Below are 56,569 nucleotides of genomic sequence, written 5' to 3'. Positions count from 1 at the left end.
GGGGGCCCGGCACTTCCTCGACCTGCTGGTCGACGGCGACGTCGCCAACAACCAGCTCAACTGGCAGTGGATGGCCGGCACGGGCACGGACACCCGCCCCAACCGGGTGCTCAACCCGGTGACCCAGGGCAAGCGGTACGACCCGGACGGCGCGTACGTCCGCCGCTGGGTGCCGGAGCTCGAAGGCATCGAGGGCTCCGCGGTGCACGACCCGTGGAAGCTGCCGGGGCTGGAGCGGGCCCGCTACGACTACCCGGACCCGGTCGTCGACCTCGCCGACGGCCTCGCCCGCTTCCGGCACGCCCGGGGCCAGGACGAGGACTGACCCCTCCTCACGCGCGGGTCGGCCGCGCCGAACCCCGGTCCGCCGCGGCCGCCGACGGTCGCTAGGGGGTGCGCGGGGCGGCGCACAGGCCGCTCAGCAGGGACAGGGCCTCCCGCAGCCCGGTGGGGCGCAGCATGCCCGGACCGAGGGTCCGGCCCGCCCAGCCGGGTCCCGTGAGGAGGACCGCGGTCCGGGACCGGGCGCCCCTGACGCCCCATGAGGTCTCGGACACGTGACGCGCCAGGGGGTGGTTCGCCGTCGAGCGGGCCTGGGCCCACAGCACGACCGCGGCGGGGCCGGTCCTGCGGACCGCCTGGTCGAGCGCCTCCGGTGGCACGGCGCCCCCGAACATCAGGGTGGGGAGGCCGAGTTCGGCCAGTCCGGCGGTGAGCGCCTCCAGCGGGAGGGTGTGCTGCTCGTGGGGCACGCAGGCGAGCAGCACCGGCCGAGTGCCCCCCTTGGGGGGCCCGGTGCGGCCCGGCGCGGCGGCCCGGCGCAGTGCCGTGGAGACGTGCCAGGACAGCAGGTGCTCCACCTCGACGTAGCGGTCCTCCGAGGTCTCCCACTTGCGGCCCACGGCGTGCAGCGCCGGCGCCAGCACCTCCTCCCACGCGGTGACCAGTCCGTACCGGGCGATCGCGGAGTCCATGATCTCGTCCAGGGCGGCGGAGTCGAGCCGGACGGCCGCGCGGCCCAGGCCCCGCAGCTCCATGCGCACGTCGCCGGGCACCGGTTCGCGGGCGCCCGGCTCGGCGGCGGGAGCCTCTCCGGGGAGGGGATCCGAGGTCACGGGAGCATCGGCGGACTCGACGGACTCGACGGACTCGACGGGATCGGCGGGGTCTGCGGGCTCGGCGGGGGCGGCCGGGGCCGCTCCGGCGGTTCCGGCCCCGGCCCGGGCCGTCCTGGCGGCCTCCGCCGGCGGGACCCCGGCGGCCGTCAGCCGGCACATCTCCTGGAGGACGGCGATGTCGTGCGGGCTCCACCGGCGGTGCCGGCCGCTCTCGTGGGCGGCGGGGCCGATGCCGTAGCGCCGGTCCCAGGAACGCAGGGTGGTGGGGGCGACACCCAGGCGGCGCGCGACCGCGCCGCTGGTGAGACCCGGCGAGGTTCCGGTCATGACTCCACCATACGACGCACGAACGATGCGAATGGTGTGAGCGCCTCCTCGGGACGGACTCTGGGGACAGCCCGACAGGGTCCACCCACAGCAGACCGGTCCACTCCGGTCCAGGTCACACAGGAGGCGGGTCGCCATGACCGTACAGGTTGCTCTCGCCCGGCCGTCGCTCCCGAACGGGGCGCCGTCCCTGTCCGACCGCGAGGTCGCGGACGGGTTCGTGCGCGGCGACGAGCGCTGCCTGGCCGCGGCGTACGACCGCTGGCACGGCCTGGTGCACACCATGGCCGCCCGCACGCTCGGGGACGTCAGGGAGGCCGAGGACGTGGGCCAGCAGGTCTTCCTCGCCGCCTGGCGGGGCCGCGCCGGCTACCGGCCGGAGCGCGGCCCCTTCCCCGGCTGGCTCGTGGGCATCACCCGGCGGAAGATCGCCGACACCCTCTCGGCCCGCACCCGCCGCCGTGACCTGGTGGCCGCCGCCGGCGCGCGGCTGCCGCTCACCGAGGACTCCGGCGCCGAACACGACACGGTCCTCGACCGGATCGTCGTGACGGGCGAGCTGGCCAAGCTCCCCGCCGCGCAGCGCGAGGTCCTCGCCATGGCCTTCTACGGCGACCTCACCCAGGTGCAGATCGCCGAGCGCACCGGAATGCCGCTCGGCACGGTGAAGAGCCACGCGAGGCGCGGCCTCGACCGGATGCGCCGCTCGCTGAGCCGCCCGGCGAGCGGTCCAGGGCTCTCTGCACCCTGCTGACCTGCCGGAACGCCCCGGTGGACGGTCTCACGACCGTCCACCGGGGCGTTCCGCGGTGTCACCCGTCCCGGTGAATCCGTCAAACCGATGCGCGATCGATGCCGAATGTAGAGCATGGCCCTCTCCGCACCCCGGCGCGCGCCCGCCCGCACCGACCGCCTCCTCGCCGCCGCGGGCGGCCTGGTCGCCGGATACGTCTCCCTCGCCGTCGCCGACCTCGCCTCGTTCTGGGTACGGCCCGAGGCGAGCCCGGTGACCGCCGTCGGCGGCGCCGTCGTCGACCGGACCCCGGCGGCCGTCAAGGAATGGGCCATCCGCCAGTTCGGCGAGAGCGACAAGGCCGTCCTCCAGCTCGGCATCCTGCTCGTCCTCGGAGTGCTCGCCGCCGGCGTCGGACTCCTCGCCCTGCGCCACCGCCTGCTCGGCTCGGCGGCCGTGGGGGCGTTCGGCCTCCTCGGGGCCCTGGCGGCCGTCACCCGTCCGGACTCCGACTCCGCGCTCGACGCCGTGCCCTCGCTCGCCGGTGCCGCCGTCGGCGCGGCCCTGCTGTACGCCCTGACCGGGATCCTCACCCGAAGAGCCGGCACGGGGCCGGCGGCCGCCCGCGCCGACCGCCGGACCTTCCTGGTCGCCGCCGCCTCCGCCGGCCTCGCCGCCACCGGGGCAGCCGCCGTCGCCCGGGCGGTCGGCAGCCCCGTCGAGGAGAACGCCGCCGCCTCCCGCGCCGCCCTGCGCCTGCCCCGGCCCGCCTCGCCCGCGCCGCCCGTGCCCCCCGGCGCCCAGCTCCGGGTCCCCGGCATCAGCCCGTTCGTCACCCCCAACCGCGACTTCTACCGCGTCGACACCGCGCTCGTCGTCCCCCGGGTCGACGCGGCCCGCTGGCGGCTGCGCGTCCACGGCAGCGGCGTCCGCGAGGAGCTCACCGTCACCCTGCCGCAGCTCATGAGCCGCCGGATCGTGGAGCGGGACGTCACCCTCGCCTGCGTCTCCAACGAGGTCGGCGGCCCGTACGTCGGCAACGCCCGCTGGCTCGGGGTGTCCCTCGCCGACCTCCTGCGCGAGGCGGGCGTCCGGCCGCCCTCCGAGGGCGGGCCCGCCGACCAGCTGGTCGCCCGATCCGTCGACGGCATGACCATCGGCACCCCCGTCGAGCAGGTCATGGACGGCCGCGACGCCCTTCTCGCCTTCGGCATGAACGGCGAACCCCTGCCGTTCACCCACGGCTTCCCCGTCCGCATGGTCGTCCCTGGCCTCTACGGGTACGTCTCCGCCTGCAAGTGGATCGCCTCGATCGAACTCACCACCTTCGCCGCCTACGACGCCTACTGGGTCCCCCGCGGCTGGGCCGCCCAGGCCCCCGTCAAGACCGAGTCCCGCATCGACACCCCCCGCCCCCTGGCCCGCGTCGCGCCGGGCACCGTGGCGGTCGCCGGGGTCGCCTGGGCCCAGCACCGGGGCATCCGCCGGGTCGAGGTGCGGATCGACGACGGCCCCTGGCAGGAGGCCGAACTCGGCGCCGAGGACAGCGTCGACACCTGGCGGCAGTGGCTGCACCGGTGGCCGGCCGCCCCGGGCCGGCACACCCTCACCGTGCGCGCCACCGACGGCACGGGCGCCACCCAGCCCGAGGAGCGCACCGGCACCATGCCGAACGGGGCCCAGGGATGGCACTCGGTCGTCGTGGAGGTGGACGACGCGTAGCCGCCGTGCGCGAGGTGAAGGAGCCGTGACGGCCGAAGGGGGTAGCCGTGACGGTCGCGGTGCGGCATCGTGACGGTCGGAAGGGTGTCGCAGCTCCGGTCCGGACCGCGTAACGAACCGGTGCCGCCCGCCCGTTCGTCGTTCTCATGAGGGAGACTGCTCCCGTGCGTGGACATCTGCCGGACGAGAACCCCGGTTTCGTGGGGCGCCGCACGGAACTGGAGCGGATATCCGCCGCCTTGGCGGAGCACCGCCTCGTCACCGTGACCGGCGTCGGGGGAGTCGGGAAGACCCGGCTCGCGCTGCGTGCCGCGCACCGGGCCGCCGGGCTGTACCCCGACGGCGCCTGGTGGACCGACCTCGCCCAGCTCGACGGCGACCGGCTCCTCGTCGCGCTCGTCGCCGACTCCGTCGACCTCTCCGACCACACCCCCGGCATGGCGGCCACCGGCCTCTGCCACCGGCTCGCCGACGACCGGCTGCTGCTCGTCCTCGACTCCTGCGAGCACCTCGCGGAACCCTGCGCACGGCTCGTGGCCGAACTCCTCGCCGCCGCCCCCAGGCTGACTGTCCTCGCCACCAGCCGCCGACCGCTCGGCGTCGAGGACGAGCAGGTCGTCGCCCTCGACCCGCTGCCGCCCGCCGGGGTCGACGCCCTGGAACTGCTCCGCAGGGCCGCCGGCGAGGAGTTCACCGCCGCGGGACCGGCCGGCGAGATCTGCGTCCGCCTCGAAGGCATCCCCCTCGCCCTGGAACTGGCCGCCGCCCAGATCCGCATCCAGGGCGCCGAGGCCGTCCGGGACCAGCTCGGCACCCGCTTCGACGCCCCGCCGTCCGCCCGCTTCGACCTCCTCGCGCACACCGAGCGGGTCTGGCCGAGCCGCCACCAGACCCTGCGGGCGGCCATCGGCTGGAGCCACGAGCTCAGCGCCCCCCTCGAACGGCTCCTCTGGGCCCGCCTCTCGGTCTTCCGAGGCCCCTTCGACCTGGCCTCGGCGACCGCCGTGTGCATCGGCGGCCCGCTGAACCGCGCGACGCTGCCGGGTGCCCTCGACGGCCTCGTCCGCGCCTCCGTGGTCCGCCCGCCGGACGCCGCCGGACGCCTGCGGATGCTCGACACGATCCGCGCGTACGGCGCGACCTGGCTGGACCGGACCGGCGAGACCGCGGCGGTCGCCGACCGGCACGCCGCGCACTTCCGCGGCCTCGCGCGGCGCGGCGAGGCGGACTGGCACGGAGCCCGCCAGCTGCGCTGGTACCGGACGGTCGACGCCCACCACACCGACCTGCGCCTCGCCCTCGACCGGCTGCTGCGGACCGATCCCGACGCGGCCCTCGACCTCATCGGCTCGGTCGCCTTCGCCTGGTCCTGCCGCGGCCGTCTCCGCGAGGCCCGCGACGGCCTCGAACAGGCCCTGCTGCTGAGCGGGGAGCGCGGCCGCACCCGGGCCCGGGCGCTGTGGGCGCTCGGCGTCACCCTCGTCCTCCAGGGCGAGTTCGGTCCGGCGCAGGACGTGAGCGAGCAGTGCGCCCGGGAGGCCCGGTTCGCGGAGCACACCGTCCACCGGGACCGGCCCGGCGACCTCACCCTCGACGCGGCCGCGCTCGCCGGGCTCCTCGCGCTGACCACCGGCCGCCCGATGGCCGCGCACGTGGTCGTGGGCCATGTGCTCGACGCGGCGCGGGGCGGCCCCGCCGACTCCGCGGCCCGGCTCCGCTGCCACCTCGTCCGGGTCTTCGCCCTGACGGGCCTCGGCCGGCTCGGCGAGGCCAGGGAGCGGGCCCTGGCCCTGCGGGACCTGTGCGAGGAGCTCGACGAGCACTGGACCCGGACGGCGCTGGAGTACCAGCTGTCCCTCACCGGGCTCCTGGAGGGCGACCCGGCGCGGGCCGCCGGGCACGCCCGCGCGATGCTCGAAGGGACCCGGGGGCTCGGCGCCAGTCTGGGCGTGGCACTCGGCCTCGACGTCCTCGCCACGGCCCTCGCGGCGGCCGGCGACGGCGAACGCGCGGCGGACGTCTCGGGTACGGGGGAGGCGTACTGGCGCTCCACCGGCCAGCCCCGCCGCGGACTGCCCGGCCTGCGGGCGCTGCACGAGAAGTACACGGACACCGCCCGCGCGACGCTCGGCGAACCGGCCTACGAGGAGATCTTCGTCCGCGCCCTGACCGGGCTGCCCCAGGACGGTCTGGAGCGGGCCCTCGGCGACCCGCGCCACGCCTGAGGCGGCGCCCCGGGCCCCCGCCCCGGTCCTCCGCCCGAGGTGCCGGGCCGCCGGCCGCGGCGCACCATGGGGGCATGGACGGATCGCCGGGCGGTCTGCGCGCCGTCAGCGCCCCGGGGCGCGTGGCCGGGCCGGACGAGGGCGTCACCATCGAGGAACTGGCCCTCGCCGCCCGCAACCACGGGCTCCCGCTGGAAGCGCTGCGGTACGACGTCACCCCGCCCGGACTGCACTACGTCCTCGTGCACTACGACATCCCCGACGCGGCCGCCGAGACCCGGCGGCTCACCGTCGGCGGCCGCGTCCTGCGCCCCCTCTCCCTCGATCTGGACGCCCTGCGCTCCCGGCCCGCGGTCACCCGCCGGGTCACCCTGGAGTGCGCCGGGAACGGCCGCGTCCTGCTCTCGCCCCGCCCGGTCAGCCAGCCCTGGCTGGTCGAGGCGGTCGGCACCGCCGACTGGACCGGCGTCCCCCTCGCCGCGCTCCTCGCCGAGGCGGGGATCGCGGAGGACGCCGTGGAGGCGGTGTTCTCCGGCGCCGACCACGGCGTGGAGCGGGGCGTCGAGCAGGACTACCGGCGGAGCCTCCCGCTGACGACCGCCTCGGACCCCGCCCGGGACGTCCTCGTCGCCTACGCCATGAACGGGGCGCCCCTGCCCCCGCAGCACGGCAGTCCGCTCCGGCTCGTCGTCCCCGGCTGGTACGGCATGGCCCACGTGAAGTGGCTCCGCGACATCACGCTCACGGACACCCCCTACACCGGCTTCCAGCAGGCCGTCGCCTACCGCGTACGGCAGTCGCCCGAGGAGCCGGGAGAGCCCGTCACGCTCATGGCCCCCCGGGCCCTCATGGCGCCGCCCGGCTTCCCCGACTTCCAGTCCAGGGCCCGGGTGGTGCGGCCCGGCCCCGTCACCCTCACCGGCCGCGCCTGGTCGGGCCGCGGGCCGGTCGTCCGCGTCGAGGTGAGCGAGGACGGCGGGGCGGCGTGGACCGCGGCGGAGGTCCTCCGGGACACCGCGCACCCCTGGGCCTGGTCCGCCTGGCGCGCCGTGTGGACGGCGACGCCGGGGCTGCGCCACCTGACCGTGCGGGCCACCGACGCCGCGGGCGACGTCCAGCCGCTCGCGGCCCCGTGGAACCGCGGCGGCTTCGCCAACAACCTCGTCCAGCGGGTCGAGGTCCTCTGCGCCCCGGACGCGGCCGGGCCCTGACCGGGGCGGCCGGTCCCGGACGGCGGCGGGGGCCGGGCGACGGGGCCCCGCCCCGGTGCGTAGAGTCGACGTCGGCAGTCCCGAACCCGACGAGGAGACCCCCGTGACCGACCCGGCGTCCACCGCCCGCCAGCAGCAGATCGCCCGGGACCTCCAGGTGGCCGAGACCTTCGACCCGCGGGCCGAGATCGAGCGCCGCGTGGCCTTCCTGACCGAGCGGCTCACCTCCACCGGTCTGCGCTCCCTGGTCCTCGGCATCAGCGGCGGCGTCGACTCCACCACCGCCGGACGCCTCTGCCAGCTGGCCGTCGAGCGGGCCCGCGCCGCCGGCCACGAGGCCGTCTTCTACGCGATGCGCCTGCCGTACGGCGTGCAGGCCGACGAGAAGGACGCGCAGACCGCGCTCGGCTTCATCCGCGCCGACGAGGTCCTGACGGTGGACGTGAAGGCCGCGAGCGACGCCGCCCTGGACGCCGCCCTCGCCGGCGGTGTGGCCTTCCGCGACGCCCACCACCAGGACTTCGTGCAGGGCAACATCAAGGCCCGCCAGCGCATGATCGCCCAGTACGCCGTCGCGGGGGCCCGCGACGGGCTCGTCGTGGGCACCGACCACGCCGCCGAGGCCGTGTCCGGCTTCTTCACCAAGTTCGGCGACGGCGCCGCCGACGTCGTGCCGCTCACCGGACTGACCAAGCGCCGCGTCCGCGCGGTCGCGGCCGAGCTCGGCGCCCCGTCCGAGCTGGTCTGGAAGACCCCCACGGCCGACCTGGAGACCCTGGACCCGGGCAAGCCCGACGAGGACGCCCTCGGTGTCACGTACGACGACATCGACGACTTCCTGGAGGGGAAGCCGGTCGCCGAGGCCGCGTTCGCCACGATCGTGCGCCGCTACGAGCTCACCGAGCACAAGCGGCAGCTGCCGATCGCGCCCTGAGCGCCCCGCTCCCGGCCGGGCGGCGGGCGGCGGACACTCGGCGGATCCTGGAAGGGGCGCCCCGGACCGGGCCCCCGGAAAGGAGCACATCATGTTCGGCGACACCCCGGCCTTCAGCGGCTTCTCGGTCGACGACCTGGACGCCGCCCGCCGCTTCTACGGCGAGACCCTCGGTCTGCGGGTGGGCGAGGAGGGGGAGGGCGACATGCGGATGCTCTTCCTCACCCTGGCGGGCGGCGTCCGGGTCTTCGTCTACCCGAAGGACGACCACGCCCCCGCCACGTTCACGATCCTCAACTTCGCGGTCGACGACATCGACCGCGCCGTGGACGAGCTGACCGGGCGCGGAGTGGCCCTGGAGCGCTACGACGGATTCGAGGCCGACGCCAAGGGCGTCGTCCGGGCCGATGGCGGGCCGGCCATCGCCTGGTTCAAGGACCCCGCGGGCAACGTCCTGTCGGTGCTCCAGGAGCCCGGCTGAGCCACGGCGGGTGCCGGGCCGACGGTCCGGCACCCCGCCCCCGCGTGCTCCACGCCCCTGAGCCGGCCGCCCCCGAGCGGACCGCCCCGCCCCCGAACGGCCCGGCCCGGGTGCGCCCCGGCCCCGTACCGCCTCGAATGGGAGGGTGACCGCGCCGCCCGACGACTGCCTCGCCCGCAACGAGTGGATCTGCGGCGCCTACCTCTCCAGCCGCAGCGAGATCCTCACCGACGCCGCCGTCGAGCACCTCCGGCTGACCGCCGTCTCGGTCGCCCTCGCCCTCGCGCTCGCCCTCCCGCTCGCGGTGGCCGCCCGCCGGTGGCGCTGGGCGGCCGGCCCCGTCCTCGGGGTCACCACGCTCCTGTACACGATCCCGGCGCTCGCCATGTTCTCGCTGCTGCTGCCCTGGTACGGGCTGTCGGCGTCCCTGGTCGTGGCCGGCCTCGTCCTGTACTCCCTCACCCTCCTCGTCCGGAACATCCTGGCCGGACTCCGCGCCGTCCCCGAGGAGACCCGGCAGGCCGCCCGCGGCCTCGGCTACGGGCCGGTCCGGCTGCTGCTCACCGTCGAACTGCCGCTCGCGGTGCCGTCCGCCATGGCCGGGCTCCGCATCGCCACGGTCTCGGCCGTCTCCCTCGTGACGATCGGCGCGATCGTGGGCCACGGAGGCCTCGGCAACCTCGTCTACGCGGGGATGAACACCTACTTCAAGGCCCAGGTGCTCACCGCCTCCGTGCTCTGCGTCGTGATCGCCGTCGCCGCCGACCTGCTCCTCGTCGCCGCCCAGCGCCTGCTCACCCCCTGGACCCGAGGACGGTCGGTGTGAGCCGCCCCCCGGCCCCGCGGACGGCCGCCGGACCACGCCCCCGGAACCCGCGGGCGGCCGGAGCCCCCGGACCGGGAGCACCGCGGGCCTGCCGCATCCCGTCCCCGAACCGCGGGACGGCCCGATGACCACCCTGGCGGACTCCTGGTCCTGGCTCACGACGTCCGGGCACTGGTCCGGCGAGAACGGCGTCTGGCACCGGCTCGCCGAGCATCTCTTCCTCACCGTCGTCTGCCTCGTCATCAGCTGTGTGATCGCCCTGCCCGTCGCCCTCCTCCTCGGGCACCTCGGCAAGGGCGGGGCCCTCGCCGTGAACCTCTCCAACGTCGGCCGGGCCGTCCCCACCTTCGCGGTCCTCGTCCTGCTGCTGCTCAGCCCGATCGGGACATACGGCCAGTGGCCGACGATCATCGCCCTCGTCCTCTTCGCCGTGCCGCCGCTGCTGACCAACGCGTACGTCGGGATGCGGGGCGTCGACCCCGACGTCGTCCGCGCCGCCCGGGGCATGGGCATGACGGGCCGCCAGACCCTGACCCTGGTGGAGGTGCCCCTCGCGATGCCGCTGATCCTGACCGGGGTGCGGATCGCCGCCGTACAGCTCGTGGCCACGGCCACCGTGGCCGCTCTCGCGGGCGGCGGGGGGCTTGGCAGAATCATCACGGCCGGGTTCAACCTCGCCTCCACCCCGCAGGTCGTCGCCGGGGCCTTCCTCGTCGCCGTCCTCGCGCTGCTCGTGGAGGGGGTCTTCGAGGCCGCCCAGCGGCTGGCCCCGGGGCTGCGGGGGAGGAGCGCGTGAGCGGACGTCCCTGCCCGCGCCGGTTCGCCCCGGGCCTCCTCCTGACGGTCTGCGCCGTCCTCGGCGGCTGCACCGCGGGACCGTCCCTGGAGGCGCAGGGCGAGGTCACGGCGCGGCCGGGCGACAGCCGCCGGCTGACCGTCGGATCGGCCGGGTTCACCGAGAGCGACCTGCTGGCCCAGATGTACGCCCTGCTCCTCGAAGAGGCCGGATACGGCACGAAGATCCTCTCCGTCACCAACCGCGAACTGTACGAGCCGGCCCTGGAGCGCGGCCAGATCGACGTGGTGGCGGAGTACGCGGCGACCTTCGCCGACTGGCTGAACGCCAAGGCCCACGGGCCCGAGGCGCCTCCCGTCGGCTCACCCGACGCGGACGCCACCATGAAGGCCCTCCGTACGCTCGCCACGCCCCGCGGCCTGACCGTCCTGGACGCGGGCCGCGCCGTGGACCAGAACGCCTTCGCCGTCACCGCCGAGTTCGCCGCGCGGCACCGCCTCAGGACCCTGAGCGACCTCGGCGCGACCGGACTCCCGATCCGGCTCGCGGCCGGTGACGAGTGCGTACGGCGGCCGTACTGCGCGCCGGGGCTGCGGAAGGTCTACGGCATCGACGTCACGGCCGTCGACCCCAAGGGCGTGGGCACCACCCCGGCCAAGCAGGCCGTCCAGAACGGCCAGGACCAGCTGGTGCTCACCACGAGCACCGACGCCACCCTCGACGCGTTCGGTCTGGTCCTGCTGGAGGACGACCGGAACCTGCAGAACGCCGACCACATCGTCCCGGTGGTCAACCGCGCCCGGGCCGGCGGTCCGGGGGTCACCGGAGCGCTCTCCCGCCTGAACACGGTCCTGACCACAGCCGATCTGACCCTGCTCAACGAGCAGGTGGACAGCTGGCGGCGGCTGCCGGAGGACGTGGCGCGGAACTACCTGGTGTCGAAGGGACTCGTCGCGCGGTGAGCTCCGCGGGCCTCCCCGTCAGCCCGCCGACCGCGACCGCGTACGCGCACCGCGACGCGTACCCGAACACCCCCTCCCGCGCCGCCGACCGGCTGCCCGCCTTCGTCACCGGGTTCGGCTCCCGGAACCACTCCGGAGACCGGCACCCGCGGCGCCGGCGGCCCCCGGGCCGGCGCCGGCTCCCTGAAGCCCGCCGGCGTGTGGATCCGCGACCGCGTCAGGACGGCGGACGACTTCCCGGCCTCCTGTCGCCCCTGCTCCGGTCCGCCCCCGCCGTGTGATCCACTGTCCCGGCGGGGGCGTACCGAACAGGAGCAGCGACAGCGTGACCACCTTCCGGCAGCCGGGACTCGTCCTCACCGACCACCGCTTCCCCGTCCCCCTCGACCACAGCCGCCCCGACGGCGAGCGGATCGAGGTCTTCGGCCGCGAGGTCGTCGCCGCAGGCAACGCGGGCGCGGACCGCGAGCGGCTCCCCTGGCTGGTCTACCTGGAGGGCGGACCCGGCTTCGGCGCCCGCCGGTTCATCGGACCGCAGGCCTGGCTCGGCCGCGCCGTCCGGGAGTTCCGCGTGCTCCTCCTCGACCAGCGGGGCACCGGCCGCTCCACCCCGGCCAACCGCCAGACCCTGCCGCTCCGCGGCACCCCCGCCGAGCAGGCCGACTACCTCGCCCACTTCCGCGCCGACTCGATCGTCGCGGACTGCGAACTCATCCGCCGCCGGCTCACCGGCGGCGCCCCGTGGACCGTCCTGGGCCAGAGCTTCGGCGGGTTCTGCGCCACCCACTACCTCTCGGCCGCGCCCGAGGGCCTGGAGCGGGTCCTGATCACCGGCGGCCTGCCCGCCCTCTCCGCCACGGCCGACGAGGTCTACCGCGCGGCCTACCCCCGCATCCGGCGCAAGAACGAGGCCCACTACGCCCGCCACCCCCAGGACGCCGAGCGGGCCCGGGCCGTCCTCGCCCACCTCCTCGACCACGAGGTCGAGCTGCCCGGCGGCGGCCTGCTCACCCCCGAGGCCTTCCAGTCCCTCGGCATCCTCCTGGGCTCCGGCGAGGGCACCCACCAGCTCCATCTCCTCCTGGAGGGCGCCTTCGTCCCCACCCCGCGCGGCCCCGCGCTCGCCGACGCCTTCCTGGAGCAGGTCCAGGCCCAGCTGTCGTACGCCGGCCACCCGCTCTACGCCGTGCTCCACGAGTCCATTTACGCCCAGGGGCAGGGCCCCACCGACTGGGCGGCCGAGCGGATCCGCGCCGAGCACCCCGAGTTCGACGCCCGGGCCGCGCTCGCCGAGGGACGGCCGCCGCTCTTCACCGGGGAGACCGTCCACCCCTGGCACTTCACCACCGACCCGGCCCTGCGTCCGCTCCGCGAGACCGCGGAACTCCTCGCCGCCCGCACCGACTGGGCCCCGCTGTACGACCCCGAGCGCCTCGCCGCCAACCGGGTCCCGGTCGCCGCGGCCGTCTACCACGACGACATGTACGTGGACACCGGCCACTCGCTGGCCACCGCGCGCGCCGTCCGCGGTCTGCGCACCTGGGTGACCGACGAGTTCGAGCACGACGGGGTCCGCGCCGGGGGACCGCGGGTCCTCGACCGGCTGCTCGCCCTGGCCCGCGACGAACGCTGACACGCGGGGCGCGGAACCCCCGGGAGGGGGCGCGGGGGAGTGCGGCCGTACACGACGAGCGAAAAGTCCAAGGAGTGGGCCTCCCCGTTCATGGAGTGCTCCCGGCGGATGCCGGTAGAACTCGGTCCGGGCCCCGCGAGGGGACCCGCCGAGGAGAGGACCCGGACATGAGCACCCACGTCAGCGCGGAGATCGCCGGTCAGCCCGACTGCTGGCGCCGCGCCGCCGAGATCGCCGACCGCGACGCCGGCCTGCTGCCGGCCCGCGGCGAGCGGGTGGCGGTGGTCGGCTGCGGCACCTCCTACTTCATCGCCCGCGCCTACGCGGCCCTGCGGGAGTCCCTCGGCGAGGGCGAGACGGACGCCTTCCCCGCCTCCGACGCCACACCGCTCGGACGCGGCTACGACCGGATCGTCGCCCTGACCCGCTCCGGCACCACCACGGAGGTCGTCCGGCTCCTGGCCGGAGCGGCGGGCCGCATCCCCTCCCTCGTCCTCACCGGCGTGCCCGGCAGCCCCGCCGGACGGCTCGCCGGCCGGGTCGTCGACCTCGGCTTCGCCGACGAACGGTCCGTCGTCCAGACCCGGTTCGCCACCACGGCCCTCCAACTCCTGCGCGCCGGGCTCGGGGTGGACCTCGCCCCGGCCGTCGCCGACGCCGAACTCGTCCTCTACGAGCGGCTGCCCGCGGCGTGGGAGAGGCGCGGCCAGTTCACCTTCCTGGGCAGCGGCTGGACCGTGGGACTCGCCGACGAGGCGGCCCTCAAGCTGCGCGAGGTGGCCCGGGTCTGGACGGAGTCGTACGCGGCGATGGAGTACCGCCACGGCCCGATCAGCGTCAGCGACCGCTCCAGCCTCGTGTGGTGCCTGGGTCCGGCCCCCTCGGGGCTCAAGGACGAAGTGGAGTCCACGGGGGCCCTGTTCGCCGCCGACGCCATCGACCCGGTCGCCGCGCTCGTCCGGGCCCAGCGGCTCGCGGTCGCGCTCGCGGTCCGCCGCGGGCTCAACCCCGACCGGCCGCGGAACGTCTCGCGCTCGGTGATCCTTTCCGGAGCGTTCCGCCCGACCGCGTCGGAGGCGGCCCGTATCCTGCGCTCATGACCGGAACCGATGTCACGGACCTCGCGGAGATGCCCGGCGACTGGCAGCGCGCCCTCGCCGTGGTGGCCCATCCCGACGACCTGGAGTACGGCTGCGCGGCGGCCGTCGCCGCCTGGACGGACGCCGGCAAGGAGGTGGTCTACGTCCTCGCGACCCGCGGCGAGGCGGGCATCGACTCGATCGGCCCGGACGCCTGCGGGCCGCTGCGCGAGCAGGAGCAGCGGGACAGCGCCGCGGTCGTCGGCGTCGGGACGGTGGAGTTCCTCGACCACCGGGACGGGGTCGTGGAGTACGGGCTCGGGCTGCGCCGCGACATCGCGGCGGCGATCCGCCGGCACCGCCCGGAACTCGTCGTCACGCTGAACCACCGCGACACCTGGGGCGGCGGCCCCGGGGCCCCCTGGAACACCCCCGACCACGTGGCCGTGGGCCGGGCGACGCTCGACGCGGCGGGGGACGCGGGGAACCGCTGGATCTTCCCCGAGCTCATCGACCAGGGACTGGAGCCCTGGAACGGGGTGCGCTGGGTGGCGGTCGCGGCGTCCGGCACCCCGACCCACGCGGTCGACGCGGGCCCGGGCCTGGACCGCGCGGTCCGTTCGCTGCTCTGCCACCGCGCGTACATCGAGGGCCTGACGGACCAGGACCCGGAGGAGTACGTCCGGTCCTTCCTCACCGGCGCGACGAGCCGCGCGTCCGACCGCTTCGGCGGCCGTCCCGCGGTCGCCTTCGAACTCTTCGGGCGCTGAGGGACGCCGAGAGGCGCTGGGGGCGCCGGGGGTGGCCGTCTGAGCGGGCGCCGACCGCACCGGGGCGCGGGCCCCGGCCACCGGATCCGGCCACCGGACGGGCGTGCCGCCCGGTCAGCCCATCGGGGCCGGCTTCAGCACCGCGAACGGCGCGCCGAAGGGGTCGGCGAGCCAGGCGACGCGGCCGACGTCCGGGATGTCGGCCGCGGGCATCACGACCGAACCGCCGTGGGCCCGGGCCGACGCGACGGTCGCGTCCGCGTCCTCGACGTCGAAGTACACCACCCAGCGCGGGCCGCGCCGGGTGTCCTGGAGTTCGGCCGCGCCGCCGAAGGTGGCGTCCTGCTGGTCGCCCTCCGCCGTGGAGAGGACGCGGTACCGCATGCCGGGCGCGTCCATCTCCGCCGACCGCCAGCCGAACAGCGTCCGGTAGAAGGCGAGGACGCCCTCGGGGTCCTCGGTGTGCAGCTCCACCCAGACGAGGGTGTTCGTCGACGAGGTGCGGTCGAGGCCCTTGGTCGTCCCGGGCTGCCAGAGGGCGAACCGGGCGCCGCCGGGGTCGGTGAGGGCGCCCGCCCGGCCCGCCTCCATGATGTCCATCGGCGCGAGGCGCACGGCGCCGCCGGCCGACTCGGCGTCCCGCGCCGTCGCGTCCGCGTCCGGGGTCTGGAAGTACACGGTCCAGGCGCTGGACGCGCCCTGCTCCGTGAGCGGTCCGAGCGCGGCGACCGTCCTGCCGTCCTGCTGGAAGAAGCCGTAGTCGCCGGCTCCCGGGCCGGCCGAGCGGAACTCCCAGCCGAAGACCGCGGCGTAGAAGGCGGCGGCCGCCTCCGTGTCGGGGCTGCCGAGGTCGATCCAGCAGGGTGAGCCCTTGGTGAACTGCGTACCGAGCATGGGAGGTGTCCCGTTCCTTCCGTGTGCCGTCGTCCGTGAGCCGCGGGCCGTGAGCCGTGGGTGTGTCGTCGTCCGTGCGCCGGTCGCCGTCGGCCGCCCGGCGCATCCGGTCACCGCGATCGATCCTCGTCCGTCGGCCCCGGCGGCGCAGCCCCAGCGGCGACGGTTCATCCGACCGGCCGACCGGCCGCCTTCTCCTCCAGGTCGCCGAAGACCAGTTCGCTGTTGAGCGCGGCCGCGGCGCGGTAGCCCCGGCTCACCGCGTTGACCACCTGCTCCTGAGGCCCCGTGACGTTCCCGGCGGCCCAGACGCCCGGCACGCTGGTCCGTCCCACCTCGTCCACCGCCACGAACTCCCCGAAGGGCGTCTCGCGCAGCTCCGCGCCGAGCTGCCGCAGCACGCCGTCCCGGGGTGCCAGGCGCGAGGCCGCCGCGAAGACCACCGAGCGGGCCACGGTCCGCCCGCCGGCGAGCCGCACCCCGGTCAGCCGGTCGTCCTCCACCGCGAGGCCCACGACCTCGCCCCGCTCGATCCGGACGCCCGCGGCGTCCAGCAGGGCCGCCTCGTGCTCCGAGGGCTCGGCCGAGGTGTGCAGGAACAGGGTCACGTCCTTCGACCAGTGGGCCACCATCAGGGCCTGGTGCGCGGGCATCGTCGGATGCGCGATCACCCCGAAGGCCTCGTCGCGGACCTCCCAGCCGTGGCAGTAGGGGCAGTGCAGGACGTCCCGGCCCCACCGCCCGGCGAGTCCGTCGATCACGGGGAGCTCGTCGACGAGGCCGGTGGTGACGACGAGCCGCCGGGCGCCGACCGTCTCCCCGTCCGCCAGGGTGAGGACGAACCCGCCGTCCCCGTCCGGCGCCGCGCCCGTCACCTCGCCGGTCCGCAGCCCCACCCCGTACCCGGCGATCTCGGCCCGGCCGGCCGCCAGGTAGTCGGCCGGGCTCATGCCGTCCCGGGACAGGACGCCCTGCATGTGCGCGCTGGGCGCGTTGCGCGGTGCTCCGGCGTCGACCACCAGGGTCCGGCGCCGTGCCCGGCCCAGGACCAGGGCGGCGCTCAGCCCCGCCGCGCCGCCGCCGACCACCACGGCCTCGTACGTGTTCTCCAGGTGTGCGTTCATGGGCCGAGCGTCACCCGGCATCGCGGCAGGAGCAAGGTGGCTTGCCGTTTCTGCAAAACTTGGACGTATGACCGAAGACGATCGCATCGACGCCGTGCTCCACGAGGTCGGCCCCCGGCTCCGCAGGCTCCGCCGCGACCGCGGGGTGACCCTGGCCGAACTGTCCGCGGACACCGGGATCTCCGTGAGCACCCTCTCCCGCCTGGAGTCGGGGCAGCGGAGGCCCAGTCTCGAACTGCTCCTGCCGCTCGCCCGCGCCCACCAGGTCGCCCTCGACGAGCTGGTCGGCGCCCCCGCGACGGGCGACCCCCGGATCAGGGCCCGGCCCATCGTGCGGCACGGCCGCACGATGTACCCGCTCACCCGCCAGCCGGGCGGCCTCCAGGCGTACAAGGTCATCCAGGAGAAGCCGCAGCAGGAGGAGCCGGAGCCGCGCGTCCACGAGGGCTACGAGTGGCTGTACGTGCTCTCCGGGAGGCTGCGGCTGGTCCTCGGGGAGCACGACGTGGTGCTGGGCCCCGGCGAGGCCGCGGAGTTCGACACGCGCGTCCCGCACTGGTTCGGCCCCACGCCCGACGGGCCGGTGGAGTTCCTGAGCCTGTACGGGCCGCAGGGGGAGCGGATGCACGTCCGGGCCCGGCCGAAGAAGTCCGGTTGAGCGGTTCCCCTCGGATCAAGCGACCGCTTAGTATGCAACCGACCGCTCGGTACGGAGGAGGCTTCCGGATGCAGGCATGGCGTGTGTACGAGAACGGGGAACCGCGCGCGGTGATGCGCCGCGAGGAGGTGCCCCCGCCCACGCCCGGCGACGGCCAGGTCCTCCTCCGGGTCCGCGCCGCGAACGTCAACTTCCCCGACGCGCTGCTCTGCCGCGGCCACTACCAGATCCGCCCCCCGCTGCCCTTCACCCCCGGCGTGGAGGTCTGCGCGGAGACCGAGGACGGCCGGCGGGTCGTCACCACCGCCGCCCTCCCGCACGGCGGCTTCGCCGAGTACGTCCTGGCCGACGCGCGCGGGCTGCTGCCCGCCCCCGACTCGCTCGACGACGCCGAGGCCGCCGCGCTCCACATCGGCTACCAGACCGGCTGGTTCGGCCTGCACCGCCGCGCCGCCCTCCAGGAGGGCGAGACCCTGCTGGTCCACGCGGCGGCCGGCGGCGTCGGCAGCGCCGCCGTGCAGCTCGGAAAGGCCGCGGGCGCCACCGTCATCGGGGTCGTCGGCGGACCCGCGAAGGCCGCCGCCGCCCGCGCCCTGGGGTGCGACGTGGTCGTCGACCGGCACTCCGAGGACGTCGTCGCCGCGGTCAAGGCCGCGACCGGCGGCCGCGGCGCCGACGTGGTCTACGACCCGGTGGGCGGCGACGCCTACCAGCAGTCCGCCAAGTGCGTCGCCTTCGAGGGGCGCATCGTGATCGTCGGCTTCGCCAGCGGCACGATCCCGGCACCCGCCCTCAACCACGCCCTGGTGAAGAACTACTCGGTCCTCGGCCTCCACTGGGGCCTCTACGCGGCGAAGGACCCCGCCTCGATCGGCCGCTGCCACGAGACCCTCACCGCCTACGCGGCCAAGGGTCTCGTCAAGCCCCTCATCGGCGAGCGCGTGCCGTTCGACGGCGCGGCGGACGCCGTGCAGCGGGTCGCCGACGGCACCACCACCGGCCGCCTGGTCGTCCTCCCGGAAGGAGCCCGCGCATGACCGACGCCGAGGAACTCCGCTCCCGCACCCGGAGGCTGCTGGCCGAGCACCCGCCCGCCACCACCGACCGCACCGACTTCCTGCGGGCCCGCTTCGACGCCGGCCTCGCCTGGGTCCACTACCCCGTCGGCCTCGGCGGCCTCGACGCGCCGCGCGCGCTCCAAGCCGTCGTCGACGCCGAACTCGCGGCCGCCGGTGCCCCCGACAACGACCCGCGCAAGATCGGCATCGGCCTCGGCATGGCGGCCCCCACCGTTCTCGCCCACGGCACCGACGAGGTCAGGCGCCGCTTCCTCCGCCCGCTCTGGGTCGGAGAGGAGGTCTGGTGCCAGCTGTTCAGCGAGCCCGGCGCCGGATCCGACCTCGCCGCCCTCGCCACCCGGGCCGTCCGGGACGGCGAGGACTGGGTGGTGGACGGGCAGAAGGTGTGGACGTCCAGCGCCCACACGGCCCGCTGGGCCATCCTCATCGCCCGCACCGACCCGGACGCGCCCAAGCACCGGGGCATCACCTACTTCGTCTGCGACATGACCGACCCCGGCGTCGAGGTCCGGCCGCTGCGCCAGATCACCGGCGAGGCCGAGTTCAACGAGGTCTTCCTCACCGGCGTCCGCATCCCCGACGCCCACCGCCTCGGCGAGGTCGGCGACGGCTGGCGGGTCGCCCAGACCACCCTCATGAACGAGCGGGTCTCCATCGGCGGCGCCCGCATCCCCCGCGAGGGCGGCATGATCGGGAAGGTCGCCGCGACCTGGCGCGAGCGCCCCGCACTGCGCACCCACGAGCTGCACCGGCGCCTGCTCGACCACTGGGTCGAGGCCGAGGTCGCCCGGCTCGCCGGGGAGCGCCTCCGCCAGCAGCTCGTCGCGGGCCGGCCCGGCCCCGAGGGCAGCGCCATGAAGCTGGCCTTCGCCCGCCTCAACCAGGCCATCAGCGGGCTTGAGGTCGAACTCCTCGGCGACGAGGGCCTGCTGTACGGCGAGTGGGAGATGCGCCGCCCCGAGCTCGTGGACTTCACCGGCCGTGACGCCGGCTACCGCTACCTGCGCTCCAAGGGCAACTCGATCGAGGGCGGCACCAGCGAGGTGCTGCTCAACATCGTCGCCGAGCGGGTCCTCGGCCTGCCGCCCGAGCCCCGCAACGACAAGGACGTCGCCTGGAAGGACCTCGCCCGATGACGGAATCGCCCGAAGCGACGCAACAGCCGCTCGACCTGCTCTACTCCGACACCGAGGACGACCTGCGGGCCGCCGTCCGCGCCCTGCTCGCGGACCGGGCCGGGCACCAGGCCCTGCTCGGCCGGATCGAGACGGACAGCCCCTACCTCCCGGGCCTGTGGAAGTCCCTCGCCGCCGACATCGGCGTCGCCGGGCTGCTCGTCCCGGAGAAGCTCGGCGGCCAGGGTGCGAGCCACCGCGAGGCGGCCGTCGTGCTGGAGGAACTGGGCCGCGCGGTGACCCCGCTGCCGTACCTCACGAGCGCGGTGGTGGCCACCGAGACCCTGCTCGCCCTGGAGGCGGAGAGCGACGCGGCGGCCGGACTGCTCGCCGAGCTGGCGGCGGGCCGGACGGTCGCGGTCCTCGCCGTACCGCTGCCGACGGCGCCCGGGGCGGACCTCCCGTCCGGCGGCCGGGTCCCGGCGGTCGCCGACGCCACCGCCGCCGACGTGTTCCTGGTCCTGTCGCCCGACGGGCTGTCCGCGGTCCCCGCAGGCGAGGCGACCGTCGAGCCGCAGACCCCGCTCGACCTCACCCGCCCCCTGGCCGCCGTCACCGCTCCGGCGGGGGCCGGCACCCTGCTGGCCGGCCCCGACGCGGCCCGCGCGGCGGTCGGCCGCGGGCTGCTCGCCGGGGCGGGACTGCTCGCCTCGGAACAGCTCGGGCTCGCCGAGTGGTGCCTGGAGGAGACCGTCCGGTACACGCGCGAGCGCCACCAGTTCAACCGGCCGGTCGGCTCCTTCCAGGCCCTCAAGCACCGCATGGCCCAGCTGTGGCTGGACCTCGTCGGCGCCAGGGCGGCGGCCCGCGCCGCCGCCGACGCCCTCGCCACGAGCAGCGCGGACGCCCCGCTGCTCGTCGCCGTCGCCCAGGCGTACTGCTCGCGGGTCGCCGTCCGGGCGGCCGAGGAGTGCGTACAGCTGCACGGCGGGATCGGGATGACCTGGGAGCACCCGGCCCATCTGGCGCTCAAGCGGGCCAAGGCGGACCAGATCGCGCTCGGCACCACCGGCCGCCACCAGGACACCGTCGCCGCCCTGGCCGACCTGGCGCCGCCCGTCTAGCGCCGGATCGTTCCCGCCTCGGCCCCGCCCGCCGCCGGCCCGATCCCGTCCTCGGCCCCCGCCCGGTAAGGGGCCGAGGCGTTCGCACCCCTTTACATACTGTTTAATTGCAATCTGTTCGCAAAAACAGTTGATCTCCCAAAGGGGTGTGGACAGGATGACCGCCCGATTCCTCCGCGGCACGGCCGCCGCGACGCTCGCGGGGGCCGTGGCCCTCACCGCGGCGGCCTGCACGAACCCCGGCGCCACCGCCGGGGCCTCCGGCGGACCCAAGGACTCCGCGGTCGTCGGCATCGCCTACGAGCCCGAGACCCTCAGCCCGCTCCTCGGCTACGGCAAGGACGGCAACTCCAAGATCTTCGACGGTCTCCTCGCCTTCGACGCCGACATGAAGCTGCGCCCGGCACTCGCCACCGCGCTGCCCCGCGTCACCGACGGCGGGCTCACCTACACCTACACCCTCCGCGACGGGGTCACCTTCAGCGACGGCGTCCCCTTCACCGCCGAGGACGTGGTCTTCACCTACCGGACGATCCTCGACCCCAGGACGAACAACCCCTCGCGCACCGAACTCGACGCCCTCAAGAGCGTCGAGGCCGTCGGCGACGACACCGTCGTCTTCCGCCTCAAGTACCCCTACGCGCCCTTCGCCGAGCGCACCGTCCACGCCATCGCCCCCGAGCACGTCGCGGCGAAGCAGGACGTCAACACCGGCGCCTTCACCAGCAAGCCCATAGGCACCGGCCCGTACGTGCTCACCGGCTGGTCCAAGGGCGAGAAGCTCAGCTTCAAGGCCAACCCGACCTACTGGAACGGCGCGCCCGCGGTGAAGAGGTTCACCATGGCGATCATCAAGGACGACGACGTCCGCGCCACCCGCCTCCGCGCCGGCGACCTCGACGGCGCCATCCTCCCGCCCAACCTCGCCGCCGGCTTCAAGGGCGACCGGGCGAAGAAGACCTGGACGGCGACGACCTACGACTACCGCACCGTCACCCTCCCCACCCACCACCCCGTCACCGGCGACACCGCCGTGCGCCGCGCCCTCGACCTCGCCGTCGACCGGCAGGCCATGGTCGACAAGATCCTCGAAGGAGCCGGGAAGCCCGCCTACGGGCCCGTCCCCACCGGCAGCCCCTGGTTCGCGAAGGGCACCGAGCGCCGCCACGACCTCGCCGGGGCGCAGAAGATCCTCGACGAGGCCGGCTGGAAGCCCGGCCCCGACGGCATCCGCGTCAAGAACGGCGTCCGCGCCGCCTTCCCGCTCTGGTACCTCTCCGGAGACAAGCTCCGCCAGGACCACGCCCTCGCCTACGCCTCCGACGCCAAGAAGGCCGGCATCGCCGTCACCGCCCAGGCCGGCACCTGGGAGGTCATCGAACCCCGGATGAAGACCGACGCCGTCCTCGCCGGCGGCGGCGCACCCGGCGATCCCGACTTCGACCAGTACCTGCTCCTCAAGTCCAGCCTCGGCGGCGACGGCTTCAACAACATGGCCTGGTACGACAACGAGACCGTCGACCGCGCCCTCGACGCGGGCCGCCGCACGAACGTCCTCGCCGAACGCCGCGCCGCGTACGACACCGTCCAGCGCGAACTCGTGAAGAACCCCGGCTACACCTTCCTCACCCACATCGACCACCTCTACGTCGTCGCCGACGCCTGGGACGGGCTCGGCACCCAGACCGAGCCGCACGACCACGGCCTCGCCTCCGGCCCCTGGTGGAACGTCGAGAACTGGAAGCCCAAGACCGCCGGGGACGCGAAGAAGTGAGCCGCCGCCTCCCCTGGGGGGCCATGGCCCGGATGACGGGACGGCGCGCCCTCGCCGCCGTCCCCGTCCTCCTCGCCGTCACCTTCGCGGTGTTCGCCGTCGCGGAGGCCTCCCCGTTCGACCCGGTCAAGGCCTACGCCGGCACCGCCGGACTCACCGCCTCCCAGGAGAACCTCGACCAGCTCCGCGCCAACCTCGGCGTCGACCGGCCCCTGCTCACCCGCTGGTGGGAGTGGCTCACCTCGGCCCTCACCGGCGACCTCGGCGACTCCGCCGTCATGCGCCGCCCCGTGGCCGAGGTCGTCGGGGAACGCCTCGGCTGGTCCGTCCTCCTCGCCGTCACCGCCTTCCTCGTGGCCATCGCCCTCGGCACCCTTCTCGGCGTCCTCGCCGGGCGCCGCCGCGGCGGCCCGATCGACCGGGCCGTCAGCTCCGTCGCGTACACCCTGGAAGCCGCGCCGGCCTTCTGGCTCGGCCTCCTCGCCATCTGGTTCTTCGCCCTGCAGCTCGGCGCCCTGCCCGCCGGCGGACTCACCGACACCGCCAGCGACACCGTCACCGCCGACCAGGTCGCCCGCCACCTCGTCCTGCCCGCCCTCGTCCTCGGCGTCTCACAGCTGCCCTGGTTCTTCCTGTACGTCCGCCAGGGCGTCGGAGACGCCCTGGACGAGGACCCGGTGCGCGGCGCCCGCGCCCGCGGCCTGAGCGAGCGCACCGTGCTCACCGGCCACGCCCTGCGCTCCGGCATGCTGCCCATGCTCACCCTCGTCGGCTCCCGCGTTCCCGAGCTGATCACCGGAGCCCTGCTCGTCGAGACCGTGTTCAGCTGGCCCGGCATCGCCGCCGCCACCGTCCAGGCCGCGACCTCGGTGGACTTCCCGCTGCTCGCGGCGCTCACGGTCCTCGCCACCGCCGCCGTCCTCCTGGGCAACCTGCTCTCCGACCTCCTGTACGGACTCGCCGACCCGAGGGTGGGCTTCGATGGCTGACCCGCGCACCCACCGCCTGCGGCTCTGGAGCTCCGCCCTCGTCGTCGGCGCGGTCCTCCTCGCCGTCCTGGTCGTCCCGCCGCTCGTCCAGCTCGACGAACAGGCCGTGGACCTCTCGCGCAAGCTCCTCCCACCGTCCTGGGACCACCCCTTCGGCACCGACGACCTCGGCCGCGACCTGCTCCTGCGGTGCGTCTACGGCCTGCGGATCTCGCTGCTCGTCGGACTGGTCGCCGCGCTCGTGGCCACCGTCGTCGGCACCGCCGTCGGCGCGGCCGCCGGCGCCCTCGGCGGCTGGGCCGACCGCACCCTGATGCGCGTCGTCGACGCCTTCTCCTCCGTGCCGCACCTGCTGCTCGGCATCTTCGTGGTCGCCCTCTTCCGGCCCGGCGTCTGGCCCGTGATCGCCTCCGTGGCCGTGACCCACTGGCTCTCCACCGCCCGCATCGTGCGTTCCGAGGTCCTCTCGCTGCGCACCCGGCCCTTCGTCGAGGCGGCGATCTCCGGCGGAGCGGGCCGGTGGCGCGTCACGGTCCGGCACCTGCTGCCCGCCGTCCTGCCGCAGGCGGGACTCGCCGCCGTCCTCATGGTCCCGCACGCCATGTGGCACGAGTCCGCGCTCTCCTTCCTCGGCCTCGGACTCCCCAGCCACCAGGCGAGCCTGGGCAACCTCGTCCAGAACGCCCGCTCCTCGCTCCTCGCCGGCCACGGCTGGCCGACGCTCTTCCCCGGTCTGCTGCTCATCGTCCCGACGCTCGCCATCGCCGGCCTCGCCGGCGTCTGGCGCGACCGCCTCAACCCGCGCCGCCGATCGGAGCTCATGCTGTGACCGCAGAGAACGTGCTCCGCGCCCTCCAGGCCGTCACCGCCGAGCGTGCCGAGGACGCGGTCCTCAGCGTCCGCGACCTGAGCGTCCGCTTCCGGCTGCGCGGCGGCCGTACCGTCGAAGCCGTCGACGGCGCCGGCTTCGACCTGGGCGCGGGGGAGTGCCTCGCCCTGGTCGGCGAGAGCGGGTGCGGCAAGTCCGTGCTGGCCTCCGCCCTCCTCGGACTGCTCCCCGCCAACGCGGAGACGTCCGGTACGGCCCTGCTCGCGGCCTCCGGGGACGCCGGGGCCACCGACCTGCTCGCGGCCGGCGAGAAGACCCTCGCCCGCACCGTACGGGGCCGCCGGGTCGGGCTCGTACCGCAGAGCCCCGCCGCCCACCTCACTCCCGTCCGCACCGTGCGCGCCCAGCTGGAGGAGACCGTCCGCGCCCTGACCGGCGCCCCCCGCCGGGCGCGCCGTCAGGCCGCCGAGGCCGCCGCGGAGCGGGCCGCCTTCCCGGCCGGCCACCTCGACCGCCATCCGCACGAGCTCTCCGGCGGACTCGCCCAGCGCGCCGCCACCGCCCTCGCCCTCGTCGGCGACGCACGGCTGCTGCTCGCCGACGAGCCGACCACGGGCCTCGACCGCGACCTCGTCGACCGCACGGTGGACGAGCTGCGCCGCCACGCCGACGACGGCCGGGCCCTCCTCCTCATCACCCACGACCTGACCGCCGCCGCCCGGATCGCCGACCGGGTCGCCGTCATGTACGCCGGCCGCATCGTGGAGGTCGCCCCCGCCCGGCGCTTCTTCGGACCCGACGGCCCCCGCCACCCCTACGCCCGCGGACTCCTCGACGCGCTGCCCGACCGGGCGTTCACCCCGATCCCCGGGATGCCGCCGGAGCTCTCGGCGCTGCCGGAGGGCTGCGCCTTCGCCCCGCGCTGCCCCTCCGCCACCGCACGCTGCTCCGCCCGACCGGAGTTCTCGGCCGACCTGGCCTGTCACCACCCGGAGCGCCCCCGTGCTTGAACTCGACGCCGTCACCGCCGGATACGACCGCCGCGCCCCCGTCTTCCGGGGAGCCTCCCTCACCGTCGCACCCGGCGAGTCCGTGGGACTCCTCGGCCCCAGCGGCTGCGGCAAGTCCACGCTCGCCCGGGTCGCGGCGCTCCTCCACCGCCCCGACGAGGGCCGGTTCGTCCTCGACGGCACCGAGGTCACCGGCTGGCGCCACCGGGCGCCGCGCGCCCAGCGCACCGCCGTCGGCGTCGTGTTCCAGCAGCCCCGGACCGCCGCCGACCCCCGCCTCACCCTCGCAGACCTCCTCGTCGAGCCGCTCCGGGCCACCGGCCGGCGCGCCGAGGCGGCGGCCCGCCTCGCCGAACTCGCCCCCGCCGTCGGCCTCACCCCGGACCTGCTCGGCCGCCGTCCGCACGAGGTCAGCGACGGCCAGCTCCAACGCGCCTGCCTGGGACGGGCGCTGGCCCTGCGACCCCGCTGGCTGATCTGCGACGAGATGACCGCCATGCTGGACGCCTCCACCACGGCCGCCCTGGTCGGCGCCGTCGAGGCCTACCGGGAGGAGACCGGTGCGGGTCTGCTCGCGGTCGGCCACGACCGGGTCCTGCTGCACCGCTGGTGCGACCGGACCGTGGAGTGGCGGGACTGCCTGCCCGCCGAGAAGGGCGGACGGCCGGACGGCGCCGGGCCCGCCGCGGGCTGACCCTCCGGCCGAATCTCACCCGTATGGCCGCCCCGCCGCTCGCCCGGACGGACCGCGCATTCCGTCACACTGTCCGCCGAACGCCGCAATTCCGGTGCGGCGACGGAGGGACGTGAACGCGATGGCCGTTTCCATTTCTGTCGTGGTGCTGCTGCTGGTGCTGGCCGTGATCTTCCTGCGCAACGGCGGACTCAAGGTCACCCACGCGCTCGTCTGCGCCCTGCTGGGCTTCTTCCTCGCCGGGACCAGCATGGCGCCGACCATCCACAACGGGGTCGCCGCCACCGCCAACGTGGTCTCCAGCCTCAACCCGTGATCGTTTCCGCAGCGTGAACTGCCCGTGAAACACAAGCCAGTTGCATGTACATCTCACGCACTCGGGCCTAGCGTCGGCCGCCGGCGCGACAGATGCCAGCAACCCGAGGAGCCGCATTGGCCACGCACCCGCCCCGAAGACGAGCCCGCGCGCTCACCCTGATCGCGCTCGCCGCCGCCCTCCTGGCGGGCTCCGTACCCGCCGCCCAGGCCCAGGAGATCCCCCTCGGCCTCGGCCACCGCCTCGTGGAGCACTACGAGGGCGCCCCGGCCGCCGCGCGGCCCGTGCCCGGCAGGAGCCCCGCCCAGCACCCGTACCTCGCACCCAACGGCCGCAGCGGCATGCACGCCGACGGGGCGGGCAGCGGCGCCCACCCCTACCCCGGCCCGCTCGGCCGCGCACCCCGGGTGGACAGCGAGAAGATCGCCCCCGTCGGCGGCGAGTGCGCCACGGTCACCTTCGACTCCGGCGGCCGCCTCGTCACCGTGTGCGGCACCTTCAGCGGCTTCCTCCTGAAGCTGCTCGACCCGCGCACCCTCGACACCCTCGCCGAGTACAAGCTGCCGCAGCGCTCCTCCACCGTCGAGGCCATCACCCGCCTCGACTTCGAGAAGATCTTCAAGGACACCTCCGGCGGCGCCTACTTCTACCTCGACGACCGCGACCGCGTGGTCCTCGCCGACTCCCGCCAGCACATCCAGCGCATCGCCCACCGCCAGAAGTCGGACGGAGCCTGGGAGTTCGTCGTCGAGAACGACTGGGACCTGACCCCGCTCGTCCCGCACGACTGCGTCGGCTGGACGAACCTCTTCCCCAGCGGCGTGTGCGACCCGGTGACCTCCGTCATGCCGGACTGGGACGGCCGCATCTGGTGGGTCACCCGACTCGGCCGGGTCGGCACCGTCGACCCGGCGACCGGCGCGCTGCGCGTCGTCCGCCTGGAGGGCGAGGAGATCCAGAACTCCTTCTCCGTCGCCGAGGACGGCGTCTCCCTCGTCACCGACCACGCCCTGTACAGCTTCCGCGCCGACGCGGACGGCGTGCCGCGGGTGCGCTGGCGCGAGGCGTACGACCGGGGCACCGGCACCAAGCCCGGCTCCGTCAACCAGGGTTCGGGCACCACCCCCGACCTCTTCGGCACGCACGACGACTACGTCGCCATCACCGACAACGCCGACGACCGGATGAACGTCCTCGTCTACCGGAGGGGCGCCGACGTCCCCGCCGGCGAGCGCCTCGTCTGCAAGGTCCCGGTGTTCGGCTCGGGCGCCTCCACCACCGACAACTCCCTGATCAGCTGGGGCAACAGCCTGGTCGTCGAGAACAACTTCGGCTACGAGAACCCCAGTACGCTCCTCCTCGGCAAGAGCGTCGTCGGCGGCGCCACCCGCATCGACGTCCGCGCCGACGGCAGCGGCTGCGACACCGTCTGGGAGAGCGACGTCCGCTCCCCGTCGACCGTCCCCAAGCTCTCGACGGCCAACGGACTGCTCTACTTCTACGAGAAGCGCCCGAACTCCTGGGGCATCGACGCCTGGTACCTCACGGCCGTGGACTTCCGCACCGGGGACCGCGTCTTCAGTCGCTTCACCGGCACGGGCCTCGCCTACGACAACAACTGGGCGCCGATCACCCTCGGCCCCGACGGCACCGCGTACGTCGGTGTCTTCAACGGCATCGTCGCGGTCCGCGACACCGCGTGACGGCAGGAGGCCGCCCCCGGACCGGTGTCCGGGGGCGGCCCCGCCCGTCAGGCCCGTCGTGACCCGCTCAGACCATCTCGGGCATCTCACCGACGGTGGTCCGGACGTCGATCACGGCGAACGCGGCCCCCTGCGGGTCCAGGATCGCCGCGAAGCGACCGAACGGACTGTCCATCGGCCCGAACACCTTCCGCCCGTTGAGACGCTCGGCCGCCTCGACCGCCTTGTCGCAGTTGTCGACGGCGAAGTACACCTGGATGTACGAGGGGACCTCCGGCGGGAAGTCCTCCGCCGTCATCTCCATCCGGCCCAGCAGCGGGTCCCCGCCGAGGTCGAAGACCCGGTAGTCCATGTCCTCATCCTGCATCTTCTTCGAGCGGAAGCCGAAGACCGAGGTGTAGAAGGGATCGGCCTTCGCCGGCTCACGGGTGAATACCTCGGCCCAGATGTAGGAACCGGTCTCCCCCTCCAGCTCGAAGCCCTCGTGCCGCCCCGCCTGCCAGACGCCGAACACGGCCCCCGTCGGGTCCTGCGCGAGGCACATCGACCCGAAGTCGCCGACCTGCATCGGCTCCATCAGCACGGTGCCCCCGGCGGCCCTGATCTTCTCCGCCGTGGCGGCGACGTCGGGCGAGGCGAAGTAGAGACACCAGGCCGACTGCCCCTGCCCGTCGTCCCCCGGCATCGGCGGGACGACGGCCGCCACCGCCTTCCCGTTCCGGTAGGCCTGCGTGTAGTTGCCGAATTCCGAGGAGGACTCGCCGAAGGTCCAGCCGAGTACGTCGCCGTAGAACGTCTTGGCGAGCTCGACGTCCTTGAACATCGCATCGGCCCAGACGGGCGTGCCTTCGGGTCGTACGGCCATGACGATGACTCCCGTTTCCGATTCGACGACGTGTTCCTGTGAGCCACGCTAGCCACGCTCGCGCCGCCCCGCGCGGTGACACGACGCGACCGGGCTCCTCGGGCCGCGACCATCGGGACCATGACCGCACAGGGGGACCACACGATGACCGGCGTACCGGCGGGGCGGGTCACGCTCGCGGACCGGCGCACACGACGGAGCTGGGCGGTCGACGTCGGATTCCGGCTCGCCCGCACCCTCCCGGACCGGGCGGCTGGCCCGGATCAGTCCGGCAGCCGGCCCAGCGTGTAGCGGTGGAACGGCCCGCCCGGCAGCGGCAGCTCCGGCCGCCACATCCGCAGCACCTGCGCGGACGGCAGGAACAGCGCCTCCGGAAGCCGGGCGGGGTCCGTCCACTCCCAGCGCTCGATCGAGTCCGGCTCCGCGACGGCGGGCACGCCCCGGAAGGCGCGCACCGCCGTCGCGGCGGTCATCCGGGTCATCCGGGACGAAGTGATCGAGTCCAGGACCAGCCCGATGACCTCCACGTCCGCGGCCTCCGCGAGGAGCGTCGTCTCCTCGGCCAGCTCGCGGACCGCCGCCTCCTCCACGGACTCGCCCGGCTCGACCTTCCCGCCCGGCAGCTCCCACACCCCGGAGCGGTGCAGGCCGAGCAGCACCCGGCCCGCCTCGTCGGTCACCACGACCCCCGCCCCGAGCGAGGCCTGGGCGGACGGCGGCTGGATGTTGCGCGGGGCGGCTGCGGCCCGTTCGACGGCACTCATGGAACCTCTTCTACCAGCGGCGTTCGCCGCGCCACAACGCCGGCCCCGAGTCGCCGGCCCGCTCAGGGCCGGGACACCGGGGGAACCACCGCGACCGGACAGTGGGCGTGGTGCAGCACCGCGTGCGCGACCGAGCCGATGAGCAGCGAGCCGAACCGGTGCCGGTGATGGCGGCCCACGACCAGCAGTCCGGCGTCCCGCGACCCCTCCACGAGCACGCCCGCCGCGTCCGCCGGCACCACCGAGGGAACCAGCTCGACCTCCGGCCGGCGGGCGGCGAAGGGCCGCAGCCGCTCCGCCTGCTCCCGCTCCGCCTCCCGTACGAACCGCTCCGCCGCGTCCGCGAGGGGCAGCTGCGGGGGCATCTGGAGCGCCGGGGCGGGGGCCACGACGGGGCTGCCCGGCTGCGGAGGCAGCCGGACCGCCGTCACGGCCGCCAGCGGCACCCCCCGGTGGCGCGCCGCCTCGAACGCGAAGGACACCACCTCGTCCGGTGTCTCCTCCGGATGCAGACCGAGCAGCACCCGGCCGGCCGCCGCCCCGCTGCCCAGGGCGGCCGTGCGCGCCTCGTGCGGGACGACGACGAGCGGGCAGGGCGCGGTGGCGGCGAGGGTGCGGCTGGTGGAGCCCAGCAGCAGGCTCGCGAAGCCGCCGTGCCCGCGGGAGCCCGTCACCAGCAGCCGGGCGCCCCGGGCGACGGCGGGCAGGGCGTCGGTCACGGAGCCGTCGAGCGTCTCGTACCGGACGGGCATGCGGTGCCCGCGCTCCTCGACGGTCCTCCGCACGGCCGCCGTGACGGTGTCGGGGATCTCGGGGGAGGGGCCGAGGGAGGCGATCCGGGCGGCCCCGAGCTGGAGTGCGTCGGAGCGCACATGGGCCACGACCAGCGGCGCCGCCAGCTTCTCGGAGGCGCTCAGGGCCCAGCTCAGGGCCCGGAGGCTGTGCTCGGAACCGTCGACGCCGACGACGACCGGCGGCTCGGACGCGGTGTTCGTGTCACTCATGGGGCCATGACTCCCGCGGCCGGGCCCGCGCCACACCGGTCAGGCCCCCCGCGTCCCGCGGGAGGCGGGCGGACGACGCCGGACCGGTACCGACGGTCCGGCCGCCGGTACCGGTCCGGTGCGGGGACGGTCAGGCGCCCTGGGCGCGGCGGGCCGCCCGCTCGGCACGCTCGGCGTTGCGCTCCTTGATGCGGACGGTCTCCTTGCGGACCTCCGCCTGGGTGGCGCGCTCCTTGCGCAGCCACTCGGGGAGCTCCTGCCGGAGCTCCTCGATCTGCTCGGTGGTGAGCGGGTCGGTGATGCCGCCGCGGGCGAGGCCCGCGATGGAGATGCCGAGCCGCTGGGCGACCACGGGGCGGGGGTGCGGGCCGTTCTTCCGCAGCTCCTCGAGCCAGGCCGGGGGATCGGCCTGGAGCTCGTTCAGCTCGCTGCGCGAGACGACACCCTCCTGGAACTCTGCGGGGGTGGCCTCGAGGTACACACCCAGCTTCTTCGCCGCGGTGGCGGGCTTCATCGTCTGGGTGCTCTGGTGCGACGTCATGGTGTCAAGGGTATCGAGCGTGCGGGCGAGTTCCGACCACGGTCGCTACCGGTAACCTGGCGGGGTGACAGGCTCGGACGCTTCCCCCGCTGATTCCCCCGCTCCCTCCCCGGTCTCCTTCCGGCTCGCGTACGTTCCGGGAGTGACGCCCTCCAAGTGGGTGCGGGTCTGGAACGAGCGCCTGCCCGACGTCCCCCTGACCCTGGTGCCGCTGACGCCCGCCGAGGCCTTCGGCGCGCTCCGGGAGGGCGCGGCCGATGCCGGCCTGGTCCGGCTCCCCGTCGACCGGGACGACCTCAGCGCCATTCCGCTCTACACGGAGACGACGGTCGTCGTCGTCCCCAAGGACCACCTGTTCGCGGCGGCGGAGGAGGTCGCGGTCGAGGACCTCGCCGAGGAGCTCGTCCTGCACCCGCTCGACGACACCCTCGACTGGGAGCGGCTGCCCGGCCGCCCGGCGAACGAGCGGCCGGCGACCACCGCGGACGCGATCGAGCTGGTCGCCGCCGGTGTGGGCGTGCTCGCCGTGCCGCAGTCCCTGGCCCGGCTGCACCACCGCAAGGACCTCACCTACCGGACGCTGAACGACGTCCCGCAGTCCCGGGTGGCCCTGTCGTGGCAGGCCGCGGACGAGGCGCCCGACCTGATGGAGGAGTTCATCGGCATCGTGCGCGGCCGGACGGTGAACAGCACGCGCGGCCGCCGTGCGGAGGCGCAGAAGGGCCGGAAGCAGCCGAAGGAGCAGAAGGACCGCAGGTCGGGTGCCACGCCCGCCCGGTCGGGGAAGCCGGGCTCCGGTTCCCGTACGACGGGCAAGCCCGCGGCCCGCAAGGGCGGCGCCGCCGGGGGCTCGGGCCGGGGCCGTACGGGCGGGAAGCCCCGCAAGCGCTCCTGAGACGCTCCGCGCGCTCCGGCGGCCTCCGTCCGTACGGCGGACGCCGCCCACCGAGCCCGGCGGGCGGTCGGCATACTGACCCCTCCTGATCACCGAGATCATCCAGGAGGAGCTTTGGCCGCCAGTTTCAGGACCGTCGTCGAGGTGGGAGCGGACCATCTCGCGCAGGCCCGGTCGATCGACCGGGTGTTCCAGGAGGCGATCGCCCCGGCGACCGTCAACTTCGACTTCGAGGCCATCCGGGAGGCCGCCGCGGCCGTCCCGGACAGCACCGTGGTGAAGATGGTGCGGGGCTGGGGGCTCCAGGAGTACGCCCCCGTCCTCGTCATGGTCCTCTCCCTGAAGGAGGCCGTCCGGCAGGCGCTTCCGCCGGAGTGCGCGGAGGCCGGGTTCTGGGCCACCGTCGAGCGGGAGCTCGTCCAGGCCTTCACCGGCCTCGCCGCGCAGGAGGGGCAGCCCGGGCTGTCGTTCTACGAGGAGTCGGGTGAGCGGACCCGGTTCTACCGGGACCTGTTCTTCGCCCTGCAGGACGAGGAGACCGGGGAGCACATGTACGCCCTGGCCTTCTGCGTCGACGTGACCGTCGAGCTGCCGAAGGCGCGGGCCGTCGCCCTGGAGCTGACCGACACCGTGCCGTTCGCGGTCCGGCTCAACGCGATCGTGGTCCGCCAGGCCCTGGACCTCGTGGCCTGACGTCCCGCCCCCCGGCGACCCGCCGGCCCGCCGTCCCGGGCCGGACGCCCCCGCCTCCTGTCTCCCGGGCCGTCCCGTCTGCCGGCCCTCGCGCGGATCCCGCGCCCGCCCCGGACCGCCCCGCGGGCCCCTCGGTCAGTCCCTCGGGCGAAGCCGACCGCCCCGCGCCGCCGCCACGAGCTCCGGAACCGTGGCGAGTCTGACCCGCGGGCGCCCCTCGTCCCGTCCCCTGGCCCGCTCGGTGCGGTCGATGGCCGCGAGACCGCGCGCGTCCACCAGATGACGGCTCCGCCGCCGCGCCAGCCGCCGGAACTCCTGCGCGGTGCCCGTCGGCGCGGGCAGCACGCCGGCCACCGCGTCCGCGAGGAGCGACCCGACGGTCTCCTCGGCGCAGGCGCGGTTGGCCCCGATGCCGCCGGTGGGACCGCGTTTGATCCAGCCGACGACATAGGCTCCGGGCAGTCCGGCGACCCGACCGGCCTCGTGCGGCACCGTGCCGGTGGCCTCGTCGAAGGGCAGCCCCGCCAGCGGGACGCCCCGGTAGCCGATCGCGCGGACGAGGAGGCCCGCCGCGATCTCCGTCCCGTCCGGCGATCCGTGCTCCGTGACCCGGACCGCGCGGACGGCCTCGCCGCCCACGGCCTCCACCGGGGCGGAGTGGAAGCGGAGCACGATGCGCCGGCGGTCCGGCGCGGGCTCCCGCGTCCAGTCCACCGTCTCCCGCGCCACGTCCCGCAGCAGCGCCGCCTTCTCCCCGTCCGCGGCCGCGTCCACGGCCGCGCCGGTGCGCGGGTCCCGGTCGTCGAGGATCAGGTCCACGCCCGGCAGGTGCTTCAGGGCGAGCAGTTCGGAGTCCGTGTAGGCGGCCTCCCCGGGGCCCCGGCGGCCGAGCAGCACCACCTCGCGCGCCGGTGTGCGGCGCAGCGCGGCAAGGGCGCGGTCGGCGATGTCGGTGGCGGCGAGGGTGTCGGGGTCGGTGACGAGCACGCGGGCGACGTCGAGTGCCACGTTGCCGTTGCCGACGACGACCACCCGGCCCCGGGTGAGCGGGACGGCGTCCGCGGCCGTCTCGGGGTGCGCGTTGTACCAGGAGACGACCGAGGTGGCCGAGACGCTGCCGGGGAGGTCCTCGCCGGGGATGCCGAGCCGCCGGTCGGAGGGCGCGCCGACCGCGTAGACGACCGCGTCGTGGTGCGCCGCGAGCTCCTCGGCCGTGACCTCCTTGCCGATCTCCACGCCCAGCCGCATCCGGACCCTCGGGTGGGCGTGGAAGCGGGCGAAGGTGTCCCCGGCCCCCCTGGTCGACGGGTGGTCGGGCGCCACGCCGTGCCGGAGGAGTCCGCCGGCCACCGGGAGCCGGTCGATCAGGGTGACCTCGGCGTTGGTGTGCAGGAGGAGGTCCTCGGCGGCGTACATGCCGGCGGGGCCGGTGCCGACGACGGCGATCCGCAGCGGGGCGAAGTCGGCCGGCAGCGAGCGGGGGAACGAGGGCTGGCCCCACGGGTGGAAGTTGGGCGAGGCGAGGGCGGGTCCGGGCGCGCGGTCCGCGTAGTAGGCGGCGTTGACGGCCTCGTACGCGCGCAGCCGGCCGGTGAGCCGGTCGGCGGGGAAGATCGCGTCGACGGGGCAGGCGTCGGCGCAGGCGCCGCAGTCGATGCAGCTCCCCGGATCGATGTAGAGCATCTCCGTGGTGCCGAAGTCCGGTTCCTCGGGCGTCGGATGGATGCAGTTGACCGGGCAGACGGCGACGCACGTGGCGTCGTTGCAGCAGGTCTGGGTGATCGCGTAGGTCATGTCGTCGGCTCTGCTCTGCTCGGCTCGGGGGATCAGACGAGGTGGGCGCGCTGGTAGAAGAAGAGCGCGGGCCGGGTCAGCATGCCGACGTCGGCGAGGAACTCCATGAGTCCGGAGCAACTGGCGCGCAGCTGCGCCTTGTAGTGCTCGTTGGCCGCGGCCTCGCGGCGGGCCCGCTCGGGGTCGAGTCCGGCGCGGACGTACACCTCGGGGCTCACCAGGCTGGTGATGATGTAGTACGCGGCGATGGCGACGACGAGGGCCTGGAAGTGGCGGCGGGTCCGGCCCGCGCGGGCGAGGTGGCGGCGCGTCTCGTCCCGGGCGAACTTCATGTGCCGGGACTCCTCGACGACATGGATGTTGCTGATGGTGCGGACGAAGGGGACCACCCGCTCGTCGCGCATCCAGTCGCGCTGCATGACGTCGAGGACCTCCTCGGCGACGAGGATGCCGGCGTAGGCGGCCTCGCCGAAGCCGACGGTCTTCATGAAGCGTCCGAGCTCCAGGACGGCCCGCCTGGGCCGGTAGGAGGGAGCCCCGAGCTTCTGGGAGCCGCGGGCGAACATGATCGAGTGCCGGCACTCGTCGGCGATCTCGGTGAGGGCCCACTGGAACCGGGGGTCGGTGTGGTCCATCCGGTAGATGTCGCGGAGGACCATCTGCTGGAGGATCATCTCGAACCAGATGCCGGTGCTGGCGACCGAGGCCGTCTCCTGACGGGTCAGCTCCTTCTGCTGGGCCTCCGTCATCTCGTTCCAGTACGCGGTGCCGTAGAGGGAGTTCCACTCGGGGCTCTGGCCGTGGAAGTCCTCGTCGAGGGGCGTGTCCCAGTCCACCTCGACGGCGGGGTCGTACGACAGCTTCGCGGCCGACCGGAGCAGCCGCTCGGCGACGTCCTGGTCATCGGGCTCCGGGCGAACGGTGCTGCTTGCCATGGTGCGGCTCCTTGGATCGCGCGATCGGCGGCTGTGGCGCTTATTAGACTTCGCGTCTAGCAAGCTTGTTAGACGGAACGTATAGCAAGGGGCCGGGTCAGGCCTACCCCCCGGTACGGACTTTTTCCCGCGGGCACGCGAACGGGGCCGGAACCCAGGTGGGTTCCGGCCCCGTCGAGAGGTCGTGCGGGAGGTGCCGGTGGCGTCAGAAGGTCAGGTTCCAGGCGTCGATCTTCCCGGTGTCCTGGCTCGCGTTGTCGTTGACCCGGAGCTTCCAGACCCCGTTCGCGACCTCGGAGGAGGCGTTGACGGTGAACGTCTGGACGATGTTGTCGGTGCCGCCGCCGGTCCGGTTGTGGACCGTGTAGACGGTCCCGTCCGGAGCGACCAGGTCGACCTTCAGGTCGCCGATGTAGGTGTGCTTGACGTCCACGCCCACCTTCAGCGTGGCCGGCGCGTTGCCCGTCACGCCGCTGACCGTGATCGGGCTCTCGACCGTGCCGTTGTCCACGATCGTGACGTCGGCGAGGTTCTCGAAGTACTTGCCGGGCGGCGGGGTGGTGCCCCCGACGGCCTTCAGGGCGTCGACGGCGCCCTCGCCGAAGAAGCCGTTCTTGGTCGAGGTGCCCTTGCAGCGGGTGTCCGAGGGGCACGCGCGGTCCGTGGCCTGGGCGCCCAGCTGGTCCCGGATCTGTGCCGGGGTGAACGTCGGGTTGGTGCTGGCGATCAGCGCCGCGACGCCCGCCACGTGCGGGGAGGCCATCGAGGTGCCGCTCATGTTGCCGTACTTGCCGCCCGGCAGCGTCGAGTAGACCTGGGTGGAGCCGTCGCCGCCCGGCGCGGCGACGTCGATCACGCCGTTGCCGAAGTTCGAGTACGAGGCCTTGGCGCCCCCGCTGGCCTGCGAGGCGACGGTGACGACGCCCGGCAGCTCGGTCGGGATGTCGAGGCAGGCGTTGGTGATGGTGCGGGTGACCGGCGTCGAGTCGTTGGGGCTCTCGGAGTCGGTCGTCTTGTTCGCCAGGTCGTAGTTGGAGTTGCCGGCGGCGGCCACCTGGAGCGAGCCCTTGCCCTCGGCGTACACCTGGGCCCTGCGGACGCCCTCGATGATGGCGGCCTGGTCCAGGTTGTCCGGGCAGTTGAACTGCCACGGGTCCGTGTAGTAGCTGTTGTTGGTGACCTTGAAGCCGTGGTCACCGGCCCACATGAAGCCGCAGATGGTGTTCTCCGCGAAGAACAGGCTGCTGGTCGGCTCCGCGATGCGGACCGAGGAGATCTTCACGCCCGGCGCGACGCCGATGACGCCCTTGCCGTTCTTGGCGGCCGCGATCGTGCCCGCGACGTGCGTGCCGTGGGTGCCGACGTCACGCCAGGCGCCCGTCCGTGCGTCCGCCTTGCCGTAGGCGCAGGAGGCCGAGTCGGCGGCGTTGAAGTTGGGCGCGATGTCCTGGTGCTGGTCGTCGACGCCGGTGTCGAGGACGCCGACCTTCACGCTCGCCGAACCGGTGGTGACCGCCCAGGCCTGCTCGGCCTTGATCTGGGTCATGTCCCAGCGGTTCGACTCCGTGAGCGTGGTCGCCGACTGCGCGGGGTTGGCCGGGAGGGCCGGGTTGTAGGCGTCGGCGGGGACGTCCGAGGTGCGGGTCGCCCCGACCTGCTGGACGCCGCTGACCGCGCGCATCGACGAGGCGAACGACGCGGAGGTCGAGTGCGCCACGATCACGCCGATCGCGTCGTAACCGGCGAAGACCGAACCGCCGTTGGCCGTGATCGCGCCGGTGACCGCCGAGGTGCCGCCGGGCGCCGTGATCACCAGGTAGGCGCGGGTGCCCGCGGCCCAGGCGGCCGGAGCCGCCGCCTTCGTCGTGGTGCTCTGCGTCGCCCCCGCCGAACGGGCCGCGACGGGCTCCGTGTCGGTCGGTGCTGCCTGGGCGAGTCCCGCGGGAGCGGCGAGCGCGACGGTCGTGCCGAGCGCCGCGACGGCGATGGCCGACGATCTCAAGCGGCTGGATATGAGGGAAAACAATGCGTCCTCCGATGACCCGGTGGCGCGGGTGGCGCCCGCCGGGCCCTGTGATGTGTGGGGTGGACGCAAGATCCCAGAGTCGCGGGGCGGAAGGAAGCGTTCAGCCCGAGAAGCCCATTCGCGTTACGCACTGTTGACCGACCGAACCGACTTGCTGGACGGGTGTCCATGTATAGTGGACAGCTGTCCAGGAAGTCGGCTGTGTGGAGGAGACGACGGTGGAGACGACGGCGAACGTGCTGGTGGGGCTGGTGGCGGCCCTGCACGTCTACATCCTGGTGCTGGAGATGTTCCTGTGGGAGCGCAGACCGGGGCGCGGCCTCTCCGGCTTCGACGCCGACATGGCCCGGGCGACCGCCCCGCTCGCCGCCAACCAGGGCCTCTACAACGGCTTCCTCGCCGCCGGACTCGTCTGGGGCCTCGTCGCCGCGGACCCGACCGGATTCCGCGTCCAGGTCTTCTTCCTCGGCTGCGTCGTCGTCGCCGGGCTGTACGGCGGCGCCACCGCCAACCGCCGCATCCTGGCCGCCCAGGCGCTCCCCGGGGCGCTCGCCCTCGGCGCCGTCCTGCTGGGCCGGTGAGCCGCCCGTGACCACCGCACCCGGCGATCCCCGCGCGGCCAGGACCCGGGCCAAGCTGCGGCAGGCCCTCCTCGACGAGTGCGCCGAACGCCCACTGGCCGAGGTGGCCGTCGCCCCGCTGGTCCGCCGGGCGGGAGTCGGCCGCGCCACCTTCTACCTGCACTACGCCGACCTGGAGGCCCTGGCCGTCGACGCCTGCGCCGGCGTCGTCCGCGACGCGGTCGACGCCCTGCACGCCTGGCGCGGCACCCCCGACCCGGCGTCGCCGCCGCCCGCCCTGGGCGACTTCCTCGCGGAACTCGCCCCGCACGCCGGCCTCTACCGCGCCCTGCTGCGCCCGGGCGGCGGCGGGCCGCTCGGGCTGGTACTCCACGCGGACCTGCGGGCCCGCAGCCTCCACGAGCGCCGCCTGGTCGGCGCCCCCGAACCCGAGCTGATCGCCTCGGCCGTGGCGGCGGCCTTCGCCGGGGTGCTCGCCGACTGGCTGCACGGCCTGGTCGAGGGCGACGCCGACCGGATCGCCCGCCTGGTCTGGCGTCTGCTCGTCTCGCTGCACCGCACGCCGCTGGGGTAGCGCCGTACGGCCCGGGCGGACGGGTCCGCCCGGGCCCGTGGGGCGGCCGGCGCTACTTCAGGTACGGTCCCGCGGTGCCGATCCTGCCGGGGCCGTCGAGCACGTACACCCGCAGATTGCCGCGGCCGGGTGCGGGGACCGAGAGCGTGCCGCCGGTGACGGTCTTCACGTCGCCGGTGACAGCGTCGGTGTAGGTCCCGTTCGGGATGCCCGTGTACGTGGCGCCGCCCGAGACGGTGACGAGGGCGAAGCTGTCGGTGCCCCCGCCCGTGTAGCGGCGCTTGAACGCCATGCCGCCCGAGATCCCCTCCGTGGAGTACTGGCCCGACTGGAGCGCCGGGATCGCCCGGCGGATCTGGTTGAGCCGCTGCACGTGCTTCACGAGGGGCTGCGCCAGCGTCGTGGCCACGGCTCCCGAGGCCGCGGAGACCTGGGAGAAGTCCGAGGCCGTGACGGTACCGGCGAGGTGGTCGCCGAAGTAGGCGCGGCCGGTATCGGCGAGCGGGCAGGACGGCCCGCAGTCGATCTTCCTGCCCTTCTGGAACTCGATCTCGGAGCCGTAGTACAGCGTCGGGATGCCGCGGAAGGTCCACATCAGGGACATGTTCTCGGCCCAGGCGTCGGTGCCGCCCGCGTAGCGCTCGCTCGACTTGTTGGGGCCGTAGTCGTGGCTGTCGACGTACACGACGTTGTACGTGGCGTCGTTGTAGCTGTCGTCCGAGTCCTTGCCGTTGGAGAAGGCGTTGGACGCGTCGCCGAAGTTCATGTGCATGCGCATGTCGATCACGTGCATGCCCGAGAAGCGGCTGTGGTCGGGGGTGTGGTAACTGTTGCCGTTCAGGAAGGCGTTGGTCGAGGTGGGCTGGTCGCCCGTGCCCCGCTGCTGCTCGTCGGCGTACATCTCCAGCGCGGCCTTCGCGTCGTCCGCGGCGTACTCCTTGCGTTCCTTCCACGTGAAGAACTGCGCCGAGTGGTTCACCGAGCCGCGGTTCCACTTGTCGTTGACGAAGGCGGCGACCTCGCCGAAGACGAAGAAGTTCTTCGCGGCCTCGGGGCCGTAGCGCTGCGTCACCCGCTCCTGGATGGCGGGCAGGAAGCGCCGGTTCCAGGTGGTGCGCGGGATGTGGACGGCGGTGTCCACGCGGAACCCGTCGACGCCCATGTCGATGTACTTGTCGTAGGCGCCGATCAGGTAGTTCTGCACGGTCGGGTTCTCGGTGTCGAAGTCGGCCAGGTCCTCGTGCAGCCAGCAGGAGCGGGAGTCCTCGCCCTCCCAGTTGCCGATCCAGCACTGGTGGAAGAGCGCCTTGGGGAACATGCCGGAGGTCGGGCTCGGCCACTGGCAGTTGTACAGCGTGTACCCCTCGGCGCTCCTGCCGCCGGTGGGCCTGCCCCAGTCGAGGCAGGTGTTTCCGGCCGGCTCGGCCGTCGACCACAGGTCGCCGTTGTAGTACGACTTGCCGGACTTGGCGTCGATCGTGAGTCCGTCGTACTCGAAGCCGGGCTGCCTCTCGTCGTAGTACCAGCTCCACTGGCTGTCCCGGACGCCGTAGACGGTGGGCGTGAACAGGCCCTTGGCGCCCCAGCGCGAGGAGTGGTTGTAGACGACGTCCTGGTAGATCTTCATGCCCTTGGCGTGGGCGGCGTCGATCAGGTCCTGGTAGGAGGCCCCGGCGGACTCCAGGCGCGGGTCGACCTTGTAGAAGTCGTAGCCGTGGTAGCCGTGGTAGTCGTAGTCGGACCGGTTGAGGACCACGGGGGTGACCCAGACGGCCGAGAAGCCGAGCGCCTTGACGTAGTCCAGTTTCTGGATGAGGCCCTTGAAGTCGCCCCGGAACATGGGGTCGTCGTGGGCGGCGTTGCCCGACTTGGTGTGCTGGGCGCCGCCGCGGTTGTTCGACGGGTCGCCGTCGTTGAAGCGGGCCGTGAGCACGAAGTAGACGGGGTCCTTGCGCGGGTCGGTGCCGAGCGGCCGTCCCGTGCCGGGGGTGGCCGGCCTGTCCCCGGTGGTGGCGTTCGCGGGCGTGGAGGCGGCGGAGACGTTGCCGGCGGCGTCCACGGCCTTCACCGTGTACGTGTACGCGGTCCGTTCGGCGAGGTTCGTGTCGGAGAACACCGTGGAGCCGACATCGGTGACGACCGTCCCGCCGCTGCCGCCGACCCGGATGACCTGGTACTTCGTCACGCCCCTGTCGTCGGTGGCGGGGTCCCAGGTGAGCAGGACCGAGACGCCGTCCGCGGCGGCGGTGACCTTCGCGGGGGCGGACGGCGCCCGGGTGTCGGGTGATTCGGCGGCGCACGGGTCGGCGGCGTTCGCCGTCACGGCCTTGTTCCGTACGGTGCTGACGCCGGTGCCGATGGTGTAGTCGGCGCCGCCGTTGTTGTCCCAGATGCCGTTCCCGTTGTTGAAGGCGGCCTTGAGGGAGGCCGCCGTGCCGAGGTCGACCTCCCGCTTCCACCAGCCGGCGCAGGCGGCCTGCATGCCGACGCCGGGGACCGTGGTCCAGGCGCCACCCGCCGGCTGGTAGTGGATGTTGGCGGTCGACCAGCCGAGGGCCTCGGTCGAGTAGTAGACGGTGGCCTTCGCGCCGGGCGTCGGGGTCGGGTCGGGGGTGGTCCCGGCGCAGGGGTCGGAGTGGGCGATCACGCCGTCCTTGACGGTGACGGAACCGGTGCCGAGGGCGTGGTTCCGGCCGCCGTTGTTGTCCCAGGTGCCGCTGCCGTCGGTGAAGGCGGCCTGGAGGCCGGCGGCCGCGCCGAGGCTGACGGTCTTCTTCACCCAGTCCGTGCAGGCGGCCTCCATCGCGGTGCCCGGGACGGTGGTCCAGGAGCCGCCGTCCGGGGCCCAGTGGAGGTGGTAGCGGGTCCAGTTCCGGGTCTTCGTCCAATAGAAGACCGTCGTGGTGTTCTCGGCGGCCGCGACCGGCGCGGTGCGCGGTCCCGTGGTCGCGGCGGGACCGCCGGCGGGCGCGGTCAGCAGTCCGAGGAGTCCCGCGGCGAGCGCGAGTGCCGCAGGCGGCCGCAGGGGCAGCCGTCTGCGCGCGGGTGTCGGTCCGGGCGCACGTGTCATCCGTGTCTCCAGGCGGGGCCGGGCGTCACCGGGCAGAGCTCTGCCCCGGACGGGAGCCGAAGCCCGCTGGAAACGCTGTCGGAAAGTTTCGGAAACGTCTTGCGTCGCCGGAACGTATCGCCGGGCGGCTGCGCCGTAAAGGGTTTCGACGGAAGTGCGGACGGTCGGTCGCGGCCGTGGTCGCCGCCGGCCGGGTGACCGCGGACCGGTGGACGCGGGCGGTGACTCGGGGGAGGCGGTGACGCTCCGTCAGGGGCGCGGCCAGGGGCGCCCCTCCAGGCGTTCGATGTCCCGGTTGAAGCGCTCCAGGAAGCCCGCGAAGCGTTCCACGTCCTCCGGGGACCAGTGCTCCATGACGCGGTCGAGTCCCTCGATGTTCGCGTTGCGGTCGGCCTCCAGGCGCCGCTCGCCCTCCTCCGTGATCCGGAACTTGCGGGCGATCCCGCCGTCCGGATCGGAGATGCGCTCCACGACCCCGGCCCGCAGCATCGCGGCGGTCTGGCGGTTGAGGGTGGAGGCGTCGAGCCCGAAGGCCTCGCTGAGCTGCCCGATCGACATCGGCCCGTGCATCCGGATGCGGCTCAGCAGGACGTAGGCGCTGCGGTCCAGCTGGCCGCCGGCCGCCCGTGAGCGGGGGGCGTACAGATGGGCGTGCCGGCCGAGCAGCATGGTCTCGAACTCGACCAGGTGGAGGGGTTTGTCCTCGGGCTTGTCCATGACCCCATTGTCCCTCGCCGTGATCGATTGTGCATCATGCATGTCTTGTGTATGGCACCATTAATGTGCACTATGCATATGGAGCCGTGGCGGATCACCGCGCGGACGATCGAGGGAGAACACGTGGACGGCACCAAGCCCGACGCCCGACCCGGAGGCGTCGTCGGCGTCCTCGCGCTCGCCGGCATCGTGGCCGCACTCATGCAGACCCTGGTGGTGCCGCTCATCGGCGACCTCCCCCGGCTGCTCGACACCACCGCGTCCAACGCCTCCTGGGTGATCACCGCCACCCTGCTCGCGGGCGCCGTGGCCACCCCCGTGGCCGGCCGGCTCGGCGACACCCTCGGCAAGCGGCGGGTCCTGCTCGTCTCCGTCGTCCCCCTGGTCGTCGGCTCGGTGGTCTGCGCGCTCTCCTCCTCCGTCGTCCCGATGATCGTCGGACGCGGTCTCCAGGGGCTCGGCATGGGTGTCGTCCCGCTCGGCATCAGCCTGCTGCGCGACATCCTCCCGGCCGAGCGGCTGGGCGGATCCATCGCCCTGATGAGCGCCTCCATGGGTGTGGGCGGCGCCCTCGGCCTGCCGTTCTCCGCGGCCGTCGCGGAGAACGCCAGCTGGCGCGTCCTCTTCTGGGTCGCCGCCGCGCTCAGCGTCGTGGTCGGCCTCCTGATCTGGCGCGTCGCCCCCGCGGGCCGTCGCGCCGCCACGCCCGGCCGGTTCGACACACCGGGAGCGCTCGGCCTGGGCGTCGGGCTCGTCGCCCTGCTGCTCGCCGTCTCCAAGGGGGCCACCTGGGGCTGGGGCAGCGCCACCACCCTCGGCCTCTTCGCCGTCGCCGTGATCGTCCTGCTCGCCTGGGGCCGCTGGGAGCTGCGGACCCGGGACCCCCTCGTCGACCTGCGGGTCACCGCCCGTCCGGTGGTCCTGATGACCAACCTGGCGTCGATCCTGGTCGGATTCGCCATGTACGCGCAGTCCCTGGTCGTTCCGCAGCTCTTCCAGCTGCCCGAGGCGACCGGATACGGGCTCGGCCAGTCGATGATGGCCATGGGCCTCTGGATGGCCCCGGCGGGCCTGATGATGATGGTCCTCGCGCCCCTCGGCGCCAAGCTCTCGGCCGCCCGCGGCCCCAAGGTCACGCTCTCTGTCGGCGCCCTCGTCATCGCCGTCGGCTACGGATCGTCGCTCGCCCTGATGGGCACCACCGTCGGCCTGCTCGTCGTGACCCTCATCTGCAACACCGGAGTGGGACTCGCCTACGGGGCCATGCCGGCCCTCATCATGGGCGCCGTCCCGCAGGAGGAGACCGCCTCGGCCAACAGCTTCAACACCCTGATGCGCTCCATCGGCACCTCCGTCTCGGCCGCCGTGATCGGTGTCGTGCTCGCCCAGATGACCACCACCCTCGGCGGGCACACGCTGCCGTCCGAGGGCGGCTTCCGCGTCGCCATGCTCATCGGCTGCGGCGTCGGCCTCGTGGCCGCGGCCGTCGCCGCGCTCATCCCCGGCAGGCCCGCCGCCGCACCGGCCGGCGACCCCGCGGCCACGGAACCCGGAGCCGCGCCCCGCGCCGCCACCGAGGCCGCGGCCTGAGCCCACCGACCCCGCACAGGACGCTGCGGGCCCGGATCCCGCTCCCGGGCCCGCACACGGCGGACCCGGGAGGGGCCTCTCAGCCCCTGCCGGGCCCGGCGGGCTCCAGGGCGAACAGGGCGCCCTCGGGATCACGGACCACCACGGCCCGGCGCCCGTCGGCCTCCTCCGGACCCCGTACCCCGCCCCAGTCACCGCCCGGCACCACGGTCCCGCCGTAGGCCACCACCGCCACCGCGGCCGCCTCCGGATCCGGCACCCGGAAGCGCACCAGCCACCGCGGCCGCAGCTGCGGCCGGGGCGACCCGGACTCGACCGGCCCGCTGTTCAGCCGGGCCACGGCCTCCCCGTCGCGGCGCAGCACCACCTTGTCCTGCTCGTACGAGACCTCGAAGCCGACGGACGACCGCTCCGCCCAGCGCAGCACCTCCCCGTAGAACACGGCCGCCTCGAACGCGTCCCGGGTGTGCAGCTCAAGCCAGGCCGGCGCCGAGCGCATGCCGAGGTGCAGCCGGCTCTCCGCCGGCCCCTCCCAGACACCGAACGCCGCGCCCTCGCGGTCGGCGGCCAGCGCGGCCCGCCCGTGCGGCGGGTAGGCGACCGGCCCCACGCCGACCGTGCCGCCGCGCTCGCGGATCCGCGCCACCGCCTGGTCCGCGTCGTCGACCGTGAAGAAGGCCGTCCAGGCGACCCGCACGGACAGCTCCGTCGCCACCGCCGCGATCACGGCCACGGGCTGCTCGTCGAGGCGGCCCACCGAGTACGCCCGCTCACCGGTCTCGTCCCGCCGGAACGTCCAGCCGAGCACGGCCCCGTAGAAGCGCTCCGCCGCGTCGAGATCCCGCGCGGTGAGACTCAGCCAGCACGGCGCTCCCGCCACCTCTCCGGTCGTCGGCCCCGACACCGGCACCACCTCCTGTTCCGTCCTGCTCGCTGCGTGCGTCGTGCGCGTCTTCCCCGGTCCGCCGCCCCGCATGCGCCGACTCACCCGAGTGCCGCCGATCACCACACGCCCGGGTGCGCCCTACCGCCGGCCCGCGGGCCGGCCCCCACCGCCGCCGGTCCGCCCGCGAGGGCCCCGGTCTCAGCGCGCCGCGCGCGCCGCGTAGGCACGGACGTCGGCGTCGGGGTCGCCCGAGGCCCCCGCCAGCGCCGTCCGGGCCCCGGCGTCGGCCCGGTGGACGAGGAGCGAGAGGACGGCGGCCTTCCGTACGTCCGCGTTCACGTCGGCCAGGGCCTTCGCGAGGGCGGGGACCGCCGGCCCGGCCGCGGCGGCCCGCAGGGCGGTGGCGGCGCCCGAGCGGACCTGCCAGGCCGGATCCGCGAGGGCGGACCCGGCGCGCCCCGCGTACTCCGGCGGGCAGCCGGTTCCCGCGAGGGCGGCCAGCGCCGCCCCCCTGACCAGCGGGTCCGTGTCGTCGAGCAGCGGCCGGAGCGGCTCGGGCGCCGGATCCCGCACGGCCGCCAGCCCACGGGCCACCGCGACCCGCACCTCGCGCGCCGGGTCGCCCGCCGCCCCCCTCAGCTCCGCGACGGCGTCCACCGAGACCAGCGCCCGGACGGCCTGGACGCGGACGTCGACCGCCGGGTCGGCGAGCGCACCGCCGTACAGGGCCGCGTCCCCGAGACGCAGGGCCCGCAGCACCTCCAGCGCGGCCGACCGCACGGCCGCGTCGGGCACGGCGAGCGCCTCCCGCAGCCCGGCACCGAGGTCCGGGCCCGCGGGCAGCACCTCGACCAGCTCGCGCAGCGCGGCCGCGGCGGCGGCCCGGACGGGCGGCGCGTCGTCCCGGAGCCGTGCGGCCAGCACCGGCCCGGTCCCGGTCGGAGCCGTCTCGCCGAGCGCGGTGACGGCGGCCGCCCGGACGGCCGGATCGGGATCGTCCAGGTAGGGGTCGAGGGCGTCGAGGTCGGGGGAGTCCTCGACCAGCGAGAGGAGGGCGAGGAGCCGGGGGTGGGGCGCCGGGGTCTCCGGCGCTCCGACCGCGAACGCCCCGACCGCCGACGCGGCGGGCGCCGGGTCCGCGACCGGCGCCGGCGCGTCCGCGCGCGGACGCGCCGCCGGGGGAGCCTCCCGGGGCCCGGCCGTCGCCACCGGCACCAGCTCCACCTCGCCGAGATGCCGCTCCGCACCCCCCGGAGGCGCGAACCCGGGCACCGGCACCAGGTACGGCTCGACCGGACGCGCCGTGAACTCCATCGCCCCGGAGGGGGACTTGCGCAGATCGAGGTGGTGGAGCCAGCCCTCGTCGTCCCGCTCCGGGTGGTCGAGCCGCTCGTGGTAGAGCCCCCAGCGCGACTCGGTCCTGGCGAGCGAGGCCCGCGCCGCCATCTCGGCGCAGTCGCGGATGAACGACACCTCCGCGCACCGCATCAGCTCGTGGGCCGTCCGCGCCCCCATCCCGGCGATCTCCACCGACATCCGGTCGAAGGCCTCGACCGCGAGGGAGAGCTTCGCGCCCGTCTTAGGCGGGGCCACGTAGTCGTTGACGAAGCGCCGCAGCTTGAACTCCACCTGGGGCTGCGGCGGCCCCTCCGGGTGCCGCAGCGGCCGGTAGACCAGCTCGTGGGCGGCCGCGAGTTGCGCGGGGTCCAACGGGCCCTCGTACGCGGAGTACTGAGAGGCGTCCGCGCCCGCCAGGTCGCCGAAGACGAAGGCGCCGATCATGTAGTTGTGCGGCACGGAGGCCAGGTCGCCGGCCGCGTACAGCCGCGGCACGGTCGTCCGGGCGTGGGAGTCCACCCGTACCCCCGAGGCCGAATGCCCCCCGCACAGCCCGATCTCCGAGATGTGCATCTCGATGTCGTGCGTCCGGTAGTCGTGGCCGCGGCCCTCGTGGAAGGTGCCGCGGGTGGGCCGCTCCGTGGTGTGCAGGATCGACTCGACCGCGTCCACGGTCTCCTCGGGGAGGTGGCTCAGCTTCAGGTACACCGGGGCCCGGTCCGAGGCGAGTTCGGCCGCGAACTCGGCCATCATCTGCCCCGACCAGTAGTCGGACTCCACGAACCGCTCGCCGTGCCGGTTGACCTGGTAGCCGCCGAAGGGATTGGCGACGTAGGCGCAGGCCGGACCGTTGTAGTCCTTGATCAGCGGGTTGATCTGGAAGCACTCGATCCCGGTGAGCGCGGCTCCCGCGTGGTACGCCATGGCGTAGCCGTCCCCGGCGTTCGTCGGGTTCTCGTAGGTGCCGTACAGATAGCCGGAGGCGGGCAGCCCGAGCCGGCCGCAGGGCCCGGTGGCCAGGACGACGGCCCCCGCCCGGACGACGACGAACGCGCCGGTCCGGGTGTGGAACGCCGCCGCGCCGACCGCCCGGCCGTCCTCGGGGTGGGTGAGGACGCGGACCGGCATGACCCGGTTCTCGATCCGGATCCGCTCCCGCATCTCGCGCCGCCGGAGCTGCCGGTACAGCACCTTCTTGACGTCCTTGCCCTCGGGCATCGGCAGGACGTACGCACCCGACCGGTGCACCTGGCGGACCGCGTACTCCCCGTGCTCGTCCTTCTCGAACTTCACCCCGTACGACTCCAGGCGCTGGACCATGCCGAAGCCCCGCGTCGCCGTCTGCCGGACCGTCGACTGGTCCACCAGGCCGTCGTTGGCGCGGGTGATCTCGGCGACGTAGTCGTCGGGTTCGGCGCGGCCCGGCACCACCGCGTTGTTGACGCCGTCCATGCCCATGGCGAGCGCGCCGGAGTGCCGGACGTGCGCCTTCTCCAGGAGCAGGACGTTCGCCCCGTGCTCGGCGGCGGTCAGCGCGGCCATCGTGCCGGCGGTGCCGCCGCCGATGACGAGCACGTCGCAGGAGAGCTCGGTGGCGTCGGCGAGATCGGGCACGGTCAGGGGGAGGTCCACGGCACTGCCTTTCGAAGCGGGGTGTTCGGGGGACGCGCGGAAGGGGGCGCCGGTCCGCGGCGGCGCCGCCCGGGCCACGCCCGGGAGGTCCGGCGGCCGGCCGGGCCTACGGCCCGGCCGCGGGACGCCCCTACAGGGAGTCGAGGACGCGGCGGCGGAGCCCGGCGGTCTCCGGGGCCCGCCGCGCGTCGCGCGAGCGCGGGTGCGGCACGTCGAGCACCTCGCCGGTCGCGAACAGGGCGACCCGGTCGCCGAGATGGAGCGCCTCGTCGACGTCGTGGGTGACGAAGACGACCGTCGCGCCCGTGCCGCGCAGGATCTCCACCAGGAGGTCCTGCATCCCGGCCCGGGTGTGGGCGTCGAGCGCGCCGAACGGCTCGTCCATCAGGACGGCCCGGGGCCGGCCGGCGAGGGCGCGGGCGAGCTGGACGCGCTGCCGCTGCCCGCCGGACAGCTGGTGCGGGAACCTGCCGGCGTGGCCGCCGAGCCCGACCCGCTCCAGCCACTCCGCGGCCTGGCCCCGCCGCTCGGCCCGGGGCACCCGCCGGATCGCCAGGGGCAGTTCGACGTTGGCGCGCACCGAGCGCCAGGGGAGCAGCGCGTCGTGCTGGAAGACCACGGCCCGGTCGGCGCCCGGCCGGCGTACGGGCTCGCCGTCCTGGGTGACCCGCCCCTCCAGCGGGGGCAGCAGCCCGGCGAGGGTGCGCAGGAGGGTGGTCTTCCCGCAGCCCGAGGGGCCGACCACGGTCAGCAGTTCGCCGGGGGCGATCCGCAGGTCCACCGGGCCCGGCACGGCGACGCCGCCCGGGTGGCCGAGGCGGACGCCGTGCAGGGCGAGTTCGGCCCCCGCCCGCCCCGCCGGCGAGGGCGGCACGGGCGGCTTCGAGGACACGGCGGACGGGCTCACGGTGCTCATGGGACCGGCTCCTTCTCGGGACGGCGTACGACGGAGGGGGACGGGGCGGCGGCGGGCGACGGGCTTCCCGCCGGAGCGGCGGCCCCGGCGGCCCCCGGGGCCCGGACACCGGCGGCCGGCTGCGGCAGCCACGCCGTGGCCCGGCGGCCCAGCGCCTCCACCGCGGTGGACGTGAGGCGGCCCAGGGCGCCGATCGTGGCCATCCCGACGAAGACCCCGGGGTAGTCGACGACCGTGTAGTCCTGCCAGGTGCGGTAGCCCACGCCGTACTCGCCGGAGATCATCTCCGCGGAGATCACACAGATCCACGAGACGCCGATCCCCACCGAGAGGCCCCCGAAGATCCCCGGCAGGGCACCGGGCAGCACCACCGAGAACAGCACCCGCGCCCGGCTCCCGCCGAGGGTGAGCACCGCCTCCTCCCACACCGGGTCGAGGGCCCGCACGGCGTGCCGGGTCGACACGAGGACGGGGAAGAGGGCCGCGGCGCAGGTGATGAAGACGATGCCCTGCTCGTTCGTGGGGAGCAGCAGGATGGCGACCGGCACCAGGGCGATCGCCGGGATCGGCCGCACCACCTCGACCAGCGGCCCGAGGACGTCGGCTGCCCAGCGCGAGCGGGCGACGGCCGTTCCGGCCGCGACCCCGAGGACGGCCGCGAGGAGGAAGCCGACCGCGATCCGCCGCAGGCTGTGCCCGAGGTCCTGCCAGTACGCCTCGGTGCCGATCCGCTCCCCGAGGGCGGAGGCGACCTCGACGACCGTGGGGAACTGCTGGAACCGCAGCCAGAGTTCGACGTCGTAGGAGGTCAGCAGCTGCCACACGCCGAGCGCGGCGAGCGGGGAGGCCACCCGGACCAGTCGGCGCCCGGCGCCGGCCGCGCCGCTTCCGGCGCTCATGACGCGAGCCGCACGGCGTCCGCGTACGGGACGACGCGTGCGCCGGCGTGCCCGGCGACGTACCGCTCGGCGGCCGACCGGGTGACGAAGGCCCGCCAGCCGGAACCGTCGAGGACCCACACCGCCCGGTCCGCGAACCACAGGGTCCCCGTCACCGCGTCCGGCACGTAGGCGGCGCGCACGTAGGCGGCGCGCACGGAGGCGCCCCCGACGGCCTTGAGGAGCGCGCCGGGGCTCTCGAAGGTGCGGGTCGTGCGCTGCCCCTCCAGCCACAGCTCGGCCTTCGAACCGGTCGTCCTCGGGTACGCCGCGTCCGGTACCGCACGGCGCAGGGGCGCCGGGTCGACGAAGGCGTCCACGTCGACCTCCTTCACCAGACCGGCCTCCCGGAGCACCGGCACGTCCTCCTTGAGGGCGGCGATCAGCTCCGGCCGGAGCGCCGGGTCGAAGGTGGCGATGCCCTGGGCGCCGTTGTAGAGGTACACCACCTCGGCGGGCAGTCCGGTCTCCTTCGCGACCGACTCCGCGGCGGCCACCGGCTGCTTCCGCAGGTGCTCCGTGGAGCGGTGCTGCGCACGGAGGAAGGCGTCCAGGACCGCGGGGCGCCGCTCGGCGAACTCCTCGCGGACGGTGACCCCGTGGAAGGTGGGCAGGTTCAGCTCGGCGCCGTCGTACAGCGCGGCCGCCTTGCCCTGGAAGGCGAGCAGGCCGGGCCAGGCGACGAACTGGGACAGCGCGTCGACGCCGCCGGACGCCAGCGCCGAGGATCCCACGCTCGGCTGCTGGTTGAGCTTGCGCACGTCCTTCGCGGGGTCGACGCCCGCCCGGCGCAGGGCGCGCACGAGCGTGCCGTCGGCGGCCGAGCCGACGCTGGTCGACACCTTGCGGCCCTTCAGGTCGGCGAGCGACCGCAGCGGCGAACCGGGTGCGGTCACCACGGTGTTGAGGCCGCCGCGCAGGTTGTAGCCGGTGACCGACACGAGCCGGGTCGGTTCCTCGAGCTGCTTTCCGCGCGCCGCGTTGATCAGCAGCGGGAAGTCCCCCATCGAACCGATGTCGATCTTCCCCGCGGTCATCTGGGCGGTGATCGGTGCTCCGGTCGCGTAGTCCTGCCAGACCACCCGGTAGCGGAGGCCGTCCGCGCGGCCCCGCTCCGCGAGCTCCTCCTCGAAGTAGCCGAGGGAGCGCAGCAGGGTTCCGGCGGTGACGGTGTTGATGGTCTTCGACTGGTAGCCGACGGTCACCGTGACCGTTCCGCCGTCGGAGGGCTCCCCGGCGTCGCCGCCGCAGCCGGTGGCGAGGGGGAGGAGGAGGGCGAGCGGGAGGGCGAGCCGCCCCGCCGCCCGGTGGGGCGGCAGGGCACGTCGTGCTCGGGGCATGGGAGTTCGGCCTTTCACCGGAGCAGATAGGGCATGTTGACGGTGACCGCGCCGGTGGGGCAGCGGGCGGCGCAGGGGCCGCAGTACCAGCACTCGTCCACGTGCATGTACGCCTTGCCGTCCTCCTGGCGGATCGCGAGCGAGTCCAGCGGACACATGTCGACGCAGAGCGTGCACCCGTCGATGCACTTCGACTCGTCGATGGTCACGGGCACGTCGGCGCGCTGGGGGACCAGAGGCATGGCTGTCTCCAGGAAAGGGCTCGGTGGAGCGAGGGGGACGGGACGGGGGAGAGGGGCAGCGAGGGGGAGGGGAGCGAGAGGGACCGGGCGGGGGAGCGAGGGCAGAGGTGCGGGGCGGGGCGGGCCGGGCGTCAGAGGGACCGGCGCAGGACGCCGCCCATGGTGATCCGGTCGCCCCGGAACCGGATGAACTCCAGGTCGACCGGCCGGCCGTCGGGCAGACGGGTCAGCCGCTCCAGCATCAGGACGGCCGCCCCGCGGGGGGCTTCGAGCACGGTGGCGGAGTGCGCGTCGGCGTTGACGGCCTCCAGGGTGATCTCCGCGTGGCCGAGCGGCCCGCCGGTCAGCTGCTCCAGGAGCCGGAACACGTCCGTGTTCTCCAGGTCGCAGCCCAGGAGTTCGCCCCCGACGTCCATCGGCAGGTACGACAGGTCGAGGGAGAGCGGCAGCCCGTTGAGCCGGCGCAGCCGCTCGATGCACAGCACGTCGGAGTGCTCCGGCAGACCGAGCCGGTGGGCGACCGGGCCCGGCGCCCCGACCGGTCCCACGGTCCGGACCTCGTTGGTGACCCGCCCGTGCTCGCGCAGCGTCTCGGCGAGCCCCTGAAGCCGGTCCAGGCCGTGCGGGTACTTCTCGCACACCACCACCGTGCCGACGCCCGGCTGCCGTTCGACGATCTGCTCGCCGCGCAGCAGGTCGAGTGCCTGCCGGACGGTGTTCCGGCTGGCCCGGTAGTCGGCCGCGAGGGCGTCCTCCAGGGGCAGGACACCGCCGGGGAAGCCGCCCGCCAGGATCTGGTGGCGCAGCAGGTCGGCGAGCTGCCGCGCCCGGTCCGCACGCAGCCGCAGACGGCGTGCGACGGCGACGGGGCGGGCGGCGGAGGCGGGTTCGGCGGGCATGGAAAGGAACGTAGCCGCGGGGCGCCGCCGGTGGTGTTGCGGCAGTATTGCGCCACCCGGCATCCCGCGCACACCGCCCTGACCTGCGACGACTCGGCTCCTGTGGGGAGATCCGCCACCTCGCCGCCCAGCACGTGGACGCCCGGCCGCCCACGATGCGGGAAGCTCAGCCGGTCCCGGCCCCGCTCCCGCTCCCGGCCCTCGTCCCGCCGCCGGCCCCGGCCTCGACGCGCAGGGCGACGGAGAGATGGTGGTGGAGCGCGCCGAGCACCGGCTCCCCCGGAGCGAACAGGCCGGCGGCGAGCTTCCAGTACCGGGTCATCACGGGCCCCTCGCCCCGGGCCAGGAGCTGCGGCAGTCCCCGCCGGAAGGCGGCGGAGTCCGCCGTCCCGCGCGCCCGGGCGTAGGCGTCGACGAAGCAGTCCAGCGCACCGCCCCCGTGCGGAGCCCGCCCCGCCGCCAGCTCCGCCGACGCCAGGGCGTACGCCTCCGCGAGTCCCTCGTACAGCACGGCGGGCCGGTACTCCCCGTCCGGCAGCGGCGGCGCCGGACGCTCGACCCGCGGATCGGACACCAGGGCGTGCAGCCGCGCGAAGTCGAGGACCTGACGCGGGCTCGGCTCCGCCGGAAGCGGCGGCACCACCGAGTCGAGCACCGCGGACACCACCCGCGCGGGCAGGCGTACGGGCAGGCTCCGGCGCCAGAACCGGGCCAGCGGCTCCGTGTCGGGCGGCGCGGGCAGCGTCCCGACCAGCCGCAGCCGCTCGACCCGCTCGCCCGGCGGACCGTCGTGGAGGAGCCGCAGCGAGGCCTCGCGCCAGCGCAGCGCCACCAGCCGGCACTCCACCTCCCGCAACTGGCCCGAGACGGCCTCCTCCAGGGCTCCGTCCGGGTCCCCGCCGGCCGCGAGGACCCGCTCGACCTCGGGCACGGGCAGGCCGAGGCCGCGCAGGGAGCGGATCAGCAGGAGCCGGTCGAGCGCCCCCGCCCCATACCGGCGGTGTCCGCCGGAGCTGCGTCCCGCCTCGGGCAGCAGGCCGCGGTCGGAGTAGTACCGCACGGTCTTCACCCCGACGCCGGCCCGCCGGGCGAGCTCCCCGATGCTCCACAGCCCCTCGGACACCACGGCGCGCCTCCCCTCCCCGGGGCGCGCCCACGGGGAGCGGCCCCTCCATCCGGTCGTCGCCAGTGTGGCGGACGCGTCCTCCGCCGGCCGGACCGCGGCCCAGAGGACGTCTCCGGCCGTCCCCGCGGCCGCCCTTGAATCTCCCCCTGGGGGAGTTCCTAGCGTGGCGGCGAGGCAGTCCAGAGGCGTTGCGAGGAGACGACCATGACCGCGTTCGTGCTGGTTCCGGGCCCCTTCACCGGCGGCTGGGTCTGGGAGGAGACCGCGTCCCTGCTCCGGGCGGCGGGCGAGGAGGCGTACCCGGTGACCCTCCCGGGACTCGGGGACCGGCGGCTCCCCGACGGAGCGGGCGTCGACCTGGAGACGCACGTCCAGGACCTGGTGCGCCTCATCGACGGCATCCCCGTGCCCCGAGTCGTCCTCGTCGGACACGGCTACGGGCTCCACCCCGTCCTCGGCGCCGCCGACCTGCGCCCCGCACGCGTCGCCCGGATCGTCTCCCTCGACACCGGCCTCCCCGCCGACGGCGAGCCGGCCGCGCGCTCCGTCCCCGACCCCGGGGTGCGGGCCCGCCTGGCGGCCGCCGACACGTCCGGCCATGACGGGGGCGCCGCGCGCGCCGCGGACGGCGGCTGGATCGCACCGCCGGAACGGGGCGGCTGGTCGCGCTGGGGCAGTACCGAGGACGTCCCGGCCGCGGCGCTCGACCGGCTCGAACGCCTCGCCTCCCCGCAGCCGGTGCGCACCTTCACCCAGCCGCTCCGGCTGACCGGCGCGGCCGCCGCGCTGCCGACCACCGGGGTGCTGTGCACGGCCAACGGCTCCAGCGTCGACCTGGTGCGGATGCTCGTGGAGGCGGGGCCCCCGCAGTTCCGGGAGTTCGGCGACGACCGGTTCCGCTTCGTCGACCTCGCGACCGGGCACTGGCCGATGCTCTCCGCGCCCGGGGAACTGGCGGAGCTGCTCCGCCGCGCGGCCGCGGGAGAGGGGCACCGGATGACCGCGCCCGCCGGCCCGTGCGAGCGGCCGAGCCACCTCCTGCCCTTCGTCGTCGACCTGCCGGAGGTGCCGCGCGAGCGCCTGGGCAGGGTCGACCTGCACCTGCCCGACACCGGCACAGGCGCAGGCACCGGCACCGGCCCTGGCACGTACGCCGGTACAGGGACCGGCACCGGCACCGGGACTGACACTGGCATCGACGCGGACGCGGGCGCGGGCACCGAGACGGACACGGACACGGACACCGGCCCTGGCGCCCGTACGGGCACCGCCTCCGACCCCGGCGTGCCCCGCCCGGCCGTCGTCTTCGTACACGGCGGGCCGGTCGCCCCCGACCAGCGGCCCACCCCGCGCGACACCCCGTTCCTCCTCGGCTACGCGCGCTGGGCGGCACGTCTCGGCGCGGTGGGCGTGACGCTGGACCACCGGCTGCACGGCCTCGGCGACTTCCCGCGGGCGGCCGAGGACCTCGCCGAGGCCGTGGCGCTCGTCCGCGCCCACCCGCGCGTCGACGGGGACCGGATCGCACTGTGGTTCTTCTCCACCGGAGGGCTCCTCGCGGCGGACTGGCTGGCCGCGCCGCCGCCCTGGCTGCGCTGCCTCGCGGCGAGCTACCCGGCCCTCGCGCCGCTCCCCGGCTGGGGCGCGGTGGAGTCCCGGTTCCGGCCGGCCGACGTCGTCGGCACGGCGGACGGCCCCCCGGTCGTGCTGACCCGGGCGGGCCGGGAGCATCCGGCCTTCGCCGCGACGGTGGCGGCCTTCCTGGCCGCCGCCGAGGGCAACGGGGCCGACGTCGAGGTCGTCGACGTGCCGCACGGCCGCCACAGCTTCGAACTGGTCGATCCCGGCGAGGAGTCACGCGCGTGCGTGGAGCGGGCGCTGCGGTCCGTGCTCGGGCACCTCGAAGACCCGCCCCGGCACCCCGGCGGCGCCGACGAGCCGGCCCGGCGGCCGTGACGAAACAGTAGCCATGTACATAGTAGCCATGTACTGTATTCGCCGTGAGTCCGACAACCGACGGCGCCACGACGGGATTCCTGGTCTGGCGCCTCTCGATGAAATGGCGCGTGGCCGTCGACCGGGCGGTCGCGCCACTGGGCCTGACCCACGCCCAGTACGTGGTGATGGCGTCGCTGTACGGCATGTCGCGCGCGGGGCTGCGGCCCAGCCAGCGCGGGCTCGCCGACCGGACGGGAATGGAGCCGCTGTACGTCTCCAAGCTCGCCCGCGCCCTGGAGGCCTCCGGACTCCTGGACCGCACCCGGGACCCCGGCGACCCGCGGGCCATGCAGCTGTCGCTCACCGAGCGGGGAACCGACGTCACACGCCGGGCGATCACGGTCGTCCAGGGACTCCTGGACCAGCTCCTGGAGCCGCTCGGCGGCCGGACCGGCCCGCGCGCCCGGGAGTTCACCCGCGAGCTGGCGACCCTGCTCGACGCACCTCTCGATCCGTCCACCGAGCACGACGAGGAGCAGTCATGACCACCACCACCGCACCCCGCGCCGACGGCCGCGTCCTGGCCCTGGCCCACCACGCGGCACGCGCCGTCCTGGAGGGCGTGCTGACCCGCCACGGCATCACCTTCCACCAGAGCGTCACCCTCCGGGCCGCCGCGGCGGCGGGCGGCGCCCCCGCCCGCGCCGAGCTGGTCGACGACGTCACCGGCTCCCTCAAGGCCGACGCCGCACTCGTCTCCGGCGTGATCGACGAGCTGGCGGCCGCCGGACTCCTGGAGACGGACCCGGAGGACCCGGCGCGGATGCGGCTCACGGACGCCGGACGGGCGACGTACGACGCCACCGCCGCCGAGTCCGCCGGCCTCTCCGCCCGCCTCTACGACGGGATCCCGGACGAGGACCTGCGGGTCGTGGGCCGCGTGCTCACCCTGATCACGGAACGCGCGAACGCCGTCCTGGCCGCCGGAGCCTGAGACCCCGTCCGGTCCACCGACGGCACGGGGGCGGACCGGGGTGGGGGGGGGGGGCCCCGCCCCCCCCCCCCCCCCCCCCCCCCCGGGGGGGGGCCCCCCCCCCCCCCCCCGCGGGGGGGGGGGGGGGGGCCCCCCCCCGCCCCCG

Annotated in this window: 53 protein-coding genes (1 of these 53 running past the window's edge); 33 read left to right on the top strand and 20 right to left on the bottom strand. The window is 74.8% G+C overall.

Annotated features, from left to right (window positions below; translation table 11 throughout):
* Positions 1-325: the final stretch of a cryptochrome/photolyase family protein gene (locus ACF09E_RS08835; protein WP_392204513.1), read on the top strand. It extends 1,055 nt beyond the left edge of the window; only the last 325 of its 1,380 coding nucleotides appear in the window; its start codon lies off the left edge, out of view; its stop codon occupies positions 323-325.
* Between the two features lie 61 nt (positions 326-386).
* On the opposite strand, the gene ACF09E_RS08830 is transcribed toward ACF09E_RS08835, so the two are convergent.
* Positions 387-1,445 (bottom strand): MerR family transcriptional regulator, encoded by a 1,059-nt coding sequence (locus ACF09E_RS08830; RefSeq protein WP_392204512.1) that lies wholly within the window; start codon positions 1,443-1,445, stop codon positions 387-389.
* 136 nt (positions 1,446-1,581) lie between these two features.
* Between ACF09E_RS08830 and ACF09E_RS08825 the strand changes: the two genes are divergently transcribed.
* The 12 genes from ACF09E_RS08825 to ACF09E_RS08770 all read left to right on the top strand — a co-directional run bounded on the left by ACF09E_RS08825 (position 1,582) and on the right by ACF09E_RS08770 (position 14,817).
* On the top strand, positions 1,582-2,199 hold the full coding sequence (locus tag ACF09E_RS08825) for a sigma-70 family RNA polymerase sigma factor (protein ID WP_392204511.1): 618 nt from the start codon (positions 1,582-1,584) through the stop codon (positions 2,197-2,199).
* 114 nt (positions 2,200-2,313) lie between these two features.
* On the top strand, positions 2,314-3,900 hold the full coding sequence (locus tag ACF09E_RS08820; protein ID WP_392204510.1) for a molybdopterin-dependent oxidoreductase: 1,587 nt from the start codon (positions 2,314-2,316) through the stop codon (positions 3,898-3,900).
* A 146-nt stretch (positions 3,901-4,046) separates the two neighbouring features.
* Positions 4,047-6,125: an ATP-binding protein gene (locus ACF09E_RS08815; RefSeq protein WP_392204509.1), complete on the top strand. Its 2,079-nt coding sequence runs from the start codon at positions 4,047-4,049 to the stop codon at positions 6,123-6,125.
* A 74-nt stretch (positions 6,126-6,199) separates the two neighbouring features.
* The gene (locus ACF09E_RS08810) at positions 6,200-7,336 is read left to right on the top strand and encodes a sulfite oxidase (RefSeq protein ID WP_392204508.1); all 1,137 of its coding nucleotides are present in this window, start codon (positions 6,200-6,202) and stop codon (positions 7,334-7,336) included.
* A 103-nt stretch (positions 7,337-7,439) separates the two neighbouring features.
* On the top strand, positions 7,440-8,270 hold the full coding sequence (gene nadE / locus ACF09E_RS08805) for an ammonia-dependent NAD(+) synthetase (protein ID WP_388795003.1): 831 nt from the start codon (positions 7,440-7,442) through the stop codon (positions 8,268-8,270).
* A gap of 91 nt (positions 8,271-8,361) precedes the next feature.
* Complete coding sequence (locus ACF09E_RS08800; RefSeq protein ID WP_392204507.1) at positions 8,362-8,751, top strand: VOC family protein; 390 nt, start codon at positions 8,362-8,364, stop codon at positions 8,749-8,751.
* 145 nt (positions 8,752-8,896) lie between these two features.
* Positions 8,897-9,577, top strand: a complete 681-nt coding sequence (locus ACF09E_RS08795; protein ID WP_392204506.1) for an ABC transporter permease — start codon at positions 8,897-8,899, stop codon at positions 9,575-9,577.
* Between the two features lie 124 nt (positions 9,578-9,701).
* Positions 9,702-10,373, top strand: coding sequence for an ABC transporter permease (locus tag ACF09E_RS08790; protein ID WP_392204505.1), 672 nt, complete (start codon positions 9,702-9,704; stop codon positions 10,371-10,373).
* Between the two features lie 41 nt (positions 10,374-10,414).
* Positions 10,415-11,335, top strand: coding sequence for an ABC transporter substrate-binding protein (locus ACF09E_RS08785; protein ID WP_392204998.1), 921 nt, complete (start codon positions 10,415-10,417; stop codon positions 11,333-11,335).
* A 325-nt stretch (positions 11,336-11,660) separates the two neighbouring features.
* On the top strand, positions 11,661-12,968 hold the full coding sequence (locus ACF09E_RS08780; RefSeq protein WP_392204504.1) for an alpha/beta fold hydrolase: 1,308 nt from the start codon (positions 11,661-11,663) through the stop codon (positions 12,966-12,968).
* Between the two features lie 167 nt (positions 12,969-13,135).
* Positions 13,136-14,068: an SIS domain-containing protein gene (locus ACF09E_RS08775; RefSeq protein WP_392204503.1), complete on the top strand. Its 933-nt coding sequence runs from the start codon at positions 13,136-13,138 to the stop codon at positions 14,066-14,068.
* Positions 14,065-14,817: a PIG-L deacetylase family protein gene (locus tag ACF09E_RS08770; RefSeq protein WP_392204502.1), complete on the top strand. Its 753-nt coding sequence runs from the start codon at positions 14,065-14,067 to the stop codon at positions 14,815-14,817. Before ACF09E_RS08775 ends, ACF09E_RS08770 begins: the two co-directional genes overlap by 4 nt.
* A 114-nt stretch (positions 14,818-14,931) precedes the next feature.
* Here the strand turns inward: ACF09E_RS08770 and ACF09E_RS08765 are convergent, their stop codons facing one another.
* Both ACF09E_RS08765 and ACF09E_RS08760 read right to left on the bottom strand, forming a co-directional pair.
* Positions 14,932-15,711, bottom strand: a complete 780-nt coding sequence (locus ACF09E_RS08765) for a VOC family protein (protein WP_392204501.1) — start codon at positions 15,709-15,711, stop codon at positions 14,932-14,934.
* 167 nt (positions 15,712-15,878) lie between these two features.
* Positions 15,879-16,835, bottom strand: coding sequence for an NAD(P)/FAD-dependent oxidoreductase (locus ACF09E_RS08760; protein ID WP_392204500.1), 957 nt, complete (start codon positions 16,833-16,835; stop codon positions 15,879-15,881).
* Positions 16,836-16,902: 67 nt separating this feature from the next.
* Here ACF09E_RS08760 and ACF09E_RS08755 point away from each other — a divergent pair, with 67 nt between their 5' ends.
* From ACF09E_RS08755 to ACF09E_RS08705, 11 genes are all read left to right on the top strand, one after another.
* Positions 16,903-17,493 (top strand): XRE family transcriptional regulator, encoded by a 591-nt coding sequence (locus ACF09E_RS08755; RefSeq protein WP_361856685.1) that lies wholly within the window; start codon positions 16,903-16,905, stop codon positions 17,491-17,493.
* 68 nt (positions 17,494-17,561) lie between these two features.
* On the top strand, positions 17,562-18,530 hold the full coding sequence (locus ACF09E_RS08750) for an NADPH:quinone oxidoreductase family protein (RefSeq protein WP_392204499.1): 969 nt from the start codon (positions 17,562-17,564) through the stop codon (positions 18,528-18,530).
* A complete protein-coding gene (locus ACF09E_RS08745) occupies positions 18,527-19,708 on the top strand; it encodes an acyl-CoA dehydrogenase family protein (protein ID WP_392204498.1) in 1,182 nt (393 codons plus the stop codon). Before ACF09E_RS08750 ends, ACF09E_RS08745 begins: the two co-directional genes overlap by 4 nt.
* Positions 19,705-20,811, top strand: coding sequence for an acyl-CoA dehydrogenase family protein (locus tag ACF09E_RS08740; protein ID WP_392204497.1), 1,107 nt, complete (start codon positions 19,705-19,707; stop codon positions 20,809-20,811). The genes ACF09E_RS08745 and ACF09E_RS08740 overlap by 4 nt, the downstream gene beginning before the upstream one ends.
* A 157-nt stretch (positions 20,812-20,968) precedes the next feature.
* On the top strand, positions 20,969-22,585 hold the full coding sequence (locus ACF09E_RS08735; RefSeq protein WP_392204496.1) for an ABC transporter substrate-binding protein: 1,617 nt from the start codon (positions 20,969-20,971) through the stop codon (positions 22,583-22,585).
* Positions 22,582-23,574 (top strand): ABC transporter permease, encoded by a 993-nt coding sequence (locus tag ACF09E_RS08730; RefSeq protein ID WP_392204495.1) that lies wholly within the window; start codon positions 22,582-22,584, stop codon positions 23,572-23,574. Before ACF09E_RS08735 ends, ACF09E_RS08730 begins: the two co-directional genes overlap by 4 nt.
* Complete coding sequence (locus ACF09E_RS08725; protein WP_392204494.1) at positions 23,567-24,403, top strand: ABC transporter permease; 837 nt, start codon at positions 23,567-23,569, stop codon at positions 24,401-24,403. Before ACF09E_RS08730 ends, ACF09E_RS08725 begins: the two co-directional genes overlap by 8 nt.
* On the top strand, positions 24,400-25,413 hold the full coding sequence (locus ACF09E_RS08720) for an ABC transporter ATP-binding protein (RefSeq protein ID WP_392204493.1): 1,014 nt from the start codon (positions 24,400-24,402) through the stop codon (positions 25,411-25,413). Before ACF09E_RS08725 ends, ACF09E_RS08720 begins: the two co-directional genes overlap by 4 nt.
* The gene (locus ACF09E_RS08715; protein ID WP_392204492.1) at positions 25,406-26,107 is read left to right on the top strand and encodes an ABC transporter ATP-binding protein; all 702 of its coding nucleotides are present in this window, start codon (positions 25,406-25,408) and stop codon (positions 26,105-26,107) included. The genes ACF09E_RS08720 and ACF09E_RS08715 overlap by 8 nt, the downstream gene beginning before the upstream one ends.
* A gap of 121 nt (positions 26,108-26,228) precedes the next feature.
* The gene (locus ACF09E_RS08710) at positions 26,229-26,423 is read left to right on the top strand and encodes a hypothetical protein (RefSeq protein WP_073905938.1); all 195 of its coding nucleotides are present in this window, start codon (positions 26,229-26,231) and stop codon (positions 26,421-26,423) included.
* A gap of 116 nt (positions 26,424-26,539) precedes the next feature.
* The gene (locus tag ACF09E_RS08705) at positions 26,540-28,126 is read left to right on the top strand and encodes a hypothetical protein (RefSeq protein ID WP_392204491.1); all 1,587 of its coding nucleotides are present in this window, start codon (positions 26,540-26,542) and stop codon (positions 28,124-28,126) included.
* A gap of 67 nt (positions 28,127-28,193) precedes the next feature.
* Here the strand turns inward: ACF09E_RS08705 and ACF09E_RS08700 are convergent, their stop codons facing one another.
* Positions 28,194-28,991, bottom strand: coding sequence for a VOC family protein (locus tag ACF09E_RS08700; protein ID WP_392204490.1), 798 nt, complete (start codon positions 28,989-28,991; stop codon positions 28,194-28,196).
* 120 nt (positions 28,992-29,111) lie between these two features.
* On the opposite strand from ACF09E_RS08700, the gene ACF09E_RS08695 reads away from it, so the two are divergent.
* Positions 29,112-29,282, top strand: a complete 171-nt coding sequence (locus tag ACF09E_RS08695; protein ID WP_392204489.1) for a hypothetical protein — start codon at positions 29,112-29,114, stop codon at positions 29,280-29,282.
* Here ACF09E_RS08695 and ACF09E_RS08690 read toward each other — a convergent pair.
* The 3 genes from ACF09E_RS08690 to ACF09E_RS08680 form a co-directional block, all read right to left on the bottom strand.
* Positions 29,255-29,755, bottom strand: a complete 501-nt coding sequence (locus ACF09E_RS08690; RefSeq protein WP_392204488.1) for an NUDIX hydrolase — start codon at positions 29,753-29,755, stop codon at positions 29,255-29,257. The genes ACF09E_RS08695 and ACF09E_RS08690 overlap by 28 nt on opposite strands.
* Before the next feature lie 62 nt (positions 29,756-29,817).
* Positions 29,818-30,759, bottom strand: coding sequence for a universal stress protein (locus tag ACF09E_RS08685; RefSeq protein WP_392204487.1), 942 nt, complete (start codon positions 30,757-30,759; stop codon positions 29,818-29,820).
* 130 nt (positions 30,760-30,889) lie between these two features.
* Positions 30,890-31,300, bottom strand: coding sequence for a DUF5997 family protein (locus ACF09E_RS08680; RefSeq protein ID WP_361851686.1), 411 nt, complete (start codon positions 31,298-31,300; stop codon positions 30,890-30,892).
* Positions 31,301-31,364: 64 nt separating this feature from the next.
* On the opposite strand from ACF09E_RS08680, the gene ACF09E_RS08675 reads away from it, so the two are divergent.
* Both ACF09E_RS08675 and ACF09E_RS08670 read left to right on the top strand, forming a co-directional pair.
* On the top strand, positions 31,365-32,195 hold the full coding sequence (locus ACF09E_RS08675) for a LysR family transcriptional regulator substrate-binding protein (RefSeq protein ID WP_392204486.1): 831 nt from the start codon (positions 31,365-31,367) through the stop codon (positions 32,193-32,195).
* Positions 32,196-32,309: 114 nt separating this feature from the next.
* Positions 32,310-32,888, top strand: a complete 579-nt coding sequence (locus ACF09E_RS08670; protein ID WP_392204485.1) for a Type-2Aa cytolytic delta-endotoxin — start codon at positions 32,310-32,312, stop codon at positions 32,886-32,888.
* Between the two features lie 135 nt (positions 32,889-33,023).
* Here the strand turns inward: ACF09E_RS08670 and ACF09E_RS08665 are convergent, their stop codons facing one another.
* The 3 genes from ACF09E_RS08665 to ACF09E_RS08655 form a co-directional block, all read right to left on the bottom strand.
* A complete protein-coding gene (locus tag ACF09E_RS08665; protein WP_392204484.1) occupies positions 33,024-34,682 on the bottom strand; it encodes an FAD-dependent oxidoreductase in 1,659 nt (552 codons plus the stop codon).
* 32 nt (positions 34,683-34,714) lie between these two features.
* Positions 34,715-35,617: a diiron oxygenase gene (locus ACF09E_RS08660; RefSeq protein ID WP_361851697.1), complete on the bottom strand. Its 903-nt coding sequence runs from the start codon at positions 35,615-35,617 to the stop codon at positions 34,715-34,717.
* 205 nt (positions 35,618-35,822) lie between these two features.
* A complete protein-coding gene (locus ACF09E_RS08655; RefSeq protein ID WP_392204483.1) occupies positions 35,823-37,643 on the bottom strand; it encodes a S8 family serine peptidase in 1,821 nt (606 codons plus the stop codon).
* Between the two features lie 218 nt (positions 37,644-37,861).
* On the opposite strand from ACF09E_RS08655, the gene ACF09E_RS08650 reads away from it, so the two are divergent.
* Both ACF09E_RS08650 and ACF09E_RS08645 read left to right on the top strand, forming a co-directional pair.
* Positions 37,862-38,224, top strand: a complete 363-nt coding sequence (locus ACF09E_RS08650) for a DUF1304 domain-containing protein (protein ID WP_392204997.1) — start codon at positions 37,862-37,864, stop codon at positions 38,222-38,224.
* Positions 38,225-38,231: 7 nt separating this feature from the next.
* Positions 38,232-38,798, top strand: coding sequence for a TetR/AcrR family transcriptional regulator (locus ACF09E_RS08645; protein WP_392204482.1), 567 nt, complete (start codon positions 38,232-38,234; stop codon positions 38,796-38,798).
* A 52-nt stretch (positions 38,799-38,850) separates the two neighbouring features.
* On the opposite strand, the gene ACF09E_RS08640 is transcribed toward ACF09E_RS08645, so the two are convergent.
* Positions 38,851-41,868 (bottom strand): carbohydrate binding domain-containing protein, encoded by a 3,018-nt coding sequence (locus tag ACF09E_RS08640; RefSeq protein WP_392204481.1) that lies wholly within the window; start codon positions 41,866-41,868, stop codon positions 38,851-38,853.
* Positions 41,869-42,117: 249 nt separating this feature from the next.
* Entirely contained in the window at positions 42,118-42,585 is a 468-nt protein-coding gene (locus ACF09E_RS08635) for a MarR family transcriptional regulator (RefSeq protein ID WP_361851710.1), read from the bottom strand.
* A gap of 78 nt (positions 42,586-42,663) precedes the next feature.
* Between ACF09E_RS08635 and ACF09E_RS08630 the strand changes: the two genes are divergently transcribed.
* A complete protein-coding gene (locus ACF09E_RS08630; protein ID WP_392204996.1) occupies positions 42,664-44,175 on the top strand; it encodes an MFS transporter in 1,512 nt (503 codons plus the stop codon).
* 79 nt (positions 44,176-44,254) lie between these two features.
* Here ACF09E_RS08630 and ACF09E_RS08625 read toward each other — a convergent pair whose 3' ends face one another.
* The 8 genes from ACF09E_RS08625 to ACF09E_RS08590 form a co-directional block, all read right to left on the bottom strand.
* Entirely contained in the window at positions 44,255-45,088 is an 834-nt protein-coding gene (locus tag ACF09E_RS08625; RefSeq protein ID WP_392204480.1) for a VOC family protein, read from the bottom strand.
* A gap of 171 nt (positions 45,089-45,259) precedes the next feature.
* Complete coding sequence (locus tag ACF09E_RS08620) at positions 45,260-48,031, bottom strand: fumarate reductase/succinate dehydrogenase flavoprotein subunit (RefSeq protein ID WP_392204479.1); 2,772 nt, start codon at positions 48,029-48,031, stop codon at positions 45,260-45,262.
* A gap of 130 nt (positions 48,032-48,161) precedes the next feature.
* A complete protein-coding gene (locus tag ACF09E_RS08615) occupies positions 48,162-48,947 on the bottom strand; it encodes an ABC transporter ATP-binding protein (protein WP_392204478.1) in 786 nt (261 codons plus the stop codon).
* Positions 48,944-49,846 carry an ABC transporter permease gene (locus ACF09E_RS08610; protein ID WP_392204477.1) on the bottom strand — a complete coding sequence of 301 codons (903 nt, stop codon included), beginning with the start codon at positions 49,844-49,846 and terminating at the stop codon, positions 48,944-48,946. Before ACF09E_RS08610 ends, ACF09E_RS08615 begins: the two co-directional genes overlap by 4 nt.
* Positions 49,843-51,225 carry an ABC transporter substrate-binding protein gene (locus tag ACF09E_RS08605; RefSeq protein ID WP_392204476.1) on the bottom strand — a complete coding sequence of 461 codons (1,383 nt, stop codon included), beginning with the start codon at positions 51,223-51,225 and terminating at the stop codon, positions 49,843-49,845. Before ACF09E_RS08605 ends, ACF09E_RS08610 begins: the two co-directional genes overlap by 4 nt.
* A 14-nt stretch (positions 51,226-51,239) precedes the next feature.
* On the bottom strand, positions 51,240-51,467 hold the full coding sequence (locus ACF09E_RS08600) for a ferredoxin family protein (protein ID WP_189829993.1): 228 nt from the start codon (positions 51,465-51,467) through the stop codon (positions 51,240-51,242).
* A gap of 131 nt (positions 51,468-51,598) precedes the next feature.
* Entirely contained in the window at positions 51,599-52,366 is a 768-nt protein-coding gene (locus ACF09E_RS08595) for a GntR family transcriptional regulator (RefSeq protein ID WP_392204475.1), read from the bottom strand.
* Positions 52,367-52,532: 166 nt separating this feature from the next.
* Positions 52,533-53,492, bottom strand: a complete 960-nt coding sequence (locus ACF09E_RS08590; protein WP_392204474.1) for a MerR family transcriptional regulator — start codon at positions 53,490-53,492, stop codon at positions 52,533-52,535.
* Positions 53,493-53,696: 204 nt separating this feature from the next.
* Here ACF09E_RS08590 and ACF09E_RS08585 point away from each other — a divergent pair, with 204 nt between their 5' ends.
* The 3 genes from ACF09E_RS08585 to ACF09E_RS08575 are packed head-to-tail and all read left to right on the top strand — an operon-like array spanning position 53,697 to position 56,424.
* Entirely contained in the window at positions 53,697-55,448 is a 1,752-nt protein-coding gene (locus ACF09E_RS08585) for an alpha/beta fold hydrolase (protein ID WP_392204473.1), read from the top strand.
* Positions 55,449-55,492: 44 nt separating this feature from the next.
* Entirely contained in the window at positions 55,493-55,975 is a 483-nt protein-coding gene (locus ACF09E_RS08580; RefSeq protein ID WP_392204472.1) for a MarR family winged helix-turn-helix transcriptional regulator, read from the top strand.
* Entirely contained in the window at positions 55,972-56,424 is a 453-nt protein-coding gene (locus ACF09E_RS08575; RefSeq protein WP_392204471.1) for a MarR family transcriptional regulator, read from the top strand. Before ACF09E_RS08580 ends, ACF09E_RS08575 begins: the two co-directional genes overlap by 4 nt.
* Positions 56,425-56,569 lie beyond the last annotated feature (145 nt).

It is taken from the genome of Streptomyces sp. NPDC014891, assembly GCF_043081085.1.
Lineage (GTDB): Bacteria > Actinomycetota > Actinomycetes > Streptomycetales > Streptomycetaceae > Streptomyces.
Note: the sequence above shows the minus strand (reverse complement) of the source record. Positions and strands in the feature narration are given on the sequence as shown.

Excerpts from the sequence above, each read along its gene's own strand:
- ACF09E_RS08750 (WP_392204499.1), top strand. The coding sequence starts at position 17,562 with ATGCAGGCATGGCGTGTGTACGAGAACGGGGAACCGCGCGCGGTGATG.
- ACF09E_RS08605 (WP_392204476.1), bottom strand. The coding sequence starts at position 51,225 with ATGCCCCGAGCACGACGTGCCCTGCCGCCCCACCGGGCGGCGGGGCGG.
- ACF09E_RS08810 (WP_392204508.1), top strand. The coding sequence starts at position 6,200 with ATGGACGGATCGCCGGGCGGTCTGCGCGCCGTCAGCGCCCCGGGGCGC.
- ACF09E_RS08755 (WP_361856685.1), top strand. The coding sequence starts at position 16,903 with ATGACCGAAGACGATCGCATCGACGCCGTGCTCCACGAGGTCGGCCCC.
- ACF09E_RS08830 (WP_392204512.1), bottom strand. The coding sequence starts at position 1,445 with ATGACCGGAACCTCGCCGGGTCTCACCAGCGGCGCGGTCGCGCGCCGC.
- ACF09E_RS08825 (WP_392204511.1), top strand. The coding sequence starts at position 1,582 with ATGACCGTACAGGTTGCTCTCGCCCGGCCGTCGCTCCCGAACGGGGCG.
- ACF09E_RS08790 (WP_392204505.1), top strand. The coding sequence starts at position 9,702 with ATGACCACCCTGGCGGACTCCTGGTCCTGGCTCACGACGTCCGGGCAC.
- ACF09E_RS08765 (WP_392204501.1), bottom strand. The coding sequence starts at position 15,711 with ATGCTCGGTACGCAGTTCACCAAGGGCTCACCCTGCTGGATCGACCTC.
- ACF09E_RS08710 (WP_073905938.1), top strand. The coding sequence starts at position 26,229 with ATGGCCGTTTCCATTTCTGTCGTGGTGCTGCTGCTGGTGCTGGCCGTG.
- ACF09E_RS08660 (WP_361851697.1), bottom strand. The coding sequence starts at position 35,617 with ATGGCAAGCAGCACCGTTCGCCCGGAGCCCGATGACCAGGACGTCGCC.
- ACF09E_RS08685 (WP_392204487.1), bottom strand. The coding sequence starts at position 30,759 with ATGAGTGACACGAACACCGCGTCCGAGCCGCCGGTCGTCGTCGGCGTC.
- ACF09E_RS08595 (WP_392204475.1), bottom strand. The coding sequence starts at position 52,366 with ATGCCCGCCGAACCCGCCTCCGCCGCCCGCCCCGTCGCCGTCGCACGC.
- ACF09E_RS08665 (WP_392204484.1), bottom strand. The coding sequence starts at position 34,682 with ATGACCTACGCGATCACCCAGACCTGCTGCAACGACGCCACGTGCGTC.
- ACF09E_RS08700 (WP_392204490.1), bottom strand. The coding sequence starts at position 28,991 with ATGGCCGTACGACCCGAAGGCACGCCCGTCTGGGCCGATGCGATGTTC.
- ACF09E_RS08600 (WP_189829993.1), bottom strand. The coding sequence starts at position 51,467 with ATGCCTCTGGTCCCCCAGCGCGCCGACGTGCCCGTGACCATCGACGAG.
- ACF09E_RS08695 (WP_392204489.1), top strand. The coding sequence starts at position 29,112 with ATGACCGCACAGGGGGACCACACGATGACCGGCGTACCGGCGGGGCGG.
- ACF09E_RS08725 (WP_392204494.1), top strand. The coding sequence starts at position 23,567 with ATGGCTGACCCGCGCACCCACCGCCTGCGGCTCTGGAGCTCCGCCCTC.
- ACF09E_RS08690 (WP_392204488.1), bottom strand. The coding sequence starts at position 29,755 with ATGAGTGCCGTCGAACGGGCCGCAGCCGCCCCGCGCAACATCCAGCCG.
- ACF09E_RS08630 (WP_392204996.1), top strand. The coding sequence starts at position 42,664 with ATGGAGCCGTGGCGGATCACCGCGCGGACGATCGAGGGAGAACACGTG.
- ACF09E_RS08745 (WP_392204498.1), top strand. The coding sequence starts at position 18,527 with ATGACCGACGCCGAGGAACTCCGCTCCCGCACCCGGAGGCTGCTGGCC.
- ACF09E_RS08635 (WP_361851710.1), bottom strand. The coding sequence starts at position 42,585 with ATGGACAAGCCCGAGGACAAACCCCTCCACCTGGTCGAGTTCGAGACC.
- ACF09E_RS08640 (WP_392204481.1), bottom strand. The coding sequence starts at position 41,868 with ATGACACGTGCGCCCGGACCGACACCCGCGCGCAGACGGCTGCCCCTG.
- ACF09E_RS08800 (WP_392204507.1), top strand. The coding sequence starts at position 8,362 with ATGTTCGGCGACACCCCGGCCTTCAGCGGCTTCTCGGTCGACGACCTG.
- ACF09E_RS08760 (WP_392204500.1), bottom strand. The coding sequence starts at position 16,835 with ATGAACGCACACCTGGAGAACACGTACGAGGCCGTGGTGGTCGGCGGC.
- ACF09E_RS08740 (WP_392204497.1), top strand. The coding sequence starts at position 19,705 with ATGACGGAATCGCCCGAAGCGACGCAACAGCCGCTCGACCTGCTCTAC.
- ACF09E_RS08575 (WP_392204471.1), top strand. The coding sequence starts at position 55,972 with ATGACCACCACCACCGCACCCCGCGCCGACGGCCGCGTCCTGGCCCTG.
- ACF09E_RS08610 (WP_392204477.1), bottom strand. The coding sequence starts at position 49,846 with ATGAGCGCCGGAAGCGGCGCGGCCGGCGCCGGGCGCCGACTGGTCCGG.
- ACF09E_RS08615 (WP_392204478.1), bottom strand. The coding sequence starts at position 48,947 with ATGAGCACCGTGAGCCCGTCCGCCGTGTCCTCGAAGCCGCCCGTGCCG.
- ACF09E_RS08680 (WP_361851686.1), bottom strand. The coding sequence starts at position 31,300 with ATGACGTCGCACCAGAGCACCCAGACGATGAAGCCCGCCACCGCGGCG.
- ACF09E_RS08820 (WP_392204510.1), top strand. The coding sequence starts at position 2,314 with ATGGCCCTCTCCGCACCCCGGCGCGCGCCCGCCCGCACCGACCGCCTC.
- ACF09E_RS08770 (WP_392204502.1), top strand. The coding sequence starts at position 14,065 with ATGACCGGAACCGATGTCACGGACCTCGCGGAGATGCCCGGCGACTGG.
- ACF09E_RS08585 (WP_392204473.1), top strand. The coding sequence starts at position 53,697 with ATGACCGCGTTCGTGCTGGTTCCGGGCCCCTTCACCGGCGGCTGGGTC.
- ACF09E_RS08815 (WP_392204509.1), top strand. The coding sequence starts at position 4,047 with ATGAGGGAGACTGCTCCCGTGCGTGGACATCTGCCGGACGAGAACCCC.
- ACF09E_RS08735 (WP_392204496.1), top strand. The coding sequence starts at position 20,969 with ATGACCGCCCGATTCCTCCGCGGCACGGCCGCCGCGACGCTCGCGGGG.
- ACF09E_RS08775 (WP_392204503.1), top strand. The coding sequence starts at position 13,136 with ATGAGCACCCACGTCAGCGCGGAGATCGCCGGTCAGCCCGACTGCTGG.